This window comes from Undibacterium sp. RuTC16W (assembly GCF_049339445.1).
Lineage (GTDB): Bacteria > Pseudomonadota > Gammaproteobacteria > Burkholderiales > Burkholderiaceae_D > Undibacterium.
Map to the genome: position 1 here is coordinate 230,687 of NZ_JBMPPE010000006.1, position 57,671 is coordinate 288,357.

49 protein-coding genes, 2 tRNA genes and 1 pseudogene (1 of these 52 cut by a window edge) are annotated in these 57,671 nt (G+C 50.3%); 31 read left to right on the forward strand and 21 right to left on the reverse strand.

Annotation, left to right across the window (positions count from 1 at the left end; translation table 11 throughout):
- Positions 1 to 1,311 carry the 5' portion of a PLP-dependent aminotransferase family protein gene (locus tag ACO0K4_RS13485; RefSeq protein WP_422957150.1) on the reverse strand. 105 nt of this gene lie to the left of the window's left edge, so only the first 1,311 of its 1,416 coding nucleotides appear in the window; the start codon lies at positions 1,309 to 1,311; the stop codon falls past the left edge of the window.
- 156 nt (positions 1,312 to 1,467) lie between these two features.
- Between ACO0K4_RS13485 and ACO0K4_RS13490 the strand changes: the two genes are divergently transcribed.
- The 7 genes from ACO0K4_RS13490 (at position 1,468) to ACO0K4_RS13520 (ending at position 12,148) form a co-directional block, all read left to right on the forward strand.
- A complete protein-coding gene (locus tag ACO0K4_RS13490; protein ID WP_422957151.1) occupies positions 1,468 to 2,211 on the forward strand; it encodes a c-type cytochrome in 744 nt (247 codons plus the stop codon).
- A gap of 9 nt (positions 2,212 to 2,220) precedes the next feature.
- A complete protein-coding gene (locus ACO0K4_RS13495; RefSeq protein ID WP_422957152.1) occupies positions 2,221 to 3,549 on the forward strand; it encodes a c-type cytochrome in 1,329 nt (442 codons plus the stop codon).
- A gap of 172 nt (positions 3,550 to 3,721) precedes the next feature.
- A complete protein-coding gene (locus ACO0K4_RS13500) occupies positions 3,722 to 4,759 on the forward strand; it encodes a LacI family DNA-binding transcriptional regulator (protein WP_422957153.1) in 1,038 nt (345 codons plus the stop codon).
- Between the two features lie 583 nt (positions 4,760 to 5,342).
- Positions 5,343 to 7,646, forward strand: a complete 2,304-nt coding sequence (locus ACO0K4_RS13505; protein ID WP_422957154.1) for a TonB-dependent receptor — start codon at positions 5,343 to 5,345, stop codon at positions 7,644 to 7,646.
- 100 nt (positions 7,647 to 7,746) lie between these two features.
- Positions 7,747 to 9,786 (forward strand): amylosucrase, encoded by a 2,040-nt coding sequence (locus tag ACO0K4_RS13510; protein ID WP_422957155.1) that lies wholly within the window; start codon positions 7,747 to 7,749, stop codon positions 9,784 to 9,786.
- Positions 9,783 to 10,790, forward strand: coding sequence for a carbohydrate kinase family protein (locus ACO0K4_RS13515; RefSeq protein ID WP_422957156.1), 1,008 nt, complete (start codon positions 9,783 to 9,785; stop codon positions 10,788 to 10,790). The genes ACO0K4_RS13510 and ACO0K4_RS13515 overlap by 4 nt, the downstream gene beginning before the upstream one ends.
- Positions 10,787 to 12,148, forward strand: coding sequence for an MFS transporter (locus tag ACO0K4_RS13520; RefSeq protein ID WP_422957157.1), 1,362 nt, complete (start codon positions 10,787 to 10,789; stop codon positions 12,146 to 12,148). Before ACO0K4_RS13515 ends, ACO0K4_RS13520 begins: the two co-directional genes overlap by 4 nt.
- Before the next feature lie 60 nt (positions 12,149 to 12,208).
- Here ACO0K4_RS13520 and pstS (ACO0K4_RS13525) read toward each other — a convergent pair whose 3' ends face one another.
- Positions 12,209 to 13,273 carry a phosphate ABC transporter substrate-binding protein PstS gene (pstS, locus tag ACO0K4_RS13525; RefSeq protein ID WP_422957158.1) on the reverse strand — a complete coding sequence of 355 codons (1,065 nt, stop codon included), beginning with the start codon at positions 13,271 to 13,273 and terminating at the stop codon, positions 12,209 to 12,211.
- Between the two features lie 229 nt (positions 13,274 to 13,502).
- Here pstS (ACO0K4_RS13525) and ACO0K4_RS13530 point away from each other — a divergent pair, with 229 nt between their 5' ends.
- The 3 genes from ACO0K4_RS13530 to ACO0K4_RS13540 all read left to right on the forward strand — a co-directional run bounded on the left by ACO0K4_RS13530 (position 13,503) and on the right by ACO0K4_RS13540 (position 15,972).
- The gene (locus ACO0K4_RS13530) at positions 13,503 to 14,048 is read left to right on the forward strand and encodes a hypothetical protein (protein WP_422957159.1); all 546 of its coding nucleotides are present in this window, start codon (positions 13,503 to 13,505) and stop codon (positions 14,046 to 14,048) included.
- Positions 14,049 to 14,365: 317 nt separating this feature from the next.
- Positions 14,366 to 15,133, forward strand: a complete 768-nt coding sequence (locus ACO0K4_RS13535; protein ID WP_422957160.1) for a GNAT family N-acetyltransferase — start codon at positions 14,366 to 14,368, stop codon at positions 15,131 to 15,133.
- Positions 15,130 to 15,972 (forward strand): UDP-2,3-diacylglucosamine diphosphatase, encoded by an 843-nt coding sequence (locus ACO0K4_RS13540; protein ID WP_422957161.1) that lies wholly within the window; start codon positions 15,130 to 15,132, stop codon positions 15,970 to 15,972. The genes ACO0K4_RS13535 and ACO0K4_RS13540 overlap by 4 nt, the downstream gene beginning before the upstream one ends.
- A 106-nt stretch (positions 15,973 to 16,078) precedes the next feature.
- Here ACO0K4_RS13540 and ACO0K4_RS13545 read toward each other — a convergent pair whose 3' ends face one another.
- The 4 genes from ACO0K4_RS13545 to ppk1 form a co-directional block, all read right to left on the reverse strand.
- Positions 16,079 to 16,396 (reverse strand): DUF6968 family protein, encoded by a 318-nt coding sequence (locus ACO0K4_RS13545; RefSeq protein ID WP_422957162.1) that lies wholly within the window; start codon positions 16,394 to 16,396, stop codon positions 16,079 to 16,081.
- A 17-nt stretch (positions 16,397 to 16,413) separates the two neighbouring features.
- Entirely contained in the window at positions 16,414 to 16,797 is a 384-nt protein-coding gene (locus tag ACO0K4_RS13550; protein ID WP_422957163.1) for a glyoxalase superfamily protein, read from the reverse strand.
- A 99-nt stretch (positions 16,798 to 16,896) separates the two neighbouring features.
- Positions 16,897 to 17,379 (reverse strand): SixA phosphatase family protein, encoded by a 483-nt coding sequence (locus ACO0K4_RS13555; protein WP_422957164.1) that lies wholly within the window; start codon positions 17,377 to 17,379, stop codon positions 16,897 to 16,899.
- Between the two features lies 1 nt (position 17,380).
- Positions 17,381 to 19,471, reverse strand: a complete 2,091-nt coding sequence (ppk1, locus tag ACO0K4_RS13560; protein WP_422957232.1) for a polyphosphate kinase 1 — start codon at positions 19,469 to 19,471, stop codon at positions 17,381 to 17,383.
- 359 nt (positions 19,472 to 19,830) lie between these two features.
- Between ppk1 and pstS (ACO0K4_RS13565) the strand changes: the two genes are divergently transcribed.
- From pstS (ACO0K4_RS13565) to phoR, 7 genes are all read left to right on the forward strand, one after another.
- Positions 19,831 to 20,847, forward strand: coding sequence for a phosphate ABC transporter substrate-binding protein PstS (gene pstS / locus ACO0K4_RS13565; protein WP_422957233.1), 1,017 nt, complete (start codon positions 19,831 to 19,833; stop codon positions 20,845 to 20,847).
- 386 nt (positions 20,848 to 21,233) lie between these two features.
- Positions 21,234 to 22,178: a phosphate ABC transporter permease subunit PstC gene (gene pstC, locus ACO0K4_RS13570; RefSeq protein WP_422957234.1), complete on the forward strand. Its 945-nt coding sequence runs from the start codon at positions 21,234 to 21,236 to the stop codon at positions 22,176 to 22,178.
- Entirely contained in the window at positions 22,175 to 23,071 is an 897-nt protein-coding gene (pstA, locus tag ACO0K4_RS13575; protein WP_422957165.1) for a phosphate ABC transporter permease PstA, read from the forward strand. The genes pstC and pstA overlap by 4 nt, the downstream gene beginning before the upstream one ends.
- 17 nt (positions 23,072 to 23,088) lie before the next feature.
- Entirely contained in the window at positions 23,089 to 23,886 is a 798-nt protein-coding gene (gene pstB, locus ACO0K4_RS13580; RefSeq protein WP_422957166.1) for a phosphate ABC transporter ATP-binding protein PstB, read from the forward strand.
- A 175-nt stretch (positions 23,887 to 24,061) separates the two neighbouring features.
- Positions 24,062 to 24,772 (forward strand): phosphate signaling complex protein PhoU, encoded by a 711-nt coding sequence (gene phoU / locus ACO0K4_RS13585; protein WP_422957167.1) that lies wholly within the window; start codon positions 24,062 to 24,064, stop codon positions 24,770 to 24,772.
- 11 nt (positions 24,773 to 24,783) lie between these two features.
- A complete protein-coding gene (phoB, locus tag ACO0K4_RS13590) occupies positions 24,784 to 25,473 on the forward strand; it encodes a phosphate regulon transcriptional regulator PhoB (protein WP_422957235.1) in 690 nt (229 codons plus the stop codon).
- A gap of 180 nt (positions 25,474 to 25,653) precedes the next feature.
- On the forward strand, positions 25,654 to 26,958 hold the full coding sequence (phoR, locus tag ACO0K4_RS13595) for a phosphate regulon sensor histidine kinase PhoR (protein WP_422957168.1): 1,305 nt from the start codon (positions 25,654 to 25,656) through the stop codon (positions 26,956 to 26,958).
- A gap of 108 nt (positions 26,959 to 27,066) precedes the next feature.
- On the opposite strand, the gene ACO0K4_RS13600 is transcribed toward phoR, so the two are convergent.
- Together ACO0K4_RS13600 and ACO0K4_RS13605 are read right to left on the reverse strand one after the other, a co-directional pair.
- Positions 27,067 to 28,518, reverse strand: coding sequence for a hypothetical protein (locus ACO0K4_RS13600; protein ID WP_422957236.1), 1,452 nt, complete (start codon positions 28,516 to 28,518; stop codon positions 27,067 to 27,069).
- Complete coding sequence (locus tag ACO0K4_RS13605) at positions 28,518 to 29,849, reverse strand: SPFH domain-containing protein (protein ID WP_422957169.1); 1,332 nt, start codon at positions 29,847 to 29,849, stop codon at positions 28,518 to 28,520. The genes ACO0K4_RS13600 and ACO0K4_RS13605 overlap by 1 nt, the downstream gene beginning before the upstream one ends.
- A 258-nt stretch (positions 29,850 to 30,107) precedes the next feature.
- Between ACO0K4_RS13605 and ACO0K4_RS13610 the strand changes: the two genes are divergently transcribed.
- A complete protein-coding gene (locus tag ACO0K4_RS13610; RefSeq protein ID WP_422957170.1) occupies positions 30,108 to 30,812 on the forward strand; it encodes a response regulator transcription factor in 705 nt (234 codons plus the stop codon).
- A gap of 31 nt (positions 30,813 to 30,843) precedes the next feature.
- Here ACO0K4_RS13610 and ACO0K4_RS13615 read toward each other — a convergent pair.
- Positions 30,844 to 30,894, reverse strand: a pseudogene (locus ACO0K4_RS13615) (hypothetical protein); the annotation flags it as partial.
- Here ACO0K4_RS13615 and ACO0K4_RS13620 point away from each other — a divergent pair.
- From ACO0K4_RS13620 to ACO0K4_RS13630, 3 genes are all read left to right on the forward strand, one after another.
- Positions 30,887 to 32,875 (forward strand): sensor histidine kinase, encoded by a 1,989-nt coding sequence (locus ACO0K4_RS13620; protein WP_422957171.1) that lies wholly within the window; start codon positions 30,887 to 30,889, stop codon positions 32,873 to 32,875. The pseudogene ACO0K4_RS13615 and the gene ACO0K4_RS13620 sit on opposite strands and share 8 nt — an antisense overlap.
- A gap of 136 nt (positions 32,876 to 33,011) precedes the next feature.
- Entirely contained in the window at positions 33,012 to 33,404 is a 393-nt protein-coding gene (locus ACO0K4_RS13625; RefSeq protein ID WP_422957172.1) for a VOC family protein, read from the forward strand.
- Positions 33,405 to 33,575: 171 nt separating this feature from the next.
- Entirely contained in the window at positions 33,576 to 33,887 is a 312-nt protein-coding gene (locus tag ACO0K4_RS13630) for a hypothetical protein (RefSeq protein ID WP_422957173.1), read from the forward strand.
- Positions 33,888 to 34,228: 341 nt separating this feature from the next.
- On the opposite strand, the gene ACO0K4_RS13635 is transcribed toward ACO0K4_RS13630, so the two are convergent.
- Both ACO0K4_RS13635 and ACO0K4_RS13640 read right to left on the reverse strand, forming a co-directional pair.
- Positions 34,229 to 35,020 (reverse strand): siderophore-interacting protein, encoded by a 792-nt coding sequence (locus ACO0K4_RS13635; protein WP_422957174.1) that lies wholly within the window; start codon positions 35,018 to 35,020, stop codon positions 34,229 to 34,231.
- A gap of 95 nt (positions 35,021 to 35,115) precedes the next feature.
- Positions 35,116 to 35,790, reverse strand: coding sequence for a PadR family transcriptional regulator (locus ACO0K4_RS13640; RefSeq protein WP_422957175.1), 675 nt, complete (start codon positions 35,788 to 35,790; stop codon positions 35,116 to 35,118).
- 549 nt (positions 35,791 to 36,339) lie between these two features.
- On the opposite strand from ACO0K4_RS13640, the gene ACO0K4_RS13645 reads away from it, so the two are divergent.
- The 6 genes from ACO0K4_RS13645 (at position 36,340) to ACO0K4_RS13670 (ending at position 42,490) form a co-directional block, all read left to right on the forward strand.
- Entirely contained in the window at positions 36,340 to 37,572 is a 1,233-nt protein-coding gene (locus ACO0K4_RS13645; protein ID WP_422957176.1) for a serine hydrolase domain-containing protein, read from the forward strand.
- A gap of 236 nt (positions 37,573 to 37,808) precedes the next feature.
- Positions 37,809 to 38,336 (forward strand): hypothetical protein, encoded by a 528-nt coding sequence (locus tag ACO0K4_RS13650; RefSeq protein ID WP_422957177.1) that lies wholly within the window; start codon positions 37,809 to 37,811, stop codon positions 38,334 to 38,336.
- A 939-nt stretch (positions 38,337 to 39,275) separates the two neighbouring features.
- Positions 39,276 to 39,641 (forward strand): hypothetical protein, encoded by a 366-nt coding sequence (locus ACO0K4_RS13655; protein ID WP_422957178.1) that lies wholly within the window; start codon positions 39,276 to 39,278, stop codon positions 39,639 to 39,641.
- A 129-nt stretch (positions 39,642 to 39,770) separates the two neighbouring features.
- Complete coding sequence (locus ACO0K4_RS13660) at positions 39,771 to 40,370, forward strand: rhomboid family intramembrane serine protease (protein WP_422957179.1); 600 nt, start codon at positions 39,771 to 39,773, stop codon at positions 40,368 to 40,370.
- A 124-nt stretch (positions 40,371 to 40,494) separates the two neighbouring features.
- Positions 40,495 to 41,709, forward strand: coding sequence for a YHYH protein (locus ACO0K4_RS13665; protein ID WP_422957180.1), 1,215 nt, complete (start codon positions 40,495 to 40,497; stop codon positions 41,707 to 41,709).
- Positions 41,710 to 41,719: 10 nt separating this feature from the next.
- Positions 41,720 to 42,490: an SCO family protein gene (locus tag ACO0K4_RS13670; RefSeq protein WP_422957181.1), complete on the forward strand. Its 771-nt coding sequence runs from the start codon at positions 41,720 to 41,722 to the stop codon at positions 42,488 to 42,490.
- A 137-nt stretch (positions 42,491 to 42,627) separates the two neighbouring features.
- Here the strand turns inward: ACO0K4_RS13670 and ACO0K4_RS13675 are convergent, their stop codons facing one another.
- The 3 genes from ACO0K4_RS13675 to ACO0K4_RS13685 form a co-directional block, all read right to left on the reverse strand.
- Positions 42,628 to 43,413, reverse strand: a complete 786-nt coding sequence (locus ACO0K4_RS13675) for a hypothetical protein (protein ID WP_422957182.1) — start codon at positions 43,411 to 43,413, stop codon at positions 42,628 to 42,630.
- Positions 43,414 to 43,421: 8 nt separating this feature from the next.
- A complete protein-coding gene (locus ACO0K4_RS13680) occupies positions 43,422 to 44,222 on the reverse strand; it encodes a MipA/OmpV family protein (protein ID WP_422957183.1) in 801 nt (266 codons plus the stop codon).
- Positions 44,223 to 44,325: 103 nt separating this feature from the next.
- Positions 44,326 to 45,621: a hypothetical protein gene (locus ACO0K4_RS13685; protein WP_422957184.1), complete on the reverse strand. Its 1,296-nt coding sequence runs from the start codon at positions 45,619 to 45,621 to the stop codon at positions 44,326 to 44,328.
- Positions 45,622 to 45,839: 218 nt separating this feature from the next.
- Between ACO0K4_RS13685 and ACO0K4_RS13690 the strand changes: the two genes are divergently transcribed.
- Positions 45,840 to 46,550, forward strand: coding sequence for a response regulator (locus ACO0K4_RS13690; RefSeq protein ID WP_422957185.1), 711 nt, complete (start codon positions 45,840 to 45,842; stop codon positions 46,548 to 46,550).
- A 51-nt stretch (positions 46,551 to 46,601) separates the two neighbouring features.
- Positions 46,602 to 47,906: an ATP-binding protein gene (locus ACO0K4_RS13695; RefSeq protein WP_422957186.1), complete on the forward strand. Its 1,305-nt coding sequence runs from the start codon at positions 46,602 to 46,604 to the stop codon at positions 47,904 to 47,906.
- A gap of 150 nt (positions 47,907 to 48,056) precedes the next feature.
- On the opposite strand, the gene ACO0K4_RS13700 is transcribed toward ACO0K4_RS13695, so the two are convergent.
- The 3 genes from ACO0K4_RS13700 to metG all read right to left on the reverse strand — a co-directional run bounded on the left by ACO0K4_RS13700 (position 48,057) and on the right by metG (position 52,700).
- Positions 48,057 to 49,880, reverse strand: a complete 1,824-nt coding sequence (locus ACO0K4_RS13700; RefSeq protein ID WP_422957187.1) for an aminopeptidase P family protein — start codon at positions 49,878 to 49,880, stop codon at positions 48,057 to 48,059.
- Positions 49,881 to 50,135: 255 nt separating this feature from the next.
- Positions 50,136 to 50,615: a GNAT family N-acetyltransferase gene (locus ACO0K4_RS13705; RefSeq protein ID WP_422957188.1), complete on the reverse strand. Its 480-nt coding sequence runs from the start codon at positions 50,613 to 50,615 to the stop codon at positions 50,136 to 50,138.
- 6 nt (positions 50,616 to 50,621) lie between these two features.
- Positions 50,622 to 52,700 carry a methionine--tRNA ligase gene (gene metG / locus ACO0K4_RS13710; protein WP_422957189.1) on the reverse strand — a complete coding sequence of 693 codons (2,079 nt, stop codon included), beginning with the start codon at positions 52,698 to 52,700 and terminating at the stop codon, positions 50,622 to 50,624.
- Between the two features lie 334 nt (positions 52,701 to 53,034).
- Here metG and apbC point away from each other — a divergent pair, with 334 nt between their 5' ends.
- Together apbC and ribD are read left to right on the forward strand one after the other, a co-directional pair.
- Positions 53,035 to 54,123, forward strand: a complete 1,089-nt coding sequence (gene apbC, locus ACO0K4_RS13715) for an iron-sulfur cluster carrier protein ApbC (RefSeq protein ID WP_422957190.1) — start codon at positions 53,035 to 53,037, stop codon at positions 54,121 to 54,123.
- Positions 54,124 to 54,179: 56 nt separating this feature from the next.
- Positions 54,180 to 55,280, forward strand: coding sequence for a bifunctional diaminohydroxyphosphoribosylaminopyrimidine deaminase/5-amino-6-(5-phosphoribosylamino)uracil reductase RibD (ribD, locus tag ACO0K4_RS13720; protein WP_422957191.1), 1,101 nt, complete (start codon positions 54,180 to 54,182; stop codon positions 55,278 to 55,280).
- 38 nt (positions 55,281 to 55,318) lie between these two features.
- Here the strand turns inward: ribD and ACO0K4_RS13725 are convergent, their stop codons facing one another.
- The 4 genes from ACO0K4_RS13725 to ACO0K4_RS13740 all read right to left on the reverse strand — a co-directional run bounded on the left by ACO0K4_RS13725 (position 55,319) and on the right by ACO0K4_RS13740 (position 57,386).
- A complete protein-coding gene (locus tag ACO0K4_RS13725) occupies positions 55,319 to 55,981 on the reverse strand; it encodes a hypothetical protein (RefSeq protein ID WP_422957192.1) in 663 nt (220 codons plus the stop codon).
- A gap of 93 nt (positions 55,982 to 56,074) precedes the next feature.
- Positions 56,075 to 56,151 (reverse strand) — tRNA-Pro (locus ACO0K4_RS13730).
- Between the two features lie 139 nt (positions 56,152 to 56,290).
- Positions 56,291 to 56,367: transfer RNA gene (locus tag ACO0K4_RS13735), tRNA-Pro, on the reverse strand.
- 110 nt (positions 56,368 to 56,477) lie between these two features.
- Positions 56,478 to 57,386, reverse strand: coding sequence for a pseudouridine synthase (locus tag ACO0K4_RS13740; RefSeq protein WP_422957193.1), 909 nt, complete (start codon positions 57,384 to 57,386; stop codon positions 56,478 to 56,480).
- Positions 57,387 to 57,671: the final 285 nt, after the last annotated feature.

The window sequence follows — 57,671 nt, forward strand, 5'->3', positions numbered from 1 at the left end:
CGTTTTTGCCGAAAAAATAGAACCGGGTGCGATGCTGATACCTTTTGCCAGTGCAAGACGATGGAGTTGCAGAGCATTAATTTTTTTCGGTAAGACCACCCAGATAAAATATCCTCCCTCCGGCTGCCGGAAACCAGTCCCCTCAGGAAAATACCGGGTGAGGGCTTGCATCATCTGACTTTGCTGTATCGATAAGCGTAAGCGTAATTGTCGTAAATGCCGGTCATAAGTCCCTTGTGCCAGATAAGTCGCCAGTGCGGCTTGTGATGGCACGGCGGCTGAGAGTGTCGTCATGATTTTGAGTCGCTCTATCTTGCGTGCGAATTTACCCGCGATGACCCAGCCGATCCGGTAACCCGGTGCCAGACATTTGGAAAAAGAACTGCAATGCATGACCAGATCATGACGATCAAATGACTTGGCATGCACGGGGCGTTGTCCGTTCAGATACAGCTCGTGATACACATCATCTTCAATCAGCGGTACCTGATAACGAGCCAGCATATCGACCAGTGCCTGTTTCTTAGCAGCGGCCATCGTGCTGCCCAAAGGGTTCTGAAAATTACACATCAGCCAGCATGCCTTGGGCTGGTGTTGTTGCAGTGCCTGCTCCAGCGCTTCCAGGTTGATACCGTCCCGTGGATGACTTGGAATTTCCAATGCTTTTAAACCTAACCGTTCAAGTGCCTGTAGTGCGGCATAAAATCCGGGGGATTCCAGTATCACCGTATCGCCTGGATGGGTGACGGCTTGCAGGCACAGGTTTAGCGCCTCCAGCGCGCCGTTGGTGATCATAATATCGTCGCTTGTAATGGCAAGTCCGTCGCGTACATAACGTAGCGCAATTTGCCGCCGCAACTCCAGATTTCCCGAAGACAGATCGGCGACGGTATGCCAGGGATCCAGCTTGCGTACACTGCTGGCCATTGCCTGCGCCAGTTTTGGCAGGGGGAATAAGAGCGGACTGGGAAATGCCGAGCCCAGGGGAACGATATCTGGTGTTTTCAATGAACCCAGCACCTCAAATACCAGTTCGCTGACATTGACATCGGTTGAGCGGATATCAGGATGACCCATTTCCGGTTCGGGTGGCAAACGCTCAAGCCGCGCCCGGACAAAGTAGCCGGAACGCTGCTTGCTGACAATCAGGCCGCGCGTTTCCAAGAGGTAGTAGGCCTGGAAGACGGTGGATGCGCTAATGCCACGCGTCTCATGCCAGGCTCTGACGGAAGGAATGCGATCGCCGGCACGTAATGTTCCTGCCGCGATCATCTTGCTCATTTCTTCAGCGAGTTCTTCGTATAATTTCATGAGTCGGCATCTGATATGGTTTTTTATAAAGAATCTGATTCTGTTTTTTTAATGATTTTACCGCTATGCTGAGTGTTCTTCTTATTTGCCCTTATTTCTTATCCTTAATTTTTGTCCTTGTCTTTACTTAAGTACCCCCTTGCAATTGGATTCATCATGTCATTGCTGTCCTCCTCACTTCGTTTGCCGTTTGCTGTTGTTGCCATGCGCCTGATATCGCTGACGATATTTTTCTTCACTATGTCTGCGCAGTCGCAATCCTTGTCCGCATTGCCTGACACGCTGAACCAGCGCCTGAAAGCCTGCACCTCATGTCATGGTCAAGAAGGTAAAGCGGCAAGTGATGGTTATTACCCGCGGATTGCAGGCAAACTGGAGGGTTACTTGCTGAATCAGTTAAAAAACTTCAGAGATGGCAAACGTACTTATCCTTTGATGACATATATGGTGGGAAATATGTCGGATACTTATCTGCAAGAGATCGCCCATTTTTTCTCAGAACAGCATCCGCCTTATCCTGCGCCTCAGCAGATTGATGTGACGGCAGCGGTCATCGAGCGTGGCAGGCAGTTAGTGCAACGCGGCGATCAGGCTAACAAGTTACCCGCCTGTATTGCCTGTCATGGTGAAAAGATGACGGGCGTCGCACCGTTTATTCCGGGTTTGCTGGGTTTGCCGCGAGACTATATCAACTCACAATTAGGTGCATGGCAAACTGGTAGCCGTCATGCCCAGGCGCCCGATTGCATGGAGCAGATTGCACGTAAACTGACTCCGCAGGATATCGCCGCCGTATCAGCATGGCTTGCTTCGCAAACATTACCGGCTAATCCGGTAGCGATTTCTGCCAGTGAGTTCAAGGCTAAGCGTCCTATGTCCTGCGGCACTATTCCTGAATAAGCGATCGATATGATGAAACGAATTTTTGTAAGCTTAGTGGTAGTGCTGGCGCTGATTGTATCGGGCATTTTTTGGTACGGAAATCAGTTGGGTTCGTCTTTACCGGCAGATATAGGAAGGACAGCGGGAGCAACTGAACATGCCACGGATCTGAATGCTGAGATCGTCCGGGGCGCTTATCTGGCGCGTGCCGGTAATTGCATGGGCTGCCATACAACCAGAGGTGGTGACGCCTATGCCGGTGGCCGCATGATTGCGTCTGAGTTCGGTGATTTCGTCTCGCCGAACATCACGCCGGACAAAAAAACAGGTATTGGCAACTGGACTTTTAATGATTTCTGGAATGCCTTGCATAACGGTAAATCGAAGGACGGTCGCCTGTTGTATCCGGCTTTTCCTTACCCCAGCTATACCCAGATTTCAGCGGTTGATGCACAAGCGCTGTTCGCTTTTTTTCAGTCAATACCGGCTGTAGAACGAAAGAATCAGCCGCATGCACTGCGTACACCTTATGATCAGCGCGGCCTGTTGGCATTCTGGCGTGCTTTATATTTCAAGCCCGGAGAATATCAGCCACAACCCGCACAAACCGTGGAATGGAATCGCGGTGCCTACCTGGTGAAAGGCCTTGCACATTGCGGTGCCTGTCATACCAGCCGCAATGCGTTGGGTGCCAGTGATCTGAACAACGAATTAGGCGGCGCTTATATGCCGGTCAGTAACTGGTATGCACCATCATTGCTGGCGCAAGACGAGGCTGGAGTCCAGACATGGTCAGCGGCACAGCTCAGTCACTTATTAAGAGACGGTATTTCAGTGCGGGCCCATGCATCTGGACCAATGGCAGAAGTCGTTGCCAGCAGTCTGCAATACCTGAGCGATAGCGATATACAGGCGATGACGGTATATCTGCAATCCTTGCCGAAGGTGACCAAGTCAAAAGCCGACCTGCTGGACCAAGCGCTTGCCGGACCAGCCGCCGGTAAAGAGGAGATGGAACGCATCATGTATCTCGGCGGCGCGCTCTACAAATTCCATTGTATCGATTGTCATGGCGATGGCGGGCGCGGTGCGCCACCGGCGTACCCTGCGCTACAAGGAAATGCTGCCTTGCAAATGACGTCGGCCGCGAATCCGGTGCGTATGGTACTGGCTGGCGGTTTTCCTGCCGCGACCAAAGGCAATCCGCGTCCTTACGGCATGCCGCCCTTTGCGCCGACCTTATCAGATACCGAGGTCGCTCTGGTCATATCCTATGTCAGAAATTCATGGGGTAATAAAGCACCGGTGATCGGTGCGTCCGAAGTGAACCGGTACCGTACGGCACCTCTGGATTGAAAGGGTCTTCACTTCCTTTTCGTTCTTGCATCATTGCGCTTTATAATAAGCTTGACGAGTCCTTTTTCAATCTGCGCAGAGAGGGACGGCTTGATGATTTCCCAGACTTTGAAACCGGGAAACCTGACCTGGCAATGACATCAAGATAACTATCAAAACGGAACCACACAAATTGACATCCGATTCCAGCAGTGCTGAGCAGCGCCGTTTGCAAATGGCCGATATTGCCCGTCTCGCCGGAGTCTCTACCTCGACAGTATCGAGAGCGCTCAGTGGCAGCTCTCTGGTGAATGATGAGACCCGTAAGCGGATCGAGGAGCTAGCCCGGTCGTTAAATTACACGATCAATATCGGTGCGCAGAATTTGCGCTTAAAACAAAACCGCACCGTGGCGGTGGTTGTTCCTTACGATTCGGCGACGCGGCAGCATTTATCTGATCCGTTTTTCCTGAGTATGCTGGGCAGCCTTGCTGACGCCTTAACCGATCGCGGGTTCGACATGTTGTTGTCGCGGGTAGATGCAGAACGCCTCGATTCTGCTGCACAAATTTATGATACTGGCCGCGTGCTTGGCGTGATTTTAATTGGTCAGTGGCGGCATCACGATCAATTGAATCAACTCGCTGCGCGTCGTGTCCCCATTGTTGTCTGGGGCGCACAATTGCCTCAGCAATTGTATGTGACTGTTGGTAGCGATAATGTCATGGGTGGTTTGTTAGCGACGGAGCACTTGATTCAATCTGGTCGAAAGCACCTGGCTTTTTTTGGCGATACACAATTGCCTGAGGTCGCGCATCGCTACGAGGGCTATTGCAAAGCACTGAGCAAACATGGGATCACTCTGGATGAACGACTGGTGGTTCCGGCGTCATTTATAGAAGAGGGCGGGCGTCTGGCGGTTGAAGAATTATGCCAGCGTGGCATCGCGTTTGACGGTCTGTTTGCATGCAGCGATTTACTGGCAATGACCGCAATTAATACCTTGAGAGAAAAAGGCTTTCAGACGCCAGACGATGTTGCTGTAGTCGGTTACGACGATATTGAGCTGGCACGTTACTTCCATCCTCCTCTTACCACTGTACGTCAGCCAATTGCGCTGGCAGGACAAGCCTTGGTCGATGCGTTACTGGTATTGGCAGATCAGCGCAACGCGACGCCACAGTTGCTCTCAACCGAGCTTATTCCGCGCTCAAGCAGCCGCTCTGGCTAGATTTTCTATGTCATTCATCAATTTAATTTCAAAATACAATCGTTTGCAATAATTTTAAAAAATACATCTGCCTAATTTGAAATATGCACCCTGATTCAGCAGGATATTTCGTTTTGCATTGCAGCAAAAGACATGAGGGAGCATCTCTCATGTTGTGTGACTCATACAGATTTTCATCACATAACAGGATAAAAGACGCAGATTTTTTGGAGAAAAATCCTACATTTCAGAAAGATCCGGCGCAGGTAAAACAGTCTTCGCAGATAGACTTCAGTTGGAAAATAGCACGATCAGCTTAAAAATTTCTCCTTTTCATCAGATATGATTTTATTGCACCGCGCTATTACAATCGATTGCAAAGAAAAATATTTTGCACGATAATTCACCACACCTGCACTACAAAAGATCTTCATCAATGTTTGCCATCGGATGAGCGGAGAATCAGGCGAGGATTGCTGGAGGTCTTTTGTCACTGCTTTGCATGCGCTGAATCGCCAGCGTCCTGGCAAGCAGAAAAAAGGTGACGACACCGCCGGAACAAGTGCGCATTGTTTTGGACATAATGAATAAAACGGAGACTGTAATGACATCACAACGCATCAAAATGACACGTATGGCCAGCGTAGTATCAATGGCAATTTTTCAAATGAGTGCTGCCTGGGCACAGGAAGCGGCAACGAATCAGGATAAAGAAAAAAATTCACTGAACCTGAATTCTGTGATTGTGACCGGAACGCCATTAGGCACTTCCAAGATGAAGGCCAGTGTATCGATCAGCACTCTTGATGCCGATCAGATTTCGCAATCTGCACCGACGAACGCAGCGGAGATTTTGCGTGCAGTACCTGGTATTCGTGCCGAGTCATCAGGCGGCGAAGGCAATGCGAACTTGACCGTGCGTGGTGTGCCTATTTCTGCGGGCGGCGCTCGTTACGTGCAGTTTCAGGAAGACGGTTTGCCGTTGCTGCAATTTGGCGATATCGCATTCGTTACTCCCGATATGTATTTACGTGCGGATGGTGGATTGAGCCATTTAGAGGTAGTACGCGGTGGTACCGCGTCAACAATGGCAACGAATTCACCAGGTGGCATCATTAATTTCCTGAGCAAAAACGGTAGTGAAAAAGGCGGCAGCATCGGCATTACCAAAGGCCTGGATTTCAATCAGACCCGCTATGATTTTGACTACGGCGCACCGATTTCAGACAAAACCCGTTTCTTCATCGGCGGCTTCTACCGCAACGGTGACAGCTCACGTCCTGCTGGGGTAACAGCAGAAGATGGGGGGCAGATCCGCGCCAATATGACGCATGAGCTGGACAACGGTTATGTACGTCTGAGTTTCAAACACCTAGATGACAAGTCACCGATGAATATGCCTGTTCCAGTCAAGACGGTGAATGGCACGATCTCAGAATTACCAGGCATTGATCCACGCACTGCGAGTTTTTACTCTCCTTACTGGACGCGCGATATCGTTCTGGACAAAAACAATAACAAGATGTCGACCAATATCAACGATGGCTTGCATGTCGTTAATAATGCTTTCGGTGCCGAAGCCTCATTAAAACTCGGTAATGGCTGGACATTGGATGAAAAATTTCGTAAGTCGACGAATACTGGACGATTCATTTCCATCTTCCCGGCAGACAATGGGACTACTTCAAGCGGGATGACATACGCAACTGGTCCGAATGCTGGCAAGGCTTATACCGGTGCTGCGTTTACCGCGGCTGTTTTTAACACGTCATTAGATGATCTCGGTAGTACGGTTAATGACGTTAAATTGTCGAAAGTATTTGATACCGGTAGCGGTAAACTGGCAGCCACCGTCGGTTTGTATTCATCATTGCAAAATCTGGGCGTGACCTGGAACTTCAATCATTATCTCTTGCAAGCAACAGGTGATAAGCCTGCCTTGATCAATTCCAGTGCCACGGTTCCGGGTACGCAAGGTCTGGTCGCGCAGGGGACGGATGTCTGGGGCGGCTGCTGCAATCGCAGTATTGATGCGCAATACAAAACCAATGCAACTTATGCCAATCTGGGCTGGGAAAGCGGTAACTGGAATCTTGACGGCAGCCTGCGCTACGATAAGCAAGATGCAAGCGGTACTTATAATCAGGCAGTCAATCAGGCATATCGTGCCGCGAATGTGAAATTCATCGATTATGGTGTAAATCACACATCCTATTCCCTTGGCGCAAACTATCGCCTGACACGTGACCTGGCATTGTTTGCCCGTGTCAGTGAAGGCATTGCATTCAATGCTGACCGCATCATGTTTGGCAATCCGCTGGATGGTACGACGCCGATCAGTACCAATATCGTGAAACAGACTGAAGCCGGTGTGAAGTGGAAAACCGGTGATTTCAGCAGCTTCGTGACTTTGTTCCAGGCAAAAACCGCAGAGTCGAATTTCGAGGCGACCACCCAGAAATTCACTGCCAATACCTATGATGCAAAAGGTCTGGAGATTGAGGCAAGCTACCGCATGGATGCGTTCCGTATGACTGGTGGCCTGACTTATACCAATGCGACGATCGTGGGAGCAAATGATAGCTCCGTGATTGGTAAGACACCGCGCCGTCAGGCTAAGTTCGTGTATCAGATTGCACCGACGTATACCATCGGTGACGTGGTGCTTGGCGCTAGTGTGATCGGTACCACCAAGTCCTTTGGTGACGACGGGAATACGCTGACCTTACCTGGATTTAATGTCTTGAACGCCTTCGTCAATTATCAACTGACAGAACGTGTGCAAGTGTCTCTGAGCGCGAATAATCTTCTCAATACCATTGGTTATACCGAGGTCGAAGGCGATGGACATGCGGCGCGCTCGATCAACGGACGCACATTGCGTGCGACCTTGAAATATAGCTTCTGATTTCCTGCTACTCCAGCAGTTTTTAGGCTCTCGTCACATTCCCTCCTTGTGGGCGAGAGTCATTTTCTTTTTTTTATGTTTTTAAAGTCTGGTTCTTTTGATGAGTCCGCACGCTATTTTTGATCGTCTTCTTCAATCTCTGGTAGCGCAACTGCCCTCAGATCAGCATGTTTTAATTACTTTACGTTTTCAAAAACAGGCGCCGGTATTGATAGACAAGCTACGCACTCTGTACGGCAATAAATTTGATAATGAAGCCGGTTTTATCGATTGGCTAGAGAAGATGTTGCGTGTAACCGGACGTTTGATTGTTGATCGCCCTTTAGCCTTACGCGCTCTGGATGTACAACGTAGTGGCAGCCGGGAATGGTTTTCTTCGCAGGATACGCTGGGTTATTGCGCCTATGTTGATCGTTTCGCCGGAGACCTGCGTGGCGTTACCGCGCGTATTCCTCATTTGAAAAAATTGGGCGTTACATACTTGCACTTGCTGCCTTTCCTGAAAGCGAGGCAGGGTGACAATGACGGTGGTTTTGCCGTGGCCGACTTTGATGCCATCGAACCAAAACTCGGTACGATGGAGGATTTGCAAGAATTGACGGCGCAGCTGAGATCTTCTGGGATTAGTTTATGTTCAGATTTTATTTTGAATCATGTGGCTGACGATCATCCCTGGGCATCGGCTGCAAAAAGGGGGGATCCTGTTTATCGCGATTACTTCTATCACTATCCGGATCGCACTCAGCCAGAGATTTTTGAAGCGAGTCTGGGGCAGGTATTTCCTCAGGTGGCACCGGGTAATTTTAGTTTTGTCCCGGAGATGCGGCAGTGGGTGTGGACAACGTTTTATCCGTATCAATGGGATTTGAATTACACCAACCCTGCGGTATTTGCTGATATGGCTACCGCCTTGCTGCAACTGGCTAATCGTGGCGTGGAGGTATTTCGCCTCGATTCGACGGCTTTTCTCTGGAAGCGTGAAGCAAGTAATTGCATGAATCAGCCCGAAGCGCACTGGATATTACAAGCTCTGCGCTGCATCGTCGATATTGCTGCCCCCGGCGTTTTGCTCAAGGCAGAAGCGATTGTTCCGACTGCAGAATTACCCGCCTATCTCGGCAGCCAGGATCACACTGTAAAAGAGTGTCATCTTGCTTATCACAGCAGCCTGATGGCAGCGAGCTGGGTAGCGCTTGCCGAACAAGATACCGATCTGCTGCGCGCGGTCATTCAGGCGACACCAGTATTGCCGGAACAGGCAAGCTGGCTGACCTATGTGCGCTGCCATGACGATATTGGCTGGAATGTGCTACGGCCTGAGGCTAGTTCCGGTACGCAAGACGTGCAGCAGCGACTATCGTACGTGTCCAGATTTTTTGCCGGTGAAGAAGCTAGTTTCGCGCGTGGTGCGAGCTTCCAGGCTAGCGATCCGGATGCGGTGCATGGTACTGTCGGCATGGCATCTGCGTTGGCAGGTCTTGTCAGCGCCAGCACGTCGCTGGAACAGGAATACGCATTACGCCGCATATTATTATTGTATGGTCTGACATTGTGCTTTGGCGGCATGCCTTTGATTTACATGGGCGATGAATTTGCGCAATTGAATGACGACGATTATCGTCTGCAAGCAGGACATGAATACGATAGTCGCTGGTTACACCGGCCTCTCTGGAATACGGAGTTAGAAATGACTGCCCATGACGTCAGTACGATTGCCGGAACCATGTTCCGCAGCTTAAGTCACTTGCTACAGCAACGGCGCTCCCTGCCGCAACTGGCAGCGCATCAATCGCGTCGTTTGTTGACTGGGGTGCCGCCTGAAGTGCTGGCCTTTGCCAGAGGCGCAGACGATGAGGCTTTGCTGTATATGGCAAATTTTTCAGATCAGACGATCACATTAGATTTAGTCTCTTGCGTGACGCAAGCCGGGCTAAAAACGGAGCACTGTCTCTGGCGTAATCAGTTAGATCAGAGCGTCCATGGGGATACGCTGAATTTGCTGCCCTGGTCGCAGGTCTGGCTGGCCAGAGCAACAGATACGCTACACAAAAAGACACAGGACATAGATACACAAACGCTGTCACCAGATAACGCTGGTAAGCCAGAGCAGTGCTCAACCACCAACGGAGTCATCGCGTGAACAACAATTGGAAGCCCGTCCTTATTTTTGGCGAAGCGTTGATCGATGATTTTCCAGATGAGCAAGTAGTGGGAGGTGCACCGTTCAATGTGGCGCGTACACTCGCTTATTTTGGTGCTGATCCTCTGATGATTTCGCGGGTAGGCAGTGACGCAAATGCGGACCTGATCATGCGCGAGATGCAGCGCTTTGGCGTGCAACAAGACGGCATACAGATAGATACTCTGCGCCCTACCGGCAGGGTAGAGGTCAGGCTAAATGATGCTGGGAACAAAGCAAATCATCATTTTGATATTTTGCCAGATCAGGCCTATGACTATATCGAGACCGGTGCAGCTCTGAGCATCCGCGACAAGCTTTGTCCTGATCATGATGCGGGTTTTATCTATTTTGGAACGCTGGCGCAGCGCATGGAATCTTCACGTAAAGCGCTATATGCATTGCTGGATAGTACTCGTGCGATGACTTATCTCGATTTGAATTTACGTGCGATGCAAGTCAGCATGAGCACGATAGAGCGTTCTCTGCATGCAGCTGATATCTTGAAAATCAACGAAGAAGAATTACAGACATTGGTCAAAATTTATCTGCGAGATACGCAATACGCCACGCTGGATGTCAGCGACAGCGCACAGTCCTGGCAGGGCGGCATGTCTTCGTTGTTGGTGATGTTTAAGTTGCGCGCAATCCTGGTGACGCTGGGTGCTCGTGGCTATGCGTATTTTGATCGTGACGGTGAGTACCTCAGTAATGGCGACGTCCAGATTGCGACAGAGCTTGTCGATACGGTTGGCGGCGGGGATGCATTCTCTGCGATTTTTTTACTCGGTTTACAGCAAGGCTGGAGCCTGCCGCTGACCTTGCAGCGGGCACACCAATTTGCGGCAGCTATTTGCGGTGTGCGAGGAGCTGTTGCAAGTGACATGCAATTTTACGAACAATGGCAAGCCAGATGGATGGCAGAGTCAGCGGAAAAAAATACTGGCAAGGGAGCCATCGCATGAATCAGATAAACAGTCAGCAGAATTTTGGCGGTGTTGTGAAACCTAAGCCTGGCTTATCTTTCTGGCAGATTTTGAATATGAACGTCGGGTTCTTTGGCATTCAATTCAGCTTCGGTTTACAACAAAGTAGTATGAGTCCGATTTATGCCTATCTCGGTGCTGATGAAGCCAGTTTGCCGTATCTGTGGCTTGCCGGACCGGTGACCGGTCTGATCGTGCAACCGTTGATCGGCGCGATGAGTGACCGCACGGTGACGCGCTGGGGGCGACGCACACCATATTTTCTGGTCGGGGCGCTGCTGTGCAGTCTGGGTTTGTTGTTGATGCCGTTTAGTCCGACTTTGTGGATGGCGGCGAGTTTGCTGTGGATACTGGATGCCGCCAACAACGTGACGATGGAGCCGTATCGTGCTTTTGTGAGTGACAAGCTTGATAAAAGCCAGCACTCGATTGGCTTTTTGACGCAGAGCGCATTTACCGGACTGGGGCAGACACTCGCTTATTTGACGCCATCGATTCTTGTCTTGCTAGGGATGAGCCGCGATGCAGTAAATGACAATCATATTCCTCATATTGTGATCGCTGCATTTTTGATTGGCGCCGTGTTTTCTATCGCCTCGATTTTATGGACACTGAAAACATCTCCTGAAATTCCTTTAACTCAAATTGAGATCCAGGTACTACAAAACAAACCCGGCGGCTGGCGCGCGACGCTGACAGAAATAGCGCTGGCTATGAAAGAAATGCCACCGACCATGCGCCAGTTAGCCTTGGTTAAATTGTTTCAGTGGTATGCCATGTTCTGCTACTGGCAATACATCATGCTGTCATTGGGACGGACGATTTTTGGCACGAGCGATTCAAGTTCTCAGGGATTTCGTGAGGCGGGATTGTTGAATGGACAGATTGGTGCCTTTTATAACTTCATCGCATTTGTCGCAGCGTTTGCCTTAGTGCCATTTACTCGCCGCTACGGGCCGAAGCTCACACACGCGGTGTGCTTGACACTTGCAGGTCTGGGAATGCTGAGTATTCCCGGGATTCATACGCCTGCTTTATTATTTATCCCGATGATCGGTATTGGCATGGCGTGGGCTAGCATCATGGGCAATCCCTATGTGATGCTGGCGGGGAGTATTCCGGCAGAGCGCACCGGGGTGTATATGGGGATCTTCAATATGTTTATCGTGATTCCCATGATTATTCAGATCGTCACTTTGCCCTTGTATTATCAACGCTGGCTGGGCGGCAATCCTGAAAATGTGATTCGCTTAGCCGGTGTTCTGCTGATCTGCGCGGCATGTTCAGTCTCCTTCGTGAAGCTGCAAGCCGACGCCGCCAAAGAGACGTCAGCATAGTGTGAGCATATTGACAATAAAGCGGCAGCAAAGCCTTGCCGGATGCCGTGGTACTCTTGATTACTGTTGCAATGACCACTGCAATGGTTTGCCATTTTTATCGGTAACCGTGGTCATTTCCTTATACACCCGAGCCTGGATCGCGTCAGGCAGGCGCACCAGATCGACGTTGTTGACCAAATGATCGCCGTTTAAAAATCCCCAGGAAAAGAACTTCAGTACTGCAATCGTCTTTTCTGGTGTGGCAGACATCTGAGGAATAATCACAAAAGTTCCCATCGTGATCGGCCATACATTGGGGCCGGACTTATCTGTCAGCATTTCGTCAAAACTGGCCTTGCTCTTCCACTGGCTCGCCGTCAACGCCGCAGCGAAACTCTCTGCTGACGGAGGCAAAAATTTACCATCACGATTTTTCAATTGCACAGCGGTCAATTTATCCTGCAAAACATAGTTGTAATCGATATAGCTGATGGCATAGGGCGTTTTTTTGATGCCCGCCACAATACCGCTACTTCCTTTGATCTGCGTCAAGTCCTTATGCCATGCGATGGTGAAATTTTTGCTGTAGGCTGTTTTCCAGTCTGCACTGACTTTACTTAGATAGTCTGTGTAGTTATAGGTTGTACCAGAGCCATCCTGACGTACGATGACTTCGATGTTTTTCGCTGGCAGATTGATTGCCGGATTAATGGCAGCGATCGTTGCGTCATTCCACATGGTGATTTTCCGTGAAAAAATGGCGGCGAGGATGTCACCCGTCAGTTTCAGATCCCCTGATTTAATGCCGGGTAAATTCACGACAGGTACGACGCCCGAGATCGCGGAGGGGAATTGAATCAATTGTTCTTTTTTAAGGTCGGCAGCGCTCATTGCCACGTCACTGGCACCGAAATCAACCTCTCTGGCCTTAATCTGCTTAATCCCGCCTGACGAACCGACGGGTTTGTAATCAAGTGTATCGGCAGATTTCTTGGTATAGGCCTGGGCCCAGATATTGTAGAGCGGTGCTGCTGCAGAGGAGCCTGCACCATTCAGGGTAGCAGCGCTGGTGCTGACAGATGGTGACAATAATAAGAGAGATAGCCCGATTACAGGGGCGATACGATAGAGAGATTTCATCATGTTCAGGGAGCTGGTGAGAGGTGTTCAGTAATGCGGATAGGTGAAATAAAGCGGGATTGCAATAAAACGCAGGCAGTATTATCTCGCAAATTCAGAATCTGTCTTAAAAAGACCTTGTCATGCAGAGGTCATTTAATTCAATTAGTTTATATAGATAGAAAGAAATGACATTTGTAGAATTGAGATAAATCGTTTATATTATTTGTATATTTAATTCATGGAGGTGTTTATGGCTACTGCCCCGAGTAAAAAAACAGCAACAACGGACAAACCGGTTGCTAAAGCTGCCGGTAAGATTGCGGTAGTTCCCGCTAAAAAAATTGCAACTGCCGCTAAATTAGTCGCCATTCCTGCTGATAAGCCAGCAACTAAGCCGGCAACTAAGTCAGCCGTCAAGCCAGCGACCAAATCAGCTACAAAGAAAACAGTTGCCAAGGTCAAACCCGTCGCGAAAGTCGCTGCAGCTAAGTCATTGAAACCCGCTGCATTGAAGCCTGCATCAGCCAAACCGGTTGCAGCCAAAGCAGCGGTAGCCGCAATCGCGAAGGTAAAAAAAGAGAAACTCGTACGTGACAGTTTCACCATGCCTGAGTCTGAATACGAAGTTCTCAGCTCAGTGAAAAAAGCCTGTCTGAGCGCTGGAATCGAAGTGAAAAAGAGTCAATTACTCCGCATAGGTCTGGTCTTGCTGAATAAGGCCAATGTGACAGAATTGAAGACGCTGATCAATGCACTGGCGCCATTGAAGGCCGGACGTCCTAAAAAAGATAAATAAATCGTCTTGCAAAAGCAGGCGTTAATGATGGCGAAAAGACTACGAAAAGACCGAAATAGTCGAGGTGGCTTCATCGTCTGATGGATCCTGTATATACCCCGTTCGCCTGGAATACTTACTCGGTAATTTTGTTTAATTGAGTCACTAAGTAATCTCACTAAGTACCTCAATAAGTTACCTCAATAAGCAGGCTCGCCTCAACCGCGAGCCTGTTGTATTTTTGCCTGTCATAAAACCGACATCAAACTGTCATCTTGTTGAAGTAATCCTCCATTAATCTTCGTCCGTCAAAATGCTAAACACAAAAAGGACGACGCATGAGATTACTCACGATACCTGCGGATGCCAATCCGAGTTTTTCTAAACTCAGCCTGAGTCTGGCGAGTACCGCCAAAGAAGTAAAAGAAGTCCAGCGCCTGCGCTACAAGGTTTTTATTGAAGCGATGGGCTTGTCGGCACTCAGTAATCCTGACGGTCTCGACAAGGATGAGTTTGATGAACACTGCGATCACCTGATCGTGCGTGATACCAAAACTTTAAAAGTCGTAGGCACTTACCGTATCCTCGGTCCGAATGCAGCACGTCATATCGGTCGCTATTATTCCGAAACAGAATTCGACTTATCCCGTCTTCACAACATTCGCGGCAGTATTGCCGAAGCAGGGCGTGCCTGCATTCATCCTGACTATCGTAGCGGCGCAGTCATCATGCTGCTCTGGGCAGGACTGGCTGCATACATGCGCCGTGAGCGTTGCTCGCACTTGATCGGCTGCGCAAGTATCAGCCTGACTGATGGCGGTCACAATGCCGCAGCGATTTACCGGAATTTTAAAGAGGCAGATTTCTCCCCTCTGGAATATCGTGTTACGCCTCTGTTGCCGTTTCCGTATGAGGAGATGGATGCTACGCATGATGCACGTATTCCACCGCTGCTCAAAGGCTATCTGCGTGCCGGTGCCTGGGTCTGCGGCGAACCGGCATGGGATCCTGATTTTCACTGCGCCGACCTGTTCGTGATGTTGCCCTTGTCGAATCTGGATGATCGCTATGCCAAACATTACGGCACTGAGGAGATAGCAAAATGAAACCTGGCGACCACTTCCTGAATCAGAAACTGTTTAAAACCAGTAAAAAAGACGTCATACGTTTTCGTAGTATCTGGATATCTGATCTGCATTTAGGAACGACTGGTTGCCAGGCAGCGCGCCTGCTCGAATTTTTACAGGCCACAGAATCAGAGACGTTGTATCTGGTCGGCGATATCATCGATGGATGGCAACTCAAGCGTCGCTGGTACTGGGATCAGACGCACAATAACGTCGTGCAAACCGTGTTAAAAAAAGCCAAGAAGGGAACCAATGTTATCTTCGTTCCCGGTAATCACGATGAATCGATCCGGCAATTTATCGATCTTGATTTTGGTGGCATCAAGGTCAGGGATGAACTGGTACACGTCACGGCTCAAGGCAAGCGCATGCTGGTACTACACGGCGATCGCTTCGACGGTGTAATCGCCTGTGCCAAATGGCTGGCCTATGTTGGTGATAGTCTGTACACCGTTATCCTGAAATTCAATCAGGTCTTTAACAACTGGCGCGCACGTGCTGGTTTGCCGTATTGGTCGCTCTCGCAATATCTGAAACTCAAAGTCAAAAACGCCGTCAGTTACATCAGTTCTTTTGAAAATGCACTGGCCGACGAAGCACGCAAGCGAGATCTTGATGGTGTGATTTGCGGCCACATCCACAAGCCTGAAATCCGCGATATCGACGGCGTCCTTTACTGTAACGATGGTGACTGGGTAGAGAGCTTATCCGCGCTGGTAGAGGAGGCGAACGGCGAGCTGAGACTGGTTAGCTGGCATGACATCATGCAGGTTAATCATCCTGCATTACTAACAGAACCTGAATTAGTGAATGCCTGAACCACTATATTTTATGGGCCTTCCAGGCAGAAATGCCTTGGAAAGACCGATGGATAGTGCGGAATGGTTTTTGGAAGTTCTCTTTTTGAGATTGCCAGATCGCGTATCAGGTAGACTGGTGTAATCCTGACCCAATCAGATCAGCGGGACTTGCTGGGCCTCCGTCTTTATCCCAATAAAATAACCAGCCAGCCTCAGAAAAATGCGTGGCTCTGCGCAAAATAAATGACATTGCCATTTGCACTGCATGCCAGCTATCGATCCCATAAATCCTTGAGAGATGCGAGTCGAGTATTCCCAGTGATACGGTGCAACCCCATGCAAGATGATCCTTCACGGGAGCGGCAATACCTAAAATCAGTTCAGCGCCTGTACCGTCTGGCGACACCGCATACCAGCGGCGTTCTAATAAAAAATTGCTCATGACCGGATTCTTTCCCTTCAATTGGTTTCTGCATGGCTGGCAGGCTTCATTTCGTTGAATAGAATCTTGTTGGAAAAAGGGTCCGTCAAACTCATGACACGATCGCCCCATGGGGCGATTTCGATACCCGGTTTATTGTATTTATAGGTCTTCTGAGACAATTCGTGGTACAGCGTATCGATGTCCGTGGTATTTACAAACACCTTGCTTCCCGGCGTGCAGTCGCCGGAGTGCTCACTCAGATGAAAAACTAAATTCCCCTTCGATACTTGCATATACAGAGGAAAATCTGCCTCAAACCGGTGCTCCCAATCGATATTCATACCGAGAAATTCGATATAAAACTGTTTCGCTTTTTCTTCATCAAAGATGCGTAAAACGGGAATGCTCTGGAAGTTCATCGCCTATCCTTATCCATACATTATTCTGGAAATCGATGATAGCGCATTAGTGCGATTGCGAACACGAACATGGCGGCGACCACAAACCTAGATCCAGACCTATTTAACCACCAGGTCCGGTGACATGATCGCTTTCAGATAGGTTTGTATGCCTGCTTCGCTGTCTTCTTTGGCGCGTTGCTTCTGGCTGATCCACCAGACATTGCCTTTGCGTACGGAGCAGTCTTGCTGTGCCGGGGCGATCAGACGGGCTGCTACCTGACCCAGCGTAGGCTGGTGACCGATAATAAGTACGGGTTCGCGACTGTTGGGCCAGTTTGCGGCCAGGAGCAGGGCGTCAGCATCGGCTTCGGGGCCGATTTCGTAGATGACTTTGAATTTACGGTCGAGTGCCGCCATCGTCTCACGGGTTCTGACCGTGGGGCTGACTAGAATGCGGCAGGTTTCCGGTAGATTGCTGTCTAACCAGTAGGCCATTTTATTGGCCTGTTTGATTCCTTTGCCTGTGAGTTTGCGGGCGCTGTCTGGCATGCCGGGGGCCGCCAGTTCTGCGTCGGCATGGCGCCACAGGATCAGATCCATCTTATTCCCCGTCCGTGTCCGACAAGGAGCCCAGACGCTGCATCAGGCTTTGCTGGGCGCAAATGGATGCTTGCTTGGTGCGGGCTTTTTTGCGGTGATAGTCACCGTCGCTGTCTAGTGTCCAGGCGTTGACATTATCCTTGAGGTAGGGATCAAGGCCTTCGGTGATCACCCGTTTTTTCAGGGATTTATCTAATACCGGAAACGCGACTTCAATACGGCGGAACAGATTGCGGCTCATCCAGTCGGCGCTGGCGAGGTGCACGTCGTGGGCAAGATCGTTGCGGAAATAATAGATGCGGCTATGTTCCAGAAAGCGTCCGATGATGGAGCGTACTTTGATGTTTTCAGATAAGCCCGGAACGCCAGGACGGAGCGCGCACGCACCGCGCACGATCAGGTCAATTTTGACACCATCGGCTGATGCTGCATATAACGCACGGATGACGGATTCATCGAGCAGGGCATTCATCTTGGCGATAATCCGTCCCGGCCTGCCGGAGCGGGCGATCTTCGCTTCGTTACGGATGGCTTTGATGATCTGCGGTTGCAGGGCAAATGGTGCGAGCCACAGATAGTCGAGTTTTTTCGGTTTATTCAGGCCAGTCAGATGGATGAATACTTCGTTCACCTCCGCAGCAATCGCCGGATGCGCCGTTAGCAGACCAAAATCCGTATAGAACTTGGTCGTCGACGGATGATAGTTGCCAGTGCCCAGATGCGCGTAATGCCGCAATGTACCGCCTTCTTCGCGACGGATTACGAGGGCTAATTTGGCATGAGTTTTTAATCCGACCACACCGTAGACCACCTGAGCGCCAGCGCGTTGCAGGCGATCCGCCCAGTTGATATTGGCCTCTTCGTCAAAGCGCGCCATCAGCTCGACCACGACGGTGACTTCTTTGCCATGGCGTGCTGCGGTGATCAGCGATTCCATCAGATCCGAGTTCATACCAGTGCGGTAAATCGTCTGCTTGATCGCCACCACTGTAGGATCAAGCGATGCCGAGCGGATGAAGTCAATGACTGTCTGGAAAGGCTGAAATGGATGATGCAATAAAATATCTTGTTTGCCGAGCAGGGTGAAGATGTCGGCGTGTGTGTATTTGGAATTGATCTTCGCAGAGAACGGCGGGAAGCGCAGATTCGGCTGTTTGACATGATCCACCAGCTCAGACAGGCGCACCATATTGACCGGACCGTCGACCGGATATAAACGGTCCTGATTCAGCGAGAATTGCGACAACAGGAATTGCGCAAGGTCGTCTGGACAGTTTTTGGCGACTTCCAGACGGACGGCTGCGCCAAACTGGCGCGTTTGTAATTCGCCTTGCAAGGCCTGACGCAAATTTTTCACTTCTTCTTCATCGACCCACAGATCACTATCGCGTGTCACGCGGAATTGCGAGTAGGCGAGAACTTCTCGTCCGTTGAACAAATCACCAATATGCGCATGAATCACCGATGACAACAGGCAGAAGGATAAGCCTTTGTCTGATAGTTCATCTGGTAATTTGATCACCCTTGGCAGGACGCGCGGTGCTTTGACAATCGCAATCGCCGTGCCGCGGCCAAAGGCATCTTTGCCAGCCAGCGAGACGATAAAATTCAAACTCTTATTCACTACTTGCGGGAATGGATGCGCAGGATCGAGGCCGATCGGCGTCAGCAGTGGTTTTACTTCACGCTCAAAGTAGGCCTTGACCCAGGCTCTTTGTGCTTCGTTTCTATCGGTATGGCGCAACAGGTGTATATGTTTGCGTGCCAGTTGCGGCAAAATTTCCTGATTCAGAACTTCGTACTGACGTTTCGCGAGCTCATGACATTCTTTATTAATCCTGTCCATCATCGCGACGAAAGCCGGATGTTGCGCCAATTCGCCATCTACCGTGTTCTGTGCCAGCAGACTCGCAACCCGGACTTCAAAGAATTCATCGAGATTGCTACCGACGATGCACAAGTAACGCAAGCGCTCCATTAAAGGAATGGTTTTGTCCTCGGCCTGTGCCAGTACACGCCAATTAAAAGCGATTTGTGACATCTCCCGATCAAGGAAAATCGCTGATCGCGGTAATTCCTGATGTATTGTCATAGAAGTCGCAGGCTTGACATGAGTGCTTTGCTCAATCGGTTCGACAGGCGTTGCCACTGATTCCGCTGGCGGGTTGGGGGCTTTCTGATCTTGCATGTTTGCTCGCGTGTCATAGAGACCGTCATATAGGTGCAGTGGATTGTAAAGAGGCAATATGACAAGTTTATGACAATTAATGACATACTAATCCTGTATTTCATCAAATATTATTGTGCGTCATAATCCTGTCATATTTGACTTGTAAAGTTCGCTGCGTAATAAATCAGTTATGAACCAGCAGTAATGGGCCAGATCCAGACTGCTACGTGTTATTTAACCCCGAGGTGAATATGCAACTCAATCGACTCTTTACATCTTTGATGATCGCGTTTGTTACAGCGACAGCATCCGTTTCAGCAGTTCAAGCCGCCGACATGACCGGCGCAGGTGCGACTTTCCCTTATCCTATTTATGCAAAATGGGCAGAAGCTTACAAAAAAGCAACGGGTAACGGCCTGAACTATCAGTCCATCGGTTCCGGTGGTGGTATCAAACAGATTAAAGCAAAGACGGTCGATTTCGGCGCGTCCGATATGCCCTTGAAGCTCGAAGAATTGGATGCAGAAGGTTTGACACAATTCCCGGCGATCATCGGTGGCGTGGTGCCGGTTGTCAATCTGGACGGCATCGCTCCAGGCAAAATGAAGATGACAGGCGACGTTCTGGCTGCCATCTACATGGGCAAAATCACTAAATGGAATGCGCCGGAAATCGCGGCAATCAATCCAGGACTGAAACTGCCAGCAGAAGAAATCACTGTTGTACATCGTTCTGACGGTTCCGGTACGACCTTCCTGTGGTCCGACTACCTGTCTAAAGTCAATGCAGAATTCAAAACAGTCGTTGGTGCAAGCACAGCCGTCAAATGGCCGGTAGGTCTGGGCGGTAAGGGTAATGAAGGCGTTGCCGCTAACGTACAACGTATCAAGAACTCCATCGGCTACGTTGAATATGCTTACGTTAAACGTAACAAAATGACTTATACCTTGTTGAAAAACGCCGATGGTCAATTCGCTGAACCAGATGATGAAAATTTCAAAGCGGCAGCAGCAGGTGCTGACTGGTCTAAAGCACCTGGCATGTACCTGGTGTTGACTAACCAGCCAGGCAAAGTGACATGGCCGATCACTGGTGCATCGTTCATCCTGATGCATAAAGCTCAGGCGGATGCTGAAAAAGGCAAAGAAGTATTGAAGTTCTTTGACTGGGCATTCAAAAACGGCGGCGCGATGGCAACGGAACTGGAATATGTGTCCTTGCCACCAGCAGTAGTCAAGCTGATCGAAGACGGCTGGAAAGCAAAAGTCAAAGACGCATCCGGCAAAGCAATCTGGTAATCAATTCAGCTAGATCGTTAGAATGTTTGATTGCTACCTTGATGATGAATTGCCATGGTCAAGGTGCACATCAGGATAATAAGTAAAAGTGTTAAAAGCAGTAAAAGCGGTAAAAGCAGTGCAATTAGCATTACAACTAGCAGTACAAAGCAAAGTGGAATCCGCGGTTGAGAGCGGCATCCACTTTGCCCATAGTGTCAGAAGTTCCGTAAGACTCAGAACAAGCCCTGAACGATTACCCGAACTACTTTAATGAGATGGAATTGTGTTCCATGCAGATACAACAACCTTCGATAGCCATGTCCACGCCCACTTCTCCAGCCAGCCCAAGCACCCTCCAGAACCACTCTCAGGTTGCTGCTTCGGCGCAATCGGCAGAAGTCAATATGGTCGCGGTCATGCGACGTCAGCAATGGCAAGATTTTATCTTCCATAAACTGACATTCAGCTTTGCCCTATTCGTGTTGGTGGTGCTGATTGGCATCATCATTTCCTTGATTATCCGCGCCTGGCCGGCGATGCAAGAGTTTGGCCCCGGATTTGTGACAACCATAGAGTGGGATCCGGTCAATGATAAATACGGTGGCCTGATTGCCATCGTCGGCACGCTCGCCACCTCGGTGATCGCGCTGCTGATTGCTTTCCCGGTTAGTTTTGGCATTGCCTTATTTCTCACCGAAATTTGTCCGCCATGGCTGAAGCGTCCGCTCGGTACAGCGATTGAATTGCTGGCCGGTGTGCCAAGTATTATTTACGGTATGTGGGGTTTGTTCGTGTTTGCACCGCTGTTCTCTGAATACATACAGCCTGCATTGCACAACACCCTGGGTAAATTGCCCGTCATCGGCGTGATGTTCTCCGGTCCTATGATCGGTATCGGTATTCTGGCGGCAGGCGTGATTCTGGCGATCATGATTATTCCGTTCATCTCCTCCGTCATGCGCGATGTGTTTGAGGTCGTTCCTCCGGTATTGAAAGAATCTGCCTACGGCCTCGGTTGTACTAAATGGGAAGTCGTCCGCAAAATCGTTTTACCTTATACCAAGATTGGCGTCGTCGGCGGCGTCATGCTGGGTCTGGGACGCGCTCTTGGCGAGACCATGGCGATTACCTTTGTGATCGGTAATGCGCATAAATTATCCTGGTCCCTGTTCGCAGCAGGTAACAGTATTGCTTCGACTCTGGCGAATGAATTTGCTGAAGCGGAGACGGTGCTGCATACCTCATCCCTGTTCTTGCTGGGTCTGATCCTGTTTGTGATTACCTTTGTTGTACTGTCGGCTGCCAAGCTGATGCTCCTGGGTTTAAGTAAAAAAGAAGGTGCAAAATGAGCGACAACTACCTGGCGGCAGCGCCTTTGCCGTTGAATTCTTCTCCGGATAATCCTGTTTATAAACGTCGTCTGCTGACGCATAAAATCGGTATCGCCTTGTCTTCGCTGGCGATGGCCTTGGGTGTATTTTTCCTGATGTGGATACTGGCGACCTTGCTGATCAAAGGTTTTTCGGCAATCAGTGTGGCAATGTTTGTCGACACCACACCGGCACCAGGCAGTGATGGTGGTGGTCTGATGAATGCGATTGTCGGCAGCTTTATGATGGTCGGATTTGCGACACTGATTAGTACGCCGATTGGTATTCTGGCCGGTATTTATCTCGCTGAATACGGCGACAAGAGCTGGTTCGGTGGTGTCACACGTTTTGTGACTGACATTATGTTGTCTGCGCCATCGATTGTGATCGGTTTGTTCGTGTATGCGATCTATGTGTACAACGTCAAACATTTTTCTGGTTGGGCAGGCAGTTTGGCGATCTCGTTGATTGCCATTCCTGTAGTGGTTCGCACGACTGACAATATGCTGGGCCTGGTGCCGACTAGCTTGCGCGAAGCCGCATTTGCGCTAGGTGCGCCACGTTGGAAAGTCGCTTTGCTGATTCGTTTGCGCGCAGTCAAGGCAGGCGTCATTACCGGTATCTTGTTAGCGGTTGCGCGTATCTCCGGCGAGACAGCCCCTTTGCTGTTCACCGCCCTGAACAACCAGTTCTATAACGGTAATATGAATAAACCGATGGCGAATTTGCCCGTCGTGATCTACCAGTTTGCAATGAGCCCTTACGATAACTGGCGTGAGCTGGCTTGGGGTGGCGCCTTGCTGATTACATTTAGTGTGTTGGGACTGAATATTCTGTCACGCACGATGTTCAACCAAAAAGTTCAGAACTAATTTCCTTGGAATCCATAATGACAATGACCATGACAGAGCCAGCAGCATCGACTATTGACAGCAAAATGGCGATCGAAATTTCAGGTTTGAATTTTTTCTACGGTGCGACACGTAGCCTGCGCGATATCAACCTGAATATCCGCGACAAAAAAGTAACTGCCTTTATCGGCCCATCCGGTTGTGGTAAATCGACTTTGCTGCGTACCCTGAACCGTATGTACGATCTGTATCCAGGCCAGCGTGCCGAAGGTCAGATCATGTATAACGGCAAAAATATTCTCGATGCGAATCAGGATATCAACTTGCTGCGCGCTAAAGTTGGCATGGTGTTTCAGAAGCCAACACCATTCCCGATGTCGGTCTATGACAACATCGCGTTCGGTGTACGTTTGTACGAGAACCTGTCTAAAGGCGAGATGGATGAACGCGTTGAATGGTCTCTGAAAAAAGCGGCACTCTGGACCGAAGTGAAAGACAAGCTGAACAAGAGCGGTCTGAGTTTGTCCGGCGGTCAGCAACAACGTCTGTGTATCGCCCGCGGTGTATCCGTCAAGCCAGATGTACTGTTGCTGGATGAACCAACCTCGGCACTGGATCCGATTTCGACCGTCAAGATCGAAGAGCTGATTCATGAGCTGAAAGAGGACTACACCATCGCGATCGTGACCCACAATATGCAACAGGCAGCCCGCTGCTCAGACTTCACCGCGTATATGTATCTGGGTGAGTTGGTGGAATTCGGTGAGACGGATCAGATATTTATGAATCCTGTGAAAAAAGAAACGCAGGATTACATCACTGGCCGTTTCGGCTAGTCGCACACTGATTAAGTTACTGTGCGGAGCGATCTTGGTTCGGCGATGCTTGACGTACTAAAGTACGACTGCGCTTCTCAAACCAAGCTAGCCCCGCTCGCTACGCTTACTCAGCGCGCTTGTGAGATATTTAAGTAAAAACCAAGCAAAAAAATTGCACATTTAGGAGCATACCGTGACAGGCGAACATTCTTCAAAACAGTATGACAATGATCTGGAAACGATTCGTTCTAAGGTCTTGTTGATGGGTGGTCTGGTGGAGAGCCATTTCCATGATGCGATGTCGTGCTTTCGCACCGGTAATGCCGAGCATGCCGAGCAGGTGATTAAATCGGATCTGGAAGTGAATCGTCTTGAAGTGACTCTGGATGACATGTGCAGTCACCTGATCGTCAAGCGCCAGCCGGCAGCGAATGATTTGCGTACTGTCATGGCAACGGGAAAAGTGATTACCGATCTCGAACGTATCGGTGACGAGTCGACCAAGATTGCCCGGATTTCACGCGATGCAAGTCTGGCACGCAAGCAGCAGGCACTTTTCAACGGCTATGACGCCGTGCGTGTTCTGGCAGCGAGTGTTGGCGATATGTTGCATCAGTCGCTGGATGCGTTTGCACGTCTGGATCAGGCTAAGGCGGTGCAACTGATCGCTCAGGATGCCTTGATCGACAACGACTTCCGTTCGATCATGCGCAATCTGATCACCTTCATGATGGAAGATCCGAGCACGATCTCTTCGACGCTGGATGCACTGTGGGTGGCAAAGGCAATCGAACGCATCGGCGATCACGCTAAAAATATCGCAGAACACACTATCTATATCGTCGAAGGTAAAGACATCCGTCACTCCGACTATGTAGCGACTAAACAAGAGCAAAGTAACTAATTCATTCTATGATGGCTGCTGACAAGACTACTATTCTCATCGTTGAAGATGAGCCCGCCATCGTCGAGCTGGTGACATTTACCTTGCGCGCCAGCGGATGGAATACCTATTCCGTCAACAATACGGCAGAGGCCTGGGAATTCATTCAGCGCCGCACGCCGCAACTGGTGCTGCTCGACTGGATGTTGCCTGACCAGAGTGGTTTGCGTCTCTTGTCAAAGATCCGTGGTGACCGTCAATTGAACGAAGTCCCTGTCATTATGCTGACGGCAAAAAGCATGGAAGAAGACAAGATCGCCGGTCTCGATCATGGCGCCGATGATTATGTGACGAAACCATTCTCGCCGCGCGAATTGACGGCGCGTATTAAGGCTCTGTTACGCCGCAAAAGTCCTGAACATGCGCAAAGCGCCCTGGCTGCTGGCCCGGTGGTCCTTGACCCGGTCAGTTGCACGGTCAAGATCGATGAGCAAAAGGTCGATATCGGTCATGCAGAATACAAGCTGCTCAAGTTTTTTATGGCACACCCCGAGCGCGTATTCTCACGCAGTCAGTTGCTCGACAAGGTCTGGGGCGATCATGTCGTTATCGAAGAACGTACGGTCGACGTCCATGTGCTGCGTCTGCGCAAAGTACTAAAGAACGCGGAATCCTTGATCAAAACAGTGCGCAGCGTAGGATATATGCTGTCGGAGAAATAGAGCGGCGATCATCTTCGCTCGTGTTTCTGCAGGCGATCTCGGATCACGCTGTGTTTGCCAGACATTTTGATATACTCCCCCTGTAATTAATAAAAAACAGCCCAATCCGCACATTCTTATTGGTGGATTGAAATATACAGGGGTAGAGTATTTTCTCTTAAGCGTTACTTAGGGTAGTTAATGCATCCTCATCTTATCTTCTGGATCTCTGCCACCGTCCGTATTCTGGTGGTGCTGGGTCTGTCTGCTGCCGCAGGTTTTGTCTGGGGGCCTGTACCTGGTCTGGTTCTCGCTGTAATCGGCGTGATCGTCCTGATCGTAATACAACTCTTCTTTTTGCTGCGCTTGTCTGACTGGCTTGATAAACCGAATATCTCGCGTTTGCCGGATGGCTGGGGTGCCTGGACCGAAGTCTTCTCGCGCCTGTACCGTTTGCGTCGCGGCGATGAAAAAAATCAAACCGAACTAGCCGAATGGCTCGCCCGTTTTCGTCAGGCCATGACCTTATTACCCGACGGCGTGGTGATCATGGATGACGTCCTGTTTCTTGAATGGTGCAATCCCGCGGCAGAAAATCATCTTGGCCTGAGCCTTAAGCAAGATAAAGGCATGCGGATTACCAATCTGGTACGCAGTCCTGAGTTCATGGATTACATCATCCTCGGTCGCTACGATGTACCGCTGACGCTGTCGTTCCGCGAGCGTAAATTGATTGTTCATATCATCCCATTTGAAAATCGCAGGCAGATTTTAGTCACGCATGATGTCACCGAATCCGAACGGATTGATATGATGCGCCGCGATTTTATTGCCAATGCCTCCCATGAATTGCGCACGCCGCTGACGGTGATCAACGGATTTTTAGAGATCGCCTCCCTGCAACCAGACCTCGACGCATCAACCCGGATGTCACATCTGAAGCTGATGGCAGAGCAGGGCGAGCGCATGCAAAGACTAGTTGAGGACATGCTGACCCTGACCCGTCTGGAATCGATGGATTATCCGATGCGACCGGATCGCATCAATATGCGTGCCATGCTGGAACAGATAATCGAAGAAGCACACGCCTTATCCGCAGGTAGGCACATCATCACGCTAGAATTTGATGGGCCGAATATCTTCGGCAGCACGGATGAGATACGCAGTGCCCTGACCAATCTGGTGACGAATGCGATTCGCTATACGCCAGAGAATGGCGAGATCAAACTGATCTGGAAGAATCTATCGCAAGGGCCAAAATTTATCGTGCAAGACAATGGCATCGGCATCAGTGCTGAACATATTTCGCGCCTGACAGAACGCTTCTATCGCGTCGATAAAAGCCGCTCTCGCGAGACCCAGGGAACCGGCCTGGGACTGGCGATTGTCAAGCATGTGTTATTGCGACACAAAGCGAATTTAATGATTGAATCCACACCAGAGGTCGGCAGTAAATTCTGCGCGCAGTTTCCGACGGGTGCTGTGGTGCAGGATGAGATGGATTGAGTACAGCAGATCTGATCTGAGGCGGTGTAAATAGAAAAGGGCATCACATACAAATATGATGCCCTTTTTTATTGTCCAGTTAATTCGCCTTAATTTCTATACTCCGTCTTAACGCAAACTGATCGTCTGCTTCTTCCACAGCGGATCTTGCCAGCGATAGAACACACTGAGCGAATTAGGGTTGTCAGCCCAGCGTTCTACCTGTAGCGATTCGCCGCTGACGATTTCAAAACTGCGCTTGTAGCGGCCATCCACACGTGCTTCTCTCGCCATCAGGAATTTTGTCGTTCCTGGTACCCATCCCGCAAATTCTGCATAGCCCAGATCCGGTTCTGCCGTTGCGGGCGGGATCACATCGATGACCCACTCCTTGCCTGTTTGATGGAAGAGCCACATCTCGCGCCAGGTATCCATCGGCTGTACGGCCAGTGTCAGTGCGGTGTGCTGGGGATTGCTACGTGCTGAGGCTGCCCATACCAGGCTATAAGTGCAGCGTTGCGCCAGCGGGGCCTTGCTATCGTGTTGTGCGTCAAGTAATGCAACGCAGGTTTCGCCCGGTTGCCCTGGTGTCGTGACGATGCGCAGGTTCTTGCTATCGGCTGATGTGGGTAGCGGTGCCGGTTCTGCTGCCCAGCGCATGCTGCCGGTACGTACGCCTGCTTCTGCATAGCTGACCAGGTCTTCGTCACTCATTTCAGTCTTGTTCACACCTGCTAATTCGGTCAGTGCGCGATTTGCTGCGGCCTCGCTGTAGTTGCTGTTATTACTGTTATCGCCTTTGCGCTGGCGCTGAAATGCAATGCTGGACCAGACACCGGCACGGCGCATGCGGATGCGGTTCTTCTGGTATTCCGGCAATTCCGTAATTTCAACTTTGTCGAGCACCTCGGCACGCCACAGATCGATGTTGTTACGCTCGGTTGGCCGTGTCGCCGGATCGATGCAGTCGGGGCGTGTCAGTGCCAGCGCCGCTTTCGCTTTTTGCATCTGGCTAGCATTCATCGCGAGCACGCGGCGAAAGGCTTCGCCGTCATAGCAGAGCTGGATACGTCCGTCCCTTTCTATGCTTTTTAGATTCACGCCGTAATACGCGGCGACTTCCAGATGTGCAGCGATCTGGGTGTCGTTTTGCTTCACACCCGGATTAAGCGCTTTATTTGATGCGCGACGCGCCAGACGTTCTGCCATCCCGCCCAATGTATCAAAGGCTTCGGCGTTGATTGCCTGCACTGGAGCTGCCTTCAGGAAGACTGCGGTGTAGGCGATGCCCAAGGCTTCCGCACCCGGTGTATCACCCAGAAAGCGTACGACCGACAAAAGCTCAGACGCATCGTCGGGCTTGGTTGAGATGATCCTGACCTGGCTCGCTTTGATATAGCCGGCACGCTCCCGGCGATGGTCGTAGACTTGCAGGTAGTCGAGTTTTTCTCCGCGAATTTCCAGACTATCGCCTTGCCAGAGCACAGCTTGTTGCTGTGCGCTGTCTTTAGGCGCGGCACGCAATTGCGCCTGATCCTGGGTCACGATGGCAAGTACAGTGATGGCAGCAGCTAACACGATTATTGGCTTTCTTCAGTGGACGTTGTTTGTGCTTGTGTCTGCGCCTGGAGTTGGGCTTGCTGGTTTTTACCTGCACCCAATAAGGCCGAGCCGATGAAGCTGCCGTCTGCCGGTGGCGGCGCAATGATCACAGAAATTTTGTCTGACAATTTATCCGCCATGGTTTTTTGGATCAGCAATGGATGTTTGCTCAGCAAGGCACCATCGCGTTCGAGCTGGGCGCTGGCGACTTTACCGACCAGGTCTTGACGATAGGCTTCGGCGTCGGCGAGTTTGCGGCGTGAGTCTGCCTCACCGGCGGCTTCGATGATGCGTGCCTGGGCGGAGCCTTCTGAAGTTTTGATGCGAGAGATTTTTTCGGCTTCGGCTTCAAATTGTCTCTGTTCAATTTGTTTCTGTTTAAACGGCAGTACATGTTTCATTGCTTCTTCTTGTGCTTTGGCGGCGATGATCTGCTCGCTGGCAGCCGCCTCTGCATTTTTTTCACGGCGGATCTTTTCTGCATCGGCTTCGAGTGCGGTTTGCTGGACTTGTTTACCTTTGAGTTCTAAGGTGTAGCGCATTTTTTCACTTTCTAATTCTTCCGCCAGGAGTTTTTCCATACCGACTTTGTAATCGGGTGGCAGATCCACTTTACCCATCATGACGCTACGCAGGATCACGCCATCGGCAGCGAGCTTGGGCTTGAGTTCGGCTTCGATTTGTTGCTGGATTTCCTGACGTTTTCTGGAGAAAATTTCTCTCACGGTGTATCGGGTAAACGCCTTGTAGATGACTCCCTGGACCGCTGGTTCGACGATTTCACCGTTGATATCTTGCGGCAGGTTTTTGCTCATGCTCGTCAGTTTGGCCGGATCGAGCACATACCGTATGGTCAGATCTACTCCCAGCGATAAACCTTCGATCGACTGGAAAGGTGCTTCGCCATTGGCTTTGGCGCTTTTTACCGGACGGTAGGTCTGGTCTAGCAGCGAGTAGCGACGTAACTCATGGATGCCAGGAATCGCCATTACGGTACCGGCACGCAGCTCTTCCGAAACGCCGGTCAGTTGATTGATGCGGATACCGATGTCGCCGCGTTCTATTTTCTGGACGGGCGGATGTTGTGTCACGGCATAAGCGGCGGTGCCGAGGACGGCCAGAATCGCAAGGCGTTTGATGATGGTGCCGCCATGCGTTTTGATGCTGCCGGAGATGTTGGCAGAGACATTGTTAAAGTTGTTACCAGATGCGTCATTGCCGAACCCGCCAGAGGTATGGCGTAGGCCAGATACGCTTTTGGATAAGGTGGAACGGATGGCTTGTACGATGGCTTTGATACGGTCAGACATGACATTCTCCTGGGATGTTATGGTCGGGTGCCGCGCTCATTCGCGGCTGTTCCCTGAGACACATCATGCGACTGAGCGCGCGGAAGAATCAACGGGACAGCCATGCCAGTATCTTCATCACTCCCGAGCGCTTGCTCCGTCCGCGGAGCCAACGGAAGCTCGTGTGAGTAAAAACTCACAGCCTGGCATATGACTTTTTCACTGAAAGCGTGGATACTTCACTCATCAGTGATCAGAACAAAGCAGGAGAAGCGCAGCATGGTAAAAGTAGCCGTAATCGAAGACGATCTGCCGACCAGTAATCAGCTTAAGTCCTGGATAGAATCTGCCAGGCCGGGCATCCAGGTTGATCAATGGTTTAGCCGTGACGACGCCGAAACCGCGCTGGCGCGTGAGACTTATGATCTGGTGGTGCTGGATATCGAGCTGGGACGAGAACGTCATGCCGGTGTGGCTATCATCAATGTGATCAATAAGAGTCAGGCTACGCCGGTACTGGTCGTGTCCGCCATGCCAGCGACGATTTACCGCAGCATCATGAAGGCACTGGATGCCTGGGATTATCTGCAAAAAGCAACATTTGAAGAAGCGGATTTCATCGACACCTTCTTAGAAATTTTACGCGCAGTCAAAGAACGCAAACAGCATAAGGATAACGGCAAACAAGTCGAGCTTATCGATGAGCTGGCGATGGATCCATTGCGTCAGCGCAGTCCGATCTGGCGCGGTCAGCGTATTAATTTGCCGCTGACGGCACAACGGATTCTGGCGGCACTTTTCGCTAGTCGTGGTCAGGTAGTGTCTTACGATGAGTTATATGAGGTCGTGAAGAGCGGGCGCAATCGCGATAATATTCGCAAGCATGTCAGCACTATCCGCGACGCCTTCCGTGAGATTGATCCCGAGTTTGAATGCGTAGAAAACGTGCCGATGCGTGGCTTTCGCTGGGTGGATGGTAAGTAATGAAAGCACTTTTTTCTGCATTGGCACCATATCGTTTGCGTCTCTTATTTCGCACGGCTTTTCTGCTGCTTGCGATGGCCACAGTCGCACTGGCACTCTCTGTACTGCAACAGGAGAAGCAGCTCAGCTATAAAAATTATCAGCACAGTTTTAATAAAACCCGTGAGCAGATACTCTCAACCTTGCGTCATCCCGCAGGTCAACTGGCCTTATTGAATCCGCCCGCAGATAAAGAAGATGAGGGCTTGCATCCTTTGCTGTTGCCATTTTCTGCGCTTGATTTTGATGATCAGAATAAGGTGCAGCAAGCAGTAGCGATGTCGGGCTGCCTGGTGCAATACGGTAGCAGCGGCTCGCTGTGTCTGGGCATCGGTAATAATCCGTGGGCCGGTGGCTATATTTATGTGGCTGGTAGCTTCAATAGTGCCGATCTGGTCGCGCATCAGCGGGGTGATGAGAGTCTGGTCCAAGCGCACAGAATGCAGGTCAGCGTCAGTCTGCGCGGACAGACATATCAATGGATTGCGCCATTTGAAAAAATGACGGATGCGGGAAAAAAATCGGCAGGATTGCGCGGTCGCCTGACCGGATTCTGGAGCGGCGAGGCCGACAAGCCAAATGCCCGGCCAGTGAAAGAATTCCGTGGCTGGATCTGGCAAAACGCGAATTGCAATCAGGCCGAACTCGATGATCAGGATCGCACTTGCAGTAAGACCTCGTTTTATTCCTTACGCCTGCCTATCGCTATCTGGCAAGAGGCTTTGTTTGAGAAAAAGCGTCCGGTCTGGCCACCTGAAGATCTCGATCAGATCAAAGTCAGGATCGTCGTGCTGGCACCGGACAGCAACGATACCTTGTTCGATAGTGAAAAAGGGACGCCGACACCGCCATTCTCACTCAAGGATTTACAAAGTCAGTTATTGCCCGGCGAGACAGTAAGAATACGCAAACTGTCTGGCGCTAAAGAACTGGTGAACCTGAGTGGTCAGGTCGAACAAGAGAATGACTCATGGAACGCACTGACGCGTCTGATTCGTCGCCTGCCTGTGGATGAGTACGATACGCCGCTGGAAAGTCGTGACCAGATCACGACGGCACTCGATAGTTACGAGATCGTACTCAAAGGCGACTTGCGCAGCGTGAGCAAGAGTCTGGCCGTCGTGGCGACCCGCGTGTCCTGGTTTGTCGGTGCCATGCTGCTGGCGCTATTTCTCACCTGGCTGATCATGGAAATCAGCATTATCCGCAAGATTACGGTGTTGACTAAACGCGCCGCATCTTTATCCAAAACGGTGAAAGGCACTGGTGGTTTGCAACAATTTGAGCTGGGGGATTTACGTGGTGATGATGAGTTAGGCGTACTGGCAAGTTGCTTGCATGATTTGCTGCGACGGGTCAAAGAAGACGTCGAGCGCGAAGGTATCCGCGCTGAGCAAGAAAAGCAGATGTGGCATGCCGTCGGTCACGAGATTATGTCGCCGTTGCAGTCGTTGATGGCGCTACATGGTACAGCCGATGATCAGAGTAGTCGTTATATTCACCGCATGCAGCAAGCGATACGCGTACTCTATGGCAGCGCCTCACCAAGTGAAGCGTTTCAATCGACAGAGCTGCAAGTCACCAGCATCGACATCGCGGCTTTCTTGCGTCATGTGGCGGATAATGCGCCTTGCGTTGGTATTTCTCAAGTTGAATTTAATGGCAATGCAGAACTGATCATGGTCAGGGCTGATGATTATTCGCTGGAGGACGTCGTCACCCACGTGCTGCGCAATGCCGACCGCTACCGCCTGCCTGGCAGTTCGATTTTGATTGACTTGCTGAGCAGCGAGACAGGTGTCACGATCATCATCCATAATACCGGCCCGCATATTGCTGTCGATATGCTGGACAAGATTTTTGAATACGGTGTTTCGGATCAGCAGGACTCGGGAGCGAACGGCAACCGCGGGCAGGGCTTGTTTGTCGCGAAAACCTATATGGCAAAAATGGGCGGCACGATCAGTGCGCAGAATACGCATGATGGTGTAAGCTTTGTGCTGAGCTTGCAGCGGGCGCATTGATTTTTTTGTTGCGGTTTTTGCCTGATTTATCTGGCTTGTAATTGACCTGCAATCCGCTTGTAACGAGTTCGTAAGTGACTGACTTGCGCCAGCTTTTTAAATTGTTATCCCTTCGCCTATCTAATATCGAGACATCATGATTACTGCGATTAACCATATTAATATCAAAGCTCCGTCGGAGTTGCTGGAACGTGTACGGGATTTTTATTGCAGCGTACTCGGTTTACATACAGGATATCGCCCCGCATTTCAGTCGCATGGCTATTGGTTATATGCAGGAGATAACAGCATCATTCACTTATCCGAAGCAACGGTGCTATCTGCCGGAGATGCCGATGCAATAGCGACGACAGGTTATTTTAATCACATCGCTTTTTCTTGCCAGGATCTGGCGCAGACCAAAGAGCAGCTTGAATTGTTCGGCATTTCTTATACCGTGAATACAGTGCCAGAGACGCAGCAAGTTCAATTATTTCTTACCGATCCATCAGGGCTCGGTGTCGAGTTAAATTTTTCGCAGGCGAGCTGAGGTGCTTTGTTTGAAAGAAGTTAGATCGATGTCTTCATTGCACATTACGCAAAGCATTGGTAAGTATAGGTAAGCATCGGTATGTATTGATGGATGGCAATAATGGAACATAATTTGCGGTTTAATTCTGAGTCACCGATGAAGCCGTTGATCCAGTGCTAGGGTAGGCCCATGAGATCAGCTACTTTGTTGCTCGCCGCATCTTTATCTTTGCTGCCTTTGGGTTCTGCTCATGCAATAGATCGCCTCGCAAGTGGTTTCCCCGAACTTCCAAAGGACGCTCGAAAAGTAGCCGAGAGAAGTGTTGCGTGCATTTATTTTTCAGGCGAGTTCAATGGCGATAAAGGTGAGCGCGATCAGGAAGTCACAGCTCAGCTTCGTAAGCTCCAGTGTGCGCATGTCGCGCGCGACCTCAGGACCATGCGTGCTAAGTATCAAAAAAATCCCAAAATTCTGGCGGCTCTTGAGGAGGTGGATCAATGATTGTCTGACCTGGTATTTCATCAATGGATTCGCATTGTGAGTACTGTGGTAACGCAATCGTTCGGTTGAATCGGCCCTCGATACGTGTACCAAAATGTCGTCATTATGAGGACAACCATAATCCGTAGAATCAACAAACGCTAATGAGGAATGACACGCTAATATTCCGCTTCTCCGCGAATCGTGAATATTAAAATTTACGTAGATGATCTAAACGTCTTGTTTGAGAGAAGTTGTCCTGGCGTCTGGCTTGGACACTCTTGATGTTGATTAATGTTGATCGATATTGATTCATACTGACCGAATCAAGATCAAACGGGTTGGTCAGCTACTTTCAGGCGCTACTCATCATGCGTCTGATGATGTTCACCGACCCCGTTGCGCCAATAACTCGCTGCATGAATATGCGTTTTGTTCATGCCTTTGTCTAACAGGCAATAACGTAAGGGCTGCACCTGACTGAGCTCCGTGGCGATCCATGCATAACCGGTACCGTCCGGTAGAGCTTGCATTTGCAATGTCTTTAATAGCGTCGTCTCCTGATCATTATTCCTGATCCATTCAATCTGCATATTCGTGCCATGCTGTAGCGGGATCTGATCGCGTGAATCTGCGATGCTGATCAGGGCAATGACTTTTGTTTCTACTGGCAATTCTTCCAATCGTCTGGCGATTGCGGGTAGGGCGGTTTCATCGCCGATCAGCAGGTACCAGTCGAAATCCTTAGATACCAGCAGTGAGCCACGCGGGCCGCCTATGCCTAAGGTTTGACCTGGCCTGGCCTGAGTCGCCCAGCTTGATGCGGGGCCATCGCCGTGCAGATAAAAATCGATGTCCAGTTCTCTGTTGATCGCATCGTAACGACGCGGCGTGTAATTCCTGGCGATAGGGCGCGGGGCATCATCCTCTGCGGCTTGCCCGAACTGCGGCAGAATCGGCTGCTCACTCCCTGCTGCTGGGAAAAACAGTTTAACGTGATCGTCGTGCGCAGCCGAGATAAAGCCATCAAGCGCATCGCCGGTGAAGGTGATTCTGCGCATATGGATGCTTAATTGTTCAATACGCGATACGGTCAGCAGACGAAGTCTCAGCTCATGTCGTATGCGTTGTGTCTGGTATAAATGTTCTGTCATTGTCTGTCCTCAGCCTGATCGGCTTGTGATGGAGTTGGGGTCATATATCGCTCAGATTTTTCTCCTACTCTGTGCATATTCTCTGCATAATTTATCTAGCCTTCATCAATGATTTGATGCGCCGCCTGTTCTAAGATGGCAGCTACGCGGTCAGCTTCGGCGGCATTCCAGCTACCCCGGCGTAACATAAGTGCATGTTTCAATGTATGCATGGCTTGGTGTACACGTTCCGGTAAAGATTGCTTCGCTTGTACACGGGCAAACATATCGAGTCTTGCCATGATGCCGTCAACCTGCGCCCGATTTGCCTCCAGGTAGTCGCGCCCGACGGTGGTGATGGCGTACAGACGCTTGCCGCTGGTCGCGGCGTTTTCTGATGACGTCACCTGATCCTGCTCTTCCAGCAAGGTCAACGTCGGGTAGATCGCACCCGGACTTGGGGCATAGGCACCGCCGCAACGTTCTTCGATCGCCTTGATAATTTCATAGCCATGGCGCGGACTGATTTCTATCAGCGCCAATACGATCAGAGGCAGATCGCCGCGGCCAAACACACGTTCCGCACGTTCGCCACGTCCGCGCCCATGACCACCGCCACGCATACGCCCGCCACCGGGTTCATCGTCATAGGTATCATCGCCATGACCGGCAAAATAGTGATGGTGATCGCGATGACCATCATGATGATGGCGACCGCTATGATGGTGATGTCCAGAATGACGTTCGTGATGGCGCGCATGATGAGCGCGCAGAGAATCAAAAAGTTTCATATTGTCCTTTAAAGATATATCGTTAGAACCAAACTTAATGATATATCTTTAATTGGTAAAGTCAAGACGCAATACAAATTTTTTTATGATTCGGCTGTGAACTGTCCTGCGATCTGTCGTTGACCGGCGGGATGAGTTATTGTCGGAATGCAGGTAAAAACTGTTCAGAAACAGCGCAGAATAGTAATTTGCTTTGCCGCTATTAATAGAATCCGCAGGCTGGATGCGGCTTCCGGAAGCATTTCATGCCAACAGGCGCACCTGGCTTGCGAGTTCGTTTGTGAAACTTTTAAAACCTCTGAATTGAAAAATTACATTGATAGAAATAGGACTTACGTAAAAATCAAGACCTCTCACCACAGAGGCACGGAGACACAGAGAAAAGGCAAGAGTAGAGGATTGAATGGTTCTGTAGTATTGGTTAAAGGATTTTTAGACGTCCCATATTGAACCCGCAGGCTGGATGCGGCTTCTGGAGGCATTTCATGCCAACAGGCGCGCCTGGCTTGCGAGCTCGTTTGTGCAATCTTTTATCGGAGAGAGACCGCTATGTACCTTGATCAAGGTCGCCTGATATTGCTGGTATGTGCATCGCTACTGGCCTGCAGCAGCCGCTTTGCGCAAGCGACGGAAGCAGATCCTGCGCAGGTTATCAGCACGCCGCACGCCATCCAGACACTCGATGGCAGCTATCTTCCGGTACAGACGCTTGAGAAAACAGTGACTGATTTGATGACCCGATCTTGCGTCACTGGTCTTGGCATTGCGATCTTCAATGAGAATAAAATTGTATATCTCAATAGTTTTGGCTGGCGTCAAAAAGAGCAGCGACTGCCCCTGAACGTAGACAGTGTGATGTATGGTGCTTCGTTCACCAAAGCGGTGTTTGCCACCATGGTCGCGCAACTGGTGCAGGAAGGAATTCTTGATCTAGATAAACCGGTTGAGCAATATTTGCCGAAGCCTTTGCCGGAGTACGACAAATACCGGGATTTGGCAAATGACCCGCGCTATCAACGGATCACGCTGCGTATGCTGCTGAACCACACGGCAGGCTTCGCCAATTTTCGCCGGTTGAATCCAGATAAAAAACTCATGCTCCACTTCATGCCGGGCAGCCGGTATGCGTATTCTGGCGACGGCATCAACCTCGCTCAATTCATCGTCGAACAGGTGACTAAAAAAAGTGTTGGCGATCTGATGCAGGAGCGAATTTTTAATCCCTTGCATATGCTGAACACTAGTATGACCTGGCAAGAACACTTCAATGAAAATCTCGCATTTGGTCATGATGACAAAGAAAAAATCCTGGGACATAACCGCCGTAGCAGCGTGAATGCAGCCGGATCGATGGACACAACAATCAGTGATTTCGCCCAATTTATACAGTCGCTGATGCAAGGCAAGATACTGAATCAACAGGGCAAAGACATCCTGCTCAAACCAGGCATCACCATCAACTCGGTCACGCAATTCCCGACCTTATCCAGCGCGACAACGCAGGACAATCAAGCCATACAATTGAGCTACGGCTTAGGCTGGGGACTGTTCCAGACACCTTATGGCAAAGCGTATTTCAAAGAAGGTCACGACGACGGCTGGGAGAACCATGCACTCGTCTACGACGACAAACAAATCGGCATTGTCCTGATGAGCAACAGCGCCAATGGCGACAGTATTTTTAAAGAATTACTGGAGGCTTTGATTAAAGATACTTACACGCCATGGAAGTGGGAGGGATATATTCCAGGGGCTTGTGCAGTAGGTGAGGGCGTGAAATAAGTGGGTTGAGATTGAGGTAGATTTTTGCGCGGATGCTTGGCAACTTGGATGATGTGATTTAACTTTTTCTTTACTTACCCAACTGCTTATATTGATATCGCCGACGTTCGTGAAATTGACCTGAGAATCAAGGTTGTTTAGTTTTTTTAGTTAACTGAAACCGTGTTGCATATTTTACATTAATATGTTAACGTCATTTCCTAACTTCAACAAGTTAGAAAGTGAACCATTTTGCTATGAATGAACCTATAAACTTCTGCTCGACATTCGAGCGAGCGCCTCAGTTCATCACGGTGTTCCTGCAGCAACCCGAAACTAGTTGGCTTTCGCTGCTGACTGCGTTTGTAACCCCCGTTATTGCGGCGCTCGGAATATGGATTGCGTATCAGCAAGCGACAATAAATCGACACAAATTGAAACTCGACCTTTACGATAAACGATTGGAAATTTATAACGCAGTACGAAATGCACTCGGAACCATTGTTATGAGCGGGCAGACAAGCCAGAGTATTGAGCGCGAATTTCTAATCGGAATTGCTGGCGCAAAATGGCTATTTAATAAGGAGATTAAAGACTATCTTAATGAAACTCTTTGGCTGCAAATAATTAACTTAGGGTCATTGCAAGGCCAACTAGATGGTCTCGAACGTGGAACCGAGAAAACTGAACTTAGCAAGAAAAGAACTGAGGTAATGAATGCATTAAATAAGCGCTTGAGTGAACTGGACGATATGTTCTATGAGTTCCTACATTTGAAGGCATGACCGTAGTAATAGTAATTAGACCTCATTAATCGCGAGTATTTTCGTAGATTTAAAAATTCAGTTCGTGCCTAAATAATTTTAATGTTTCACGCAACGATGGCTATATTGAAATGGCCTGCCCGTGCAGGTGATTAATAAAGCTTAATCGCCGCTGCACACTGGTCGTGATGCGATTCAGTATTTTTTATTTGTGGAAGATCATCCGTTCACCGTTGTATTGGTCACTTAAGGGTTTCCATGTCATATCGAGTAGCACTAGTCAAGCTGCTTCCCGAAAAGTTTGTAGAAAATTTCCTTAACGGAAGCTTCTATTTAAATACATGCGCGTACTTCTCCCAACTCGCTCAAAGCGACATCGTTCGGTCAGATCTACACGACGGAGCCACGGAAGCAAGGCAAGTACTTGAAGTCACAATACAAGATTCAAAAGGTAATTGGATTCCAATTGGTGGCGTGCAGAATCCGATCAGTTTTCGTAGAGACGATATTTCAAATTTAAACATCCTCTGCTTCTATATGCTGACAGACCGCCCGGAAGATGAGTTCGATGAACGGAATCTTGAATTCGGTAACGTTGCAGTCTTTATCTCCGATGTTAAAGAGTTCGTCGAGTCGCGGCTATGTCGAGTTGGACTGTGACACAAGGCTCGGTGGAATATGTCGAACGTAAGACCTACGATGGTTTTATGGATCCATTCCGCAAGTTCCTGGACTATTCATATCAGAATGAATTTCGGTTCGTCTTTACCACTGGCAGGCGCGCGCCACTATGTCTAGAGATTGGTAGTTTGCGAGATATAGTCGATGTGATATCTAGTTCAAAAGTTGTAAATATCTGGGCGGCTACGCGAGGTGCGAATGCTGAATCCTTCAAGTAATTCGGATGTCCAAGGGCTAGCACTCTTGTCCGTTCCTCGCCTCAAATGTTAGGCACCATTTATGAAGCACTCATCACCCACCCCAAACGCAGAGCGGTCGTCTCGCTGGAAGTTCGCTGCACTTGCACTCAAACATCTGGCTCTTCATGCGGTTATCTGCTTTGTGTTTGCCTTGTTTCTGGGCTGGATAGGGATGCAGATCTACATCGCGCAGCAGGCACCGGATTCGGCCCATGAGTTCGTTGGGATGTACCTGGTTATTGCGATCTATGTTACGGCGCCTATAAGCTGCTGTCTTGCTGCACCGTTTCATCTGCTTGTCTATATGCGCAAGTCCGGCGCAACGCGTCATGTGCTTTCGGTATTGGCATCAATCGCGTCGAGCTTTGTGGCGGCGTTCGCTATTTATCTGCTGTCGAAATCCTGACATGCTGCTGAACCTGTCAATCAAGCAGACTTTTAAAGGCATAGCGGCCTTGAGCTTGATTCTATTCCGGGCCAAACGCTCTATGTCACTGGAATTCGTTCACCTGGCACGTCAGTCGTTATTCTCAACATGAAGACGCACTCCAAGTTTCCGCTGCTGAGTCTCACGCTAGTGCTTATCTCACTTTTCGCCTGGTTCGTCGTTGCTAGTCGTTTAGGCCTACATGCGTTTCAGTCGCAGAGATCCTCACTCCTTTTGCAAGTCGGTGCTGTCGATGGAGTCACGTTTGAAAGCGGGCAGGTGTGGCGGCTCTTGACGTCCCAGTTCCTCCACGTTCACTTTCTTCATATGCTGGTTAATCTTGCCAGCATCTACTTGCTTGCCTCAGCGGTTGAGCGGATATCCGGTCGTACTGCGCTCGCCGTCATCTATCTTGGTGGTGGGACAACAGGTCAGTATTTTGGCGTGCTGCTTCACCCAGGTCTCGTCGGTTCTGGTGCGTCCCAGGCGCTGATGGCCTTGTGTGGCTTTACCTTATTGGCTTACCGGCATTTTTCATCATTGCGGTATGTCGTTTACCTGAGTGCGGCTATCGTGATGTTTCAAATCTCATTGGATGTGTATGTCAGCGGCACATTCAAACCCGGTCATAGTTTTGGCCTTCTGGCGGGCATGGCTTTCGCTACGTTATTCAATCGCATTACGCCAGCATCGCGGGGTGATGCCTGACCATCTCTGTAGCTGAATTTTTTTGGGATAAATTCGCACATTTTTATACTGGCGATCTTCATCATTCCTCCATATTTTCATTTTAAAGTGAAGCCTGATAAATCTTTTTTGATCAGGAGTAACTATGAAAAACATAATTGGAACAGCGATACTGACGCTGACTGTTGCTGCCTGCGGTGGAGGCTCCAGCGGAAGTTTAGCCACTACTACATCATCGTCAACATCGACCTCCACTTCCACCTCCACGTCGGTGACTGTGCCGGGCACTCCCGCAATTAGCCAGATCAAGGCCGGAGACGCTTTGTTGACGATCAGTTTTAACCCCCCATCCTCCAACGGCGGAGCGGTGATTACCAGTTATCTGGCGACTTGTGTTGCTAACGGCAATGCCAGAACTGCTATTGCTGTCAGTAGTCCGATATTGATTTCAGGATTGACGAATGGTACGACCTACACCTGCAATGTCGTTGCGACTAATTCTGCTGGTAATAGTCTGGCGTCACCCAGCGTCAGCGCTAGTCCGGTGGTCAGTGTCGTCACGGGTGTTGATCCTGCCAAGCTCCCGGTCGGCGATGGTAAATTTACCCGTAGCGCGCCAGCGGTCGGTTATGTCTACACTTGCTATTCTGCAGTCGGTAGTGGCGGCGCCACTTCTAAAGGGCCGTGGTTTAATTCCGATGGTGTCACCTGGAGTTCTTTGAGTAAAATCAGTGTCCAGGGGGCGATCAGCTGGGTATCAAGTTTTGCGGTCACTCTGGGCAGTAACCTGGGTATCAGCGGAAATGGTTTGCCCTCAACACCGACGGGTAAATTTCCGATTGCGAGTACAGACCCGGCATATGCTTACGACAGAAACCCTAATTCCATCCAGACGGCTACGATTGCCTGGGGTTTACCTGCCAATCCTACTGTGGCAGCAAGCCCAACCTGTACAGGCTTAGGTGCGATTGGTGTCTTGCTGGACGGAGCGCGTTTATACAATGCGGACGATGGTGCGAATCGTGACGCGGTTGCCTGGGAGGTGCAAGACGCTTGTCAGGGACATCCTGAGCGCACCGGTCAATACCATCATCACAGCATCAGTAGTTGTCTGAGTCAAAAAGATCAGGTCGGGCAGCATTCTCCTCTGGTCGGCTATATCGCGGATGGATTTGGTATCTACGGAAACCAAGGTGAAAATGGTAAGGCCATAAGCAATGCTGATCTGGACGAATGCCACGGCCATACGCATGCGATCACGGTCAATGGTGTCACTGTCAATCAATACCATTATCACCAGACCAAGGAATTCCCCTATACCGTTGGCTGCTTTAAGGGAACTCCCGTCACTATTCATTGATGAGTGCGCCATGCCATGTACTTCTGACGATCACGCTACTGATACTGGCGTTGCTATCACTAGCTTGTTGCGACCCCTATCCATAAGCCGCATGTTGTTGTCCCGGTTCTTTTGTGCTCTTGGGTTGCTGCTGCTGGCGGTATTGGCGGCGGTTGTTCTGGCAGCGTATGTAACGGGTGCTTTCCAGTCTCAACAACATGCCTTGAATTACGACTCGCTGCCGTTTTACCACACCGCAGATTTTCAGCCGCGGTGGGATAAATGGTCCTCATGGCAGCGTACGGTAAAGTTTGATTTGATCGATCAGCACGGCGAACCGATGAGTCAGAATATGTTGGAGAAAAGACCGAGCTTTGTAGGATTTTTCTATGCGGGATGTGTGAGTCTATGTCCAGTCTCGCTCGAAGTATTGCGTGAGCTTAACCGTATCGTAGTTGCGGGCGGAACGGGAGTGCAACCACAATTTCTACTGCTTACGGTTAATCCTGAATTGGATGGCGCAGGCCAACTAGCCGATTATGCAAAGCGCCTTCAATTGCCTGCGAACTGGTCTCTACTGACCGGAAATTCCAAAGAGCTTGAGCGCTTTGCGCACAGCCTGAAAACAGATATCCGCCTGAGAGAAAGCAATGGTGAACCTGTGCACGGAGGTCGGGTATTTTTGCTGGATACCGACAGACGAATTCGTGGTGTGTACGACGCAAGCAGCACGATAGAATTGCTACGTATGCGTGCTGATTTTGAGCGATTGAGCGTAGAAATGTCAGACCAGAAAATATAGATGTTCATTCTGGATAAGTCGTAAAACTGAAATACAATCCGCACTATCCATGCGCTTCTCCAAGGCATATCGTGCCAGAAGGCGCATGGATACCGCGGATTCCATATTTTGATTTTGTAATACTCTTAATACCGATCTTATTCAAAAACCGGATCAATCGTAAGTGGTGCAGTGGCGCTCAGGATTTGGCCTTGCTGTGACCAGGCGGCGAACTGGTAGGTGATGGATTTGTAGTTACCTACATTGGTAATGGTTGCGCCATGCTTGTCAGTGACTTCTGCCCAGGTAGATGATTGTCCTGTGCTTTTGAATTTGAGTATGACGTCAGCGGCGGTGTGCAGGTAGGTGAATTTCACTCCGGTGCATTTTTTATTATTGACGCTGGTATCGCCGATGTAGCGCAGGTAGTCGAGTGCCTGATTGCAGGCTGTGCGTAAATCGCTGGCGTCGTACAGACCGTCGGGACGGCTGATGAGGGAGATCCAGGGCTGGCGGGTATAGGCGTCGAGTTTACGGTTTAACCTGAGTTCGGCATTTTCATCATAAGCCGTTTTCATCAAAGGAATACTGGCGCGGCCGTAGGCGTCCAGCGGCAGGTCGAGCTGGAGGGTACGACTACGCAGACTGAGCGTCAGGTGTTCTACGCTGGCGTTTTTTTCTTTAGGAATAAAGCGGTAATGCTGCTGGATGAAATTTTTGGGTTTGCCATATTTTTCAAACCAGATCATGGCGCGGTAGGTATTGCGGTAGCTGATCCATTCATTTTCTTCCGTCGATACCTGCTTACCCGCGATGTCTGTCGAGCTTGCCACGCCCACCGTACCCGCGGCACCTGCTACTCCAATCACAGCAGGCGTCTGCGCAGCAACCACTCCGCTGGTGAGCAGTAAGGTGAGTAGCAGAGAATAGGTTGTCGTGATCATGGCTGGCATCAGAAACGATAAGCTAAACCGCTGTGTATCGTCAGGTAATTGCGTTGACTGACCAGAGGACTGCGGGCGGCACTGTTGGTCAGATGCACGGCAGAGACTCCTGAGGTCAGTAATACACTGGCGCTGATTTCCCAGTTCCAGTTAACTCCTAGATGTATATCCTTTATTCCGGCAGATGCGCTGTAGTCTGTACTGGTTTTGTTCGTCGGTGAGAAGCCTTCGCTGCCAGATCCGCTGAGCAGTAACGTTGGCAAAATGCCGAAATATTTTTCAGTGTAATCACGGTTTGCCCAGACGATTCCGCCGGAGGCAGCAAGCGTATGGTGAGGGACGATCTGACCAAATATTTTTTGCAGATCAAGCTTCGCTACTAAACCGCCACCATTCGCATGGAGCAGGCTGGTGTTGAGCCTGAGTTTGTCATTTAGGTAGTAATTGAAAAATCCACCGGCGTTGAGTGCAGCACTGATGTCGTTGCCACCGGCAGCTTTTTCCGCTTCGCTAGCAGTGCGGCCGGGTTGATACTGTAGCAGCGGACCAAATTCCATCTCTGGGGTCGGTGATAAATGCATGCCCGCCGTATAAGGATCCGCGATAAAAACCCCGTTACTCCATTGCATCTGTACGATAGGCATCAGGGTCGCCTTGCGTTCCTGTCTGCCTTCGTAATTTGGCGCGGCAGCAACTGCCAGACCGACAAAAATATCACGACTACCGTCCGGCATCACATTGGCAGCGAGCGACTGCGCATATGATTGGCCGGATAGTGCAGTGAGTGCAATGAGCAAAAATTTTTTCATGTCGGATCAGATAATTCAACTCGTCTCAGGTAATACGGAAAGTGTCGATCCTGTGCCGTCACAGATCGGCACAGGATCGACATTGTAATACCTGTAGCCCATCTTATTGCACGGTAACCTCGATGAGGGCGTTCAGATCCGGATAATCTGTGCGTTGTACTTTGACGTGATAGACACCGGGTTTTTGCGGTGCGGTGTAGTACATACCGATTTCGCCCAGACCAAAATCGGCGGGCAAAGGCAGATTAAAACTGCCGCCGTCGGCTTCGACCACACTCCAGGTAATCGGCTCTACCAGGTAGAACACGTTGGGAGCATAGTTGATTGACGCACTGAAATGGTAGCGGGCACCGGCGCTCAGTGTCAGGGTTTTTAAAGGGACTTTCAGTTCAGGGATGAAGTTGAAATTGCTGCTGGCTTCGACGGTGACAGTGGCCTGCACACTCAGGCTGGGGAAGTCGTCGCGCTGTACCTTGACGTGATACACGCCGGGTTTGACGGGTGCCGTGTAGAGGCCGTTGATGTCGATGCTGCCGCCATCGGTTTCTATGACTTTCCAGCTTACAGGCTGGCGCAGGTAGTAGACATTTTTAGGATAGTTGATGGCGGCGCTGAAGCTCTGTGCGGTGCCGGCGGCGAGTCTGACATTGGCTGGCTGGATCTCCAGGGTCGGGATAAAACTTGTGTCGGGGTTAGCCAGTGGCTGTCCTGTGGCTTCCGCTTTGCTCAGTAAGTTTAGAGTTTGTGTGAATTGCGCACTGGTCAATCTAGCTTTTAATCCGTCCAGCAATTTATCTTGCGCATCGCCACCATTGGGGCTGGCGCTGGTCGCAGGCTTGAGCGGGGTGCTGTAAAAATCTGCCAGTGTGCTTGTATCGACGATCCCTTTTAACGCGGTAGTGACATCATTCTGCGCTGTCTTGATGCTGGTGCTGGTCACGTTTTTTGCGACACTATTCGCATCGAAACTGGTGAATATCGTGCTCATGTCAGCACGCATCAGACGCGTTGACAGTAATTCAGTCAACGGGGTGAGGTTCGCGGTGTCGCCGGTAATGCTGATGGCATGCAGCTTGCGGTTGTCGGCTGGATTGGTGATTTCCAATACGCAGGGTAGTGTGCCATTCGGGACTGTCACTTTAAAACTGCCGTCGCTCCCTGTTTTGCCTGTTCCTGTGCCGGTGCGGCATTTGACGCTGACATCGGTACTGGCGATGGCCATACCTGTTGCTGCGGTACCGCTGATGGTTGGCAGCGTTGTTTTGTTATCGCCAGCGCTGTTGCCACCGCAAGCGCTGAGCAGCAGCGGCACCATAATGGCGCTCAATACGCCAGATACGCCAATACGGCGAACGACACTATAGTCAGAATGGCGACGGGATAGGTAGCTGGATTTCACTTGAGACGACTCCTGAAGGAAGAGGGAAATAGGGATTGAAATAGGAGTTAAAAATAAGCAATGGGCGTATGGTAGGCTTTGCAATCCAATAAATCCTCTCCGAAACGTCTCTGAATTGTCATGAATTTGTACAAGCTGGTTTAAGACGTTGTTTTGCGGATTTTGCGTCTGTACATGCGGGTGCAGACGCTTATACAATGCGGAGCTTGGAGGCGTTTATGTACAAACTGATGCTGGTCGAAGATGATGCGAAACTCGCGCAACTGGTCGTCGATTATTTGCAGGAATATGAATTTACCGTTGATGTGGTGGAGCGCGGTGATACGGCCTTGGCCCGGTTTCAGCAAAGCCAGCCAGACATCGTGGTGCTTGATCTGATGCTGCCAGGATTGGATGGCATGCTGGTCTGCCGCCAGATTCGCAGCGTCAGTCAGGTACCGCTGGTGATTTTGACGGCGCGTGAGGATACCTTTGATGAAGTGTCTGGCCTGGAGCAGGGCGCCGACGATTACATCAATAAGCCGGTACAGCCGAGAGTCTTGCTGGCGAGATTGCGGGCCTTGTTACGTCGCCGCGCTGAACCTGCGCAATCAGCACAAACCGCGCAAGCGATCATTGCAGCCAGGGAGTTAGCCTTCGGCGCATTGAGTATCGCCAAGAGCGATCGTGTGGTGCGATGGCGTGGACAGACGGTGGTATTGACGAGTCCCGAGTTTAAATTGCTGTTGCTGCTGGCTGAATCGGCGGGTACGGTATTGTCCCGTAATGACATCCTGAAAGCCATGCGCGGGATAGAATTTGATGGCATTGATCGCAGTATCGACAATACGATTTCGCGCTTGCGACAGAAGTTTGATGACAGTGCCGCAGCCCGGATTAAAACAGTCTGGGGCGAGGGCTATCTGTTCAGTCCCTCTGCCTGGGAATGAGTGACATGAGCATTTCGTGTCTGTGTCTATCATGATCTGGCTCATAGAATCATGAACCGGATTTTCTGGCGATTTGTCGTGCTGGTGTTGCTGGCGATTACGCTGGCGTCGTTTGCTGTGTATTTTGCGATTAATCGCTTGTTTGGTGATCCGCTGGAAGAGATCGCCTTACGCCAGGTTTCGGCTCAGATATTTTTGCTAGAACAATATGTGGATAAAGCTCCCGCCGATGAATGGCTGCTGCGCCTGAATAAGGTCAGGGAGGTATCGAATCTCAACATAGACCTGATCCCCCTACCGCAAGCACAGTCGGCGCTTGACGGCGATCAGCGTTATGCCTTGCAGCGCGGTGAGGTGGTGCTGGATATCGCCAGCAAATCTTTTTATCGTCGGGTTGACCTTAATGATAGTAAGTACGCAGGTAGCGCTGGCGATGTCATTCATGCCAGGGACTTGCCGATTGACGTGGGCGTTGTCTTGAAGATGGAGGCGCTACGCTATGCCATCGTCGCGCTGTTTTTATTGTTGCCGATTGCATTCTGGTCACGCTCGCATTGGCGCGGACTTCAGCAATTATCCGGCGTGGCGGATGAATTTGGTCAGGGTCATCTGAATACGCGGATTCAGCTTAGCGAAAGCTCTATCCTGTTCCCGCTGGCAGATTGCATGAACCAGATGGCGAGCCGTATTGATGTGCTGCTGGAGACGCATAAAAATTTACTCCATTCGGTATCGCATGAATTGCGTACGCCGATTGCGCGCCTGGAATTTGGTCTGGAGTTATTGCGTAATGCACCGCAGGCAGTCCAAGAAAAACGTATCGCGGCGATGGAAGAGGATATTCATGAGCTGAATGCGCTGGTGAATGAACTTCTGGATCTGACCAAGCTTGATCAGCAACATGCCCTGAAGCGTCAGTCATTTGCGATCGACGGTATGTTGCAGGATTGTTTGCATGCGATGGAACATCAATTGACAGGTCAGGATATCAAGCTGGAACTTGCCAGTGATCTGGGTGAGTTGAACGGCGATCGTCGCTTGCTGTTGCGGGCTATGGGTAATCTGCTGAACAATGCGATCAAGTATGGTAATGGCGTCATACGACTATCCGCACAACGGTCTGGCACCGATCAGATAATGATGACGGTCGAAGACAATGGACCTGGTATCCCCGTTGTTGAGCGTAGCAGGATTTTCGATGTGTTTTATCGGATTGATCGTAGTCGTGATCGGCACACCGGAGGCTTTGGCCTGGGGCTGGCAATTGTGCAAAAGGCGATACAGCTACATGGTGGCAGCGTCGTTGTAGAAGAATCTGCTCTGGGTGGGGCGAAATTTATTGTGTCCCTGCGGTGACGGTTGTCGCTGGAAATGAGGACTCAGCAGGCCGCAAAAATAAAAGTCGCATGACGCTGATGGCATTGATTTATAGCCTCACAGCCTCATACGACCTTAATGTCCGTCAGCGATGTTCGCCTGACAGCTTAATCAAATATTTCAATCAAATTATTTACTGATTGCTTGCGTACGTTGTTCCAGCCAGGACTTGGCTGGACCGGAGACGCGCAGCGATAGGCGTTGCAGTACCGTCGCATGATAAGCATTGAGCCAGTCAATTTCATCATCACGCATCAGCGACAGATCGATACAGCGCGTATCAATCGGACACAGGGTCATGGTTTCGAATTTCAGATACTCGCCGAACTCACCCTGGTGACCAGCGATATTCAGCATCAGGTTTTCGATACGCACTCCCCATTTTCCCGAACGATAAATGCCAGGCTCATTCGATGTGATCATGCCCGCTTCCATCGCGGTATGCGGCTCTGGCATCGCGCCGGAAATCGACTGCGGGCCTTCATGCACATTCAGGAAATAGCCGACACCATGACCTGTGCCATGACCGTAATTGATGCCTTCTGCCCAGATCGACGCACGTGCCAGCGAATCGAGCATGGGAGACAATGTGCCTCGCGGGAATTGCGCACGCGACAGATTGATCATGCCTTTTAATACCAGCGTGAAATCACGTTTTTGTTCGGTAGAAACGACACCAATCGGCACCACGCGTGTGATGTCTGTCGTGCCGTTCAGGTATTGGCCGCCAGAGTCGATTAACAGAAGGCCATTGCCTTCGATGATGGCGTGAGATTCAGGCAATGCGCGGTAGTGTGGCATGGCGCCATTGCCATTGAAGCCGGCAATCGTACCAAAACTTGCCGAGACAAAATGCGGCTGACGTGCGCGGGCGGCGGTGATCTGCTCATCAATCGTGAGTTCAGTGATACGTTCTTTGCCGAGAGATGCTTCCAGCCAGCTAAAGAAGTCACATAGCGCAGCGCCGTCTTGCTCCATCGCTTCGCGCACGAATTGCGCCTCTTGCGGTGTCTTGCGCGATTTCGCAAAGACCGAGGGATTGATCGCTTCGATCACTTTGACCGATGCCGGTACCGATTGACGGAAACCGAACGTAATACGGCGCGGGTCGATTAATAAACTGCTGCCTGCAGGCAGTGCTGCCAATGCGCCGGATGCCTTGGCGTAATCTGCGATATAGACGCCGTCTTTTGCCAGTATTTCAACCAGTGCAGCGGGAACTTTGCCATTGGATACAAACAGCGCAGCACTGTCCTGGCTGATCAGGGCATGGCCGACAAACACCGGGTTGTAGCTTACATCGGAGCCGCGTAAGTTGAAGATCCAGGCGATATCGTCCACGGTTGAAACGAAATGCCAGTCGGCGGCTTTTGCACGCATTTGTTCGCGTACGAGTGCAAGTTTGTCCTGACGGCTGACCACTGCATACGGTGCCAGATGTTCAAAGATCGCGGCTTGCGGCAGGGCCGGACGATCTGGCCAGATCGTTTGTAGCAAGTCTTTACTGGTATCGAGCCGGGTGCCATTGGCTTGCAAGGCTTGCTCCAGCAGGCGGGCAGTCGCCAGTCCTAAAACTGCGCCATCGACACCGACGGTCTGACCGGTTTGCATGGTCGCCGCCAGCCAGTCTATGTGCAGGGTGGCCGCAGCCGATGCGATTTTCATCATCTGTATGCCGGTCGGTGCCAGCTCTTGTTCTGCCTGGCTCCAGTAGCGGCTATCGACCCACAGTCCAGCGAAATCCGCAGTCACGATCAGAGTGCCCACAGAGCCGGTGAATCCTGAAAAATGCTCACGACCTTGCCAGTGTCCCGGCAAGTATTCAGACAGATGCGGATCTGCCGACGGAATGATGTAGGCGTCCAGACCGGCTGTCTGCATGGCGGCGCGCAGTTGTACCAGGCGTGCAGGAATCGGTGAGGTGACGGCGGCTGGGCTGAGTGGACTGTTCATGTGAGCGACGCAATGTGAATGGTGAGTGATGGTGGTGCGGAGTCGAGTGAATCAAAATCGAACAAAACGAATAGAAGCAAATTACGGCATACAAGTGGTAGTACTTAAGCGCTAACACCGGTAAGTAAGTACCAAGTGAGCAGTAAGCACAGGCAAACAAGAATGTAAGTATATCGTAGATATATTTAATTTCGCGCCTGAAAAGCAATTTCCAAGTTTGTTCCGTGTTTCTTCAAATACGGCGAATGAATCAGCTCAATTGCGCAAATAACGACGCATGACATTCGGTGCGGGTTCATTGGGGTTGGCGTGCGAGTATTCAAGCTCTGGTGCCACTTCGAATTGATAGGCGGCGTAAAGATCAAGCAGGCGCGGCTGATCGACCCGCACGCCAAGGCGCAATTCATCCACATGTGCCGTCTGCGCTGCATGGATCACCGCTTCCAGCAGATGTTGCGACAGGCTCTGACCGCGAAATGCCGGTAACACACCCATACGCATGATTTCCCAGGTGCCGGAATCGGTATCAAGAGGCAGCCAGCGGACAGAGCCGATGGGTTCCTCCGCAGCCAGCAGAATGAAGCCGCCACCTTGCATCAGATCGCCGGTGACGCGCTCGCTGTCTTCATGATGACCTGTAGAGCCGGGGGCAACTTTGCCGGCCCAGCAAGAGCGGGTCAGATGAGCAATCAGTTGCGCATCGTCCATTGTCGCTTCTCTGACCACAATTTCCATGGCAGATTAACGTACCCGCATACCAGGCTCTGCACCTGGCCAGGCTTCGAGGATGTACAGACCCGGATTGGTTTTTTCATCGGCAGCAGACGCAGCCAGTACCATGCCTTCGGACATTCCGAACTTCATCTTGCGCGGTGCCAGATTAGCGACCATCACAGTGAATTTGCCGATCAATTGTTCTGGCTGGTACGCAGACTTAATACCTGAAAACACATTGCGGGTGCGGCCTTCGCCGACATCCAGCGTCAGGCGTAATAATTTGTCCGAACCATCGACATGTTCGCAGTTGACGATCTTGGCGATGCGCAAATCGATTTTGGCAAAGTCGTCGATCTTGATTTCTGGCGCCAGTTCTTCGATGCTTGTGATACTGCTGTCCGTTGCAGTTTCTGTTGCTGTCGTTGCTGTAGAGATCGCTGCAGCAACATCGGTAGGTGCATCGAACAATTGATCGAAAATTTTGATATCGACACGTTGCATCAGGTGGACATACGGCAGTACTTTATGCAGATGCGGCAACGGTGTGGCGACATCCGACCATTGCAACGGTGCGATCTGTAATTGTGCTTCGACCTGAGTGGCAAGCTGCGGCAATACTGGTTTCAGGAAAATCGTCAGGATACGGAATGCTTCCAGCAAGCGGCTACACACTTCTTGCAACTTCGCATCGTTCTCTGCTTGTTTGGCGAGTTCCCAAGGCTTATTCGCATCAACATAGGCATTGATGATGTCAGCCTGATCCATGATGGCACGCAAGGCTTTGCCATAGTCACGCGCCTCGTAATAAGCCTGAATATCCGGGGAGACTTTGCGCAGCTGATTGATAAAGGTATCGTCCGCTGTCGCCCAGTCAGTGACTACTGCGCCGTCAAAACGCTTGGTGATAAATCCTGCGGCACGGCTGGCGATGTTCACATATTTGCCGATCAGATCCGCATTCACGCGAGCGACGAAATCTTCAGGATTCATATCCAGATCTTCGACCTTGGCATTGAGTTTGGCCGCAAAGTAATAGCGCAGCCATTCCGGATTCATGCCGATTTCCAGATAGCGTAAAGGGGAAATGCCAGTGCCACGGGATTTCGACATTTTTTCGCCAGAGACGGTCACGAAGCCATGTGCATACACATTATCCGGCGTTTTGTAGCCAGAGAATTTCAGCATCGCAGGCCAGAACAGCGTATGGAAGTAGGTGATGTCTTTGCCGATAAAGTGAATCTGTTCCGTCGTCGGGTCTGCCATGAACGCGTCGAAATCACGTCCGATTTTGCCAAAATAGTTTTTCAGGGATGCCAGATAACCGACCGGTGCATCCAGCCAGACGTAAAAATATTTCCCCGGCTGATCGGGAATTTCGATGCCGAAATAAGGCGCATCACGGCTGATATCCCAGTCACCCAGACCGCCATCGCCCTCCAGCCATTCTTTGCATTTATTCGCGACTTCTGATTGCAGGCGATTGTCTTTGAGGGCCCATTCACGCAGGAACTCAACGCATTTGGCATCCGATAATTTGAAGAAAAAATGTTCTGAGGATTTCATGACCGGCGTTGCGCCAGTCAATACGGAGTAGGGATTCTTGACTTCGGTAGGCGCATACACAGCACTACAGACTTCACAAGAATCGCCGTATTGATCCTTGGCACCGCATTTCGGACATTCGCCTTTGATATAGCGATCCGGCAGGAACATATTTTTGACCGGATCAAAAAACTGTTCGATTGTTTTTGTCGTGATAAAGCCGGCAGCTTTCAGTTTGCGGTAAATGTCTTGCGAGAGCGCATGATTTTCCGGTCCGTCAGTAGAATGCCAGTTGTCAAAAGTGATATGAAAACCGTCCAGATATTGTTTGCGGCCAGCGGCAATCCGCGCGACGAATTCTTGCGGCGTGATACCCGCTTTTTCCGCTGCGATCATGATAGGTGCACCATGGGCATCGTCAGCACCGACGAAATGCACTTCGTTACCCGACATTCGCTGATGCCTGACCCAGATGTCAGCCTGGATGTATTCCATGATGTGGCCGAGGTGGAACGGTGCATTAGCGTAGGGAAGGGCGGTGGTAACGAACAGCTTGCGCATGGTTGATGGTCTTTTAATTAAACAAACAAGGGGCATGTATTTTAACAGCGAAAGCAGGGGCAGGACGAGGGAGTTGGGATCCTGTGCGCTGCAAGTCACGCTGAATTGCCTTGCTGTACCGTTTTTATAATCTGCTCTAATTGACTAATCCGCAATGCTGGCGCGACTGACAGGCGATTTGTGTCTGGAGAGGCGCATGGATAGTGCGCAGTCTGTTTTGGATTGTACGATATTAAGAAGCTGGGACCCACGTAAAAACTTGCTTGCACTACAGGGCTATACGGTTCTGATAAGCGTTTTGCGCTAGACTGGCGAAAATTCAATGGAGATTTGCATGACTGTTACAGTAGAAGATATTAAAACCGCTTTGTCCCTGGTGATAGACCCGAATACCAATAAAGACCTGGTGTCCTCCCGGTCCGCAAAAAATATACAACTGCTTGGTACAGATGTCACGCTGGATGTTGAACTGGCGTATCCGGCTAAAAGTCAGATGGATCTGATTCGTCACATAGTGACTGATGCTGTCCGTGCCGTTGCAGGTGTCGGCAATGTCAGCGTCAATGTGTATGTCAAAATTGTTGCGCATGCAGTGCAGCGCGGCGTTAAATTGATGCCGAATGTAAAGAACATCATTGCGGTTGCGTCTGGCAAAGGCGGCGTCGGCAAGTCAACGACCGCAGTCAACCTGGCGCTGGCGCTGGCCGCTGAAGGCGCTGCTGTCGGTATTCTCGATGCCGATATCTATGGCCCGTCGCAGCCGATGATGATGGGCATCTCGGGTCGTCCAGAGACGATTGATGGCAAAACCATGGAACCTCTGGAAAACCATGGTCTGCAAGTGTCGAGTATTGGTTTCATGATTGATCCTGATGAGCCTATGGTCTGGCGCGGTCCTATCGTGACACAGGCTTTGCAGCAGTTGCTGGAGCAGACCAACTGGCGTGACCTCGATTATCTGATCGTTGATATGCCACCAGGTACAGGTGATGTGCAATTGACCTTGTCGCAAAAAGTGCCGGTCACGGGCGCTGTTATTGTAACCACGCCACAAGACATTGCTTTGCTTGATGCGCGCAAGGGTTTAAAAATGTTTGAAAAAGTCGGTATCCCTATTCTCGGTATTGTGGAGAATATGAGTACGCATATCTGCTCCAATTGCGGTCATGCAGAGTCAATCTTCGGCGAAGGCGGCGGTCAAAAGATGTGTGCTGAATACGGGGTTGATTTCCTCGGCGGCCTGCCATTAACGATGGCAATCCGTGAACAGGCAGATTCTGGCAAGCCAACGGTGGTTGCTGATCCGGATGGCAAGATTGCGCTGATTTATAAAGAGATCGCCCGCAAACTGGCGATCAAAGTTGCGGAAAAAGCGAAAGATATGACCAGCAAATTCCCGACCATTACCGTGCAAAATACTTGAAGCCTTGAACTCTCGAACCTTAGTGCAGACCCTGATGAATACGGACGATTGCTGAGATGAATGGTCTGGCTGATATTGACTACATGCAAATGGCGCTGGAGCTTGCCTCCCGCGCCACCATTGCTACGTCGCCCAATCCCAAAGTAGGCTGTGTCATTGTCAAAGACGGGCAGCTTGTCGGTCAAGGCTGGACTCAGCCCGTTGGGCAGGCACATGCTGAAGTACAGGCATTGCGCGATGCGGCAGCGCGGGGACTGGATGTGCGCGGTGCGACTGCGTATGTAACGCTGGAACCTTGCAGCCATTTTGGACGTACGCCGCCTTGTGCGAACGCCTTGATTGACGCGGGTATTGCCAGGGTCGTAGCTGCGGTGCAGGATGCCAATCCGCAAGTCGCAGGACGTGGATTGCGTATGCTCCATGAGGCGGGGATTCAGGTTGACTCCGGTTTGCTGGGGCAGCAGGCAAGGGAAATGAATATCGGGTTTTTTAAGCGAATGGAAACCGGTAAGCCCTGGGTGCGAATGAAGGTCGCTGCTAGTCTAGATGGCAGGACGGCTTTACCGAATGGCGAAAGTAAATGGATTACAGCCAGTGATGCGCGCGACGACGGCCATCTGTGGCGCGCCCGTGCCGATGCAATTTTGACCGGCATAGGTACTGTGCTGGCGGATGATCCGCAGATGACTGTGCGTGCTGTTACGACACCGCGACAGCCACTGAAGATCGTGCTTGATTCGCAATTGCGCATATCACCAGACGCTGCATTGCTAAAGGATGGCAGTACCGTTCTGGTCAGTGCGAAAGAGGCGGATTCGGGTTTTTTGAGCAGGCGACAGGCGCTTGTCGAAAAGGGTGCAGAAATTCTGCATTTGCCAGGCTCCGGTGCTCACGTGGATTTGTCCGCCTTGCTTCTGGAGTTGGGGCGCAGACAGATCAATGAGTTACATGTCGAAGCCGGTGCCACGCTCAATGGCGCTTTAATTGCTCAGAGCTGCGTAGATGAATTGCTCATCTATTTTGCACCGAAAATACTTGGTGATGGCGCGGGTCTTTTTCAACTTCCTGAACTCAAAAAAATCGCCGAGGCGAGGCAAGTGAGATTGCATGAGGTCACGCAAATTGGCGATACTCTCAGGATATTGGCGCGATTCTGAATCTGCTTTGTGTCAAACTTCTCCAGAGCAGGTCGAGCTTATGATGCGGCGGTTGGACGCGATGTCCATTGTTTAAAACTTTGCTTGCTGATGATGTTGAACTTGGTAAAAATAACTGAAATTTTCGCATTCAGGGTGGCATCAACGGGCATCCAGCGACCTTGTTCATCTGTACCGAAATTGACTGAATACGTCATGCTCTTTGTCATCGGAATACCATCCAGGTCGTAATCGACCTTGACCGGTTTTCCGCTGGTTTCCTCAATCAGGACCTTGGCTTTAAACGATAATTTATTCTGCTTTCCTTTAACCAGGAAAACGATGCAGGTTCTGTTGTCGACCATGATTTTTTCTGTACGTTCAACCTCGCCATTGAATAAAGCGTAGTCAGGATGTTCTGCGATATTTAGCGGGAACTTCACATTTGCAAGACCGCTTTTTTGTGCTTCTGTCAGCCATATCACGTCCCATACGGGTTGTCCGTCTTTCCAACCGCTTAGCCTGATTTTTTTGTGTGTTACTTCCTGGCTCTGATTGTCGCTATCCAATACTTCTGTATCGGTGACAACCTCGCCAGCCACATAGGGTTGATTCGCTTGTGTAATGCTTAAGGCGCGACTCCACAAAGGGTCAGCACTGCCAGCCGCAAAACTCAGAGGCGAAGAGAGGAGAATGAGCGAAACGAGAAGGCGTCGTAACATAGAAATAAGCTCACAAGTATGCGGACGAAGAAGAAGGCGTGACCGCAAAATAAAAAAAGGATCATCAAGCAAAACTCGATGATCCTTCTAAATTGGTCGGAGTACAAGGATTCGAACCTTGGACCCCCTGGTCCCAAACCAGGTGCGCTACCGGACTGCGCCACACTCCGAAACTTACATTAATTCGCTGCTAGTCAATTTTCATTGTTGAGGCGAATTTAAAACTTAATTCATTGAAACTGTTATTGATTACTACAGTTTAAATTGAAAAAAGACCGTAGGATAATAAACCTGACGGTCTTTAAAATCTGGTCGGAGTACAAGGATTCGAACCTTGGACCCCCTGGTCCCAAACCAGGTGCGCTACCGGACTGCGCCACACTCCGAAGACCAAGATAGTATCGCGCTGCAGGCCGGATGTCAACACCTTTGTCACACTTGCGCTCTGTGGTTTCGTCGCGCTAACCAGCGCGCAGGCAAGAGAATGTCCCCGGGATCATAGGGATTGTGCGCTGTCAAATTGCCTATATTCGCCGTTAATCGGGTCTGTGAAGGCGATAGATTTTGCTAGCAATTGTAATGGCGCAGAAAAATCATCGCCTTTACATGGCAGGGCGACCGGATAAAATGTATCGTTCACGATCGGTGCTCCCAGGCTTGCTAAGTGCACGCGTAATTGATGCCGTTTTCCTGTCAGCGGTTTTAATTCATATAAATCGTTGACCCCTCGGCGTTCAATGATGGCGATGCGGGTTTGGGAATTGGTTTCCCCTTCGACTTCTCGCATGACGAAGAATTGCTCTGCGTCTTCCATCCGGCTCCGGTGAGTCAGTGGAAAAATTTGATCTGGCAAGTGCGGCGCTAAAGCATGATAAGTTTTATGAACACGCCTTTGCTGAAATAGCGCTTGATACGCTCCTCGTGTTGCAGGGGTTGGTGAGAACAAAATCACGCCGGCGGTTTCGCGATCTAATCGGTGTATCGGCGTCAGATGTTGATTGCCGGTTTGCCTTTTTAAGCGCACCAGTAAAGTCTCTTGTAAAAAACGACCACCCGGCGTAACTGGCAAAAAATGAGGTTTATCGACAACGAGCACATGCTCATCATGATACAAAATGACCTCAGAAAAAGGGATAGGTGTTTCATCCTCGATTTCGCGATAGTAGAAAATGCACATACCGCGTTTTACCGGACTATCCGCTTGCAAGACGGAGCCGTGCTGATCGACGACTTCCCGTCTCTCTATTCGGGATAACCATTGCCGAGTGCTGACATCGGGAAATTGGTGAGTCAGAAACTCCATTAAATCTGACCATTGACCTTCGGGTAGCCAGAGGTAACTCGGCATGACGCCATGGCGTATTCGGAGCGGTAAAGTAGAGGGGGTGTGAGGATTTTTTTGCATCGATGGTACTTGTGCTTTGACCTGAATTTATTTGGTAATGGTAACACTTTCAATATGGCCGATGATTTGCTGTTTTAGTCAGAAAGCAGTTGTACTTGTTCAGGCTTGTTCAGACGTATTGACACTTATTCGCACTTCCGATTTGCATGTAGACAGCTCCCGGCGGGTCAGAATTTTCGCATTAGCTTTATTGACGCAGGTGAAGGCGGTAAAATGCGGGTTTTAACTTTTACCGTTTTGCCATGAGTTTGATGAATATGGCAAACATTTCACTTAATGAGCAGC

Bases quoted from the DNA above. Each gene is read 5' to 3' on its own strand.
- ACO0K4_RS13540 (WP_422957161.1), top strand. From the start codon at position 15,130: ATGAAACCTGGCGACCACTTCCTGAATCAGAAACTGTTTAAAACCAGT.
- ACO0K4_RS13535 (WP_422957160.1), top strand. From the start codon at position 14,366: ATGAGATTACTCACGATACCTGCGGATGCCAATCCGAGTTTTTCTAAA.
- ACO0K4_RS13675 (WP_422957182.1), bottom strand. From the start codon at position 43,413: ATGATCACGACAACCTATTCTCTGCTACTCACCTTACTGCTCACCAGC.
- ACO0K4_RS13555 (WP_422957164.1), bottom strand. From the start codon at position 17,379: ATGGATCTGATCCTGTGGCGCCATGCCGACGCAGAACTGGCGGCCCCC.
- ACO0K4_RS13705 (WP_422957188.1), bottom strand. From the start codon at position 50,615: ATGGAAATTGTGGTCAGAGAAGCGACAATGGACGATGCGCAACTGATT.
- ACO0K4_RS13550 (WP_422957163.1), bottom strand. From the start codon at position 16,797: ATGAACTTCCAGAGCATTCCCGTTTTACGCATCTTTGATGAAGAAAAA.
- pstC (WP_422957234.1), top strand. From the start codon at position 21,234: ATGGTCGCGGTCATGCGACGTCAGCAATGGCAAGATTTTATCTTCCAT.
- apbC (WP_422957190.1), top strand. From the start codon at position 53,035: ATGACTGTTACAGTAGAAGATATTAAAACCGCTTTGTCCCTGGTGATA.
- ACO0K4_RS13650 (WP_422957177.1), top strand. From the start codon at position 37,809: ATGAATGAACCTATAAACTTCTGCTCGACATTCGAGCGAGCGCCTCAG.
- ACO0K4_RS13510 (WP_422957155.1), top strand. From the start codon at position 7,747: ATGAGTCCGCACGCTATTTTTGATCGTCTTCTTCAATCTCTGGTAGCG.
- ACO0K4_RS13635 (WP_422957174.1), bottom strand. From the start codon at position 35,020: ATGACAGAACATTTATACCAGACACAACGCATACGACATGAGCTGAGA.
- pstS (WP_422957233.1), top strand. From the start codon at position 19,831: ATGATCGCGTTTGTTACAGCGACAGCATCCGTTTCAGCAGTTCAAGCC.
- ACO0K4_RS13505 (WP_422957154.1), top strand. From the start codon at position 5,343: ATGACATCACAACGCATCAAAATGACACGTATGGCCAGCGTAGTATCA.
- ppk1 (WP_422957232.1), bottom strand. From the start codon at position 19,471: ATGACAATACATCAGGAATTACCGCGATCAGCGATTTTCCTTGATCGG.
- ACO0K4_RS13665 (WP_422957180.1), top strand. From the start codon at position 40,495: ATGAAAAACATAATTGGAACAGCGATACTGACGCTGACTGTTGCTGCC.
- ACO0K4_RS13530 (WP_422957159.1), top strand. From the start codon at position 13,503: ATGGCTACTGCCCCGAGTAAAAAAACAGCAACAACGGACAAACCGGTT.
- pstS (WP_422957158.1), bottom strand. From the start codon at position 13,273: ATGATGAAATCTCTCTATCGTATCGCCCCTGTAATCGGGCTATCTCTC.
- ACO0K4_RS13625 (WP_422957172.1), top strand. From the start codon at position 33,012: ATGATTACTGCGATTAACCATATTAATATCAAAGCTCCGTCGGAGTTG.
- ACO0K4_RS13640 (WP_422957175.1), bottom strand. From the start codon at position 35,790: ATGAAACTTTTTGATTCTCTGCGCGCTCATCATGCGCGCCATCACGAA.
- ACO0K4_RS13610 (WP_422957170.1), top strand. From the start codon at position 30,108: ATGGTAAAAGTAGCCGTAATCGAAGACGATCTGCCGACCAGTAATCAG.
- phoB (WP_422957235.1), top strand. From the start codon at position 24,784: ATGGCTGCTGACAAGACTACTATTCTCATCGTTGAAGATGAGCCCGCC.
- metG (WP_422957189.1), bottom strand. From the start codon at position 52,700: ATGCGCAAGCTGTTCGTTACCACCGCCCTTCCCTACGCTAATGCACCG.
- ACO0K4_RS13700 (WP_422957187.1), bottom strand. From the start codon at position 49,880: ATGAACAGTCCACTCAGCCCAGCCGCCGTCACCTCACCGATTCCTGCA.
- ACO0K4_RS13645 (WP_422957176.1), top strand. From the start codon at position 36,340: ATGTACCTTGATCAAGGTCGCCTGATATTGCTGGTATGTGCATCGCTA.
- pstB (WP_422957166.1), top strand. From the start codon at position 23,089: ATGACAATGACCATGACAGAGCCAGCAGCATCGACTATTGACAGCAAA.
- ACO0K4_RS13605 (WP_422957169.1), bottom strand. From the start codon at position 29,849: ATGTCTGACCGTATCAAAGCCATCGTACAAGCCATCCGTTCCACCTTA.
- ACO0K4_RS13545 (WP_422957162.1), bottom strand. From the start codon at position 16,396: ATGAGCAATTTTTTATTAGAACGCCGCTGGTATGCGGTGTCGCCAGAC.
- ACO0K4_RS13655 (WP_422957178.1), top strand. From the start codon at position 39,276: ATGAAGCACTCATCACCCACCCCAAACGCAGAGCGGTCGTCTCGCTGG.
- ACO0K4_RS13680 (WP_422957183.1), bottom strand. From the start codon at position 44,222: ATGAAAAAATTTTTGCTCATTGCACTCACTGCACTATCCGGCCAATCA.
- ribD (WP_422957191.1), top strand. From the start codon at position 54,180: ATGAATGGTCTGGCTGATATTGACTACATGCAAATGGCGCTGGAGCTT.
- ACO0K4_RS13690 (WP_422957185.1), top strand. From the start codon at position 45,840: ATGTACAAACTGATGCTGGTCGAAGATGATGCGAAACTCGCGCAACTG.
- pstA (WP_422957165.1), top strand. From the start codon at position 22,175: ATGAGCGACAACTACCTGGCGGCAGCGCCTTTGCCGTTGAATTCTTCT.
- ACO0K4_RS13490 (WP_422957151.1), top strand. From the start codon at position 1,468: ATGTCATTGCTGTCCTCCTCACTTCGTTTGCCGTTTGCTGTTGTTGCC.
- ACO0K4_RS13620 (WP_422957171.1), top strand. From the start codon at position 30,887: ATGGCCACAGTCGCACTGGCACTCTCTGTACTGCAACAGGAGAAGCAG.
- ACO0K4_RS13630 (WP_422957173.1), top strand. From the start codon at position 33,576: ATGAGATCAGCTACTTTGTTGCTCGCCGCATCTTTATCTTTGCTGCCT.
- ACO0K4_RS13740 (WP_422957193.1), bottom strand. From the start codon at position 57,386: ATGCAAAAAAATCCTCACACCCCCTCTACTTTACCGCTCCGAATACGC.
- phoR (WP_422957168.1), top strand. From the start codon at position 25,654: ATGCATCCTCATCTTATCTTCTGGATCTCTGCCACCGTCCGTATTCTG.
- ACO0K4_RS13495 (WP_422957152.1), top strand. From the start codon at position 2,221: ATGATGAAACGAATTTTTGTAAGCTTAGTGGTAGTGCTGGCGCTGATT.
- ACO0K4_RS13695 (WP_422957186.1), top strand. From the start codon at position 46,602: ATGAACCGGATTTTCTGGCGATTTGTCGTGCTGGTGTTGCTGGCGATT.
- ACO0K4_RS13520 (WP_422957157.1), top strand. From the start codon at position 10,787: ATGAATCAGATAAACAGTCAGCAGAATTTTGGCGGTGTTGTGAAACCT.
- ACO0K4_RS13660 (WP_422957179.1), top strand. From the start codon at position 39,771: ATGAAGACGCACTCCAAGTTTCCGCTGCTGAGTCTCACGCTAGTGCTT.
- ACO0K4_RS13725 (WP_422957192.1), bottom strand. From the start codon at position 55,981: ATGTTACGACGCCTTCTCGTTTCGCTCATTCTCCTCTCTTCGCCTCTG.
- ACO0K4_RS13670 (WP_422957181.1), top strand. From the start codon at position 41,720: ATGCCATGTACTTCTGACGATCACGCTACTGATACTGGCGTTGCTATC.